51 protein-coding genes, 2 tRNA genes and 1 riboswitch (1 of these 54 running past the window's edge) are annotated in these 56,227 nt (G+C 72.6%); of the genes, 29 read left to right on the top strand and 24 right to left on the bottom strand.

The features are described 5' to 3' along the window. A protein-coding gene (locus ACSU53_RS09960) for a zinc-dependent metalloprotease (protein ID WP_437026531.1) crosses the window boundary here: on the bottom strand, positions 1-1,107 show its 5' portion. The gene continues 375 nt to the left of window position 1, outside the view; 1,107 of the gene's 1,482 nt are visible here — the first part of the coding sequence; its start codon is at positions 1,105-1,107; its stop codon lies off the left edge, out of view. Positions 1,108-1,298: 191 nt separating this feature from the next. Between ACSU53_RS09960 and ACSU53_RS09955 the strand changes: the two genes are divergently transcribed. The 4 genes from ACSU53_RS09955 (at position 1,299) to ACSU53_RS09940 (ending at position 4,851) form a co-directional block, all read left to right on the top strand. After that, entirely contained in the window at positions 1,299-2,411 is a 1,113-nt protein-coding gene (locus ACSU53_RS09955) for an SDR family oxidoreductase (protein WP_437026529.1), read from the top strand. Positions 2,412-2,571: 160 nt separating this feature from the next. Then, a complete protein-coding gene (locus ACSU53_RS09950) occupies positions 2,572-3,033 on the top strand; it encodes a molybdenum cofactor biosynthesis protein MoaE (protein WP_437026527.1) in 462 nt (153 codons plus the stop codon). Between the two features lie 403 nt (positions 3,034-3,436). After that, positions 3,437-3,658 (top strand): hypothetical protein, encoded by a 222-nt coding sequence (locus ACSU53_RS09945; RefSeq protein WP_437033493.1) that lies wholly within the window; start codon positions 3,437-3,439, stop codon positions 3,656-3,658. A gap of 98 nt (positions 3,659-3,756) precedes the next feature. Continuing rightward, a complete protein-coding gene (locus ACSU53_RS09940) occupies positions 3,757-4,851 on the top strand; it encodes a YlbL family protein (RefSeq protein WP_437026526.1) in 1,095 nt (364 codons plus the stop codon). 97 nt (positions 4,852-4,948) lie between these two features. Here the strand turns inward: ACSU53_RS09940 and ACSU53_RS09935 are convergent, their stop codons facing one another. Next, a complete protein-coding gene (locus ACSU53_RS09935) occupies positions 4,949-5,491 on the bottom strand; it encodes a PPA1309 family protein (protein WP_437026524.1) in 543 nt (180 codons plus the stop codon). A 163-nt stretch (positions 5,492-5,654) separates the two neighbouring features. Here ACSU53_RS09935 and ACSU53_RS09930 point away from each other — a divergent pair, with 163 nt between their 5' ends. From ACSU53_RS09930 to ACSU53_RS09915, 4 genes are all read left to right on the top strand, one after another. Further along, on the top strand, positions 5,655-8,582 hold the full coding sequence (locus ACSU53_RS09930; protein ID WP_437033099.1) for a UPF0182 family membrane protein: 2,928 nt from the start codon (positions 5,655-5,657) through the stop codon (positions 8,580-8,582). Positions 8,583-8,653: 71 nt separating this feature from the next. Then, positions 8,654-8,727, top strand: a tRNA-Met gene (locus ACSU53_RS09925). A 224-nt stretch (positions 8,728-8,951) separates the two neighbouring features. Continuing rightward, positions 8,952-10,772, top strand: a complete 1,821-nt coding sequence (locus ACSU53_RS09920) for a tetratricopeptide repeat protein (RefSeq protein ID WP_437026521.1) — start codon at positions 8,952-8,954, stop codon at positions 10,770-10,772. Positions 10,773-10,961: 189 nt separating this feature from the next. Continuing rightward, positions 10,962-11,035, top strand: a tRNA-Met gene (locus ACSU53_RS09915). Between the two features lie 183 nt (positions 11,036-11,218). On the opposite strand, the gene ACSU53_RS09910 is transcribed toward ACSU53_RS09915, so the two are convergent. From ACSU53_RS09910 to hisN, 3 genes are all read right to left on the bottom strand, one after another. After that, positions 11,219-11,635, bottom strand: coding sequence for a Fur family transcriptional regulator (locus ACSU53_RS09910; RefSeq protein WP_437026519.1), 417 nt, complete (start codon positions 11,633-11,635; stop codon positions 11,219-11,221). Between the two features lie 374 nt (positions 11,636-12,009). After that, the gene (locus ACSU53_RS09905; RefSeq protein ID WP_437026517.1) at positions 12,010-12,420 is read right to left on the bottom strand and encodes a CBS domain-containing protein; all 411 of its coding nucleotides are present in this window, start codon (positions 12,418-12,420) and stop codon (positions 12,010-12,012) included. A gap of 172 nt (positions 12,421-12,592) precedes the next feature. Beyond that, a complete protein-coding gene (hisN, locus tag ACSU53_RS09900) occupies positions 12,593-13,393 on the bottom strand; it encodes a histidinol-phosphatase (protein WP_437026515.1) in 801 nt (266 codons plus the stop codon). Positions 13,394-13,660: 267 nt separating this feature from the next. Here hisN and ACSU53_RS09895 point away from each other — a divergent pair, with 267 nt between their 5' ends. Beyond that, positions 13,661-14,272 carry a TetR/AcrR family transcriptional regulator gene (locus ACSU53_RS09895; protein WP_437033098.1) on the top strand — a complete coding sequence of 204 codons (612 nt, stop codon included), beginning with the start codon at positions 13,661-13,663 and terminating at the stop codon, positions 14,270-14,272. A 201-nt stretch (positions 14,273-14,473) separates the two neighbouring features. Here the strand turns inward: ACSU53_RS09895 and ACSU53_RS09890 are convergent, their stop codons facing one another. The 4 genes from ACSU53_RS09890 to ACSU53_RS09875 all read right to left on the bottom strand — a co-directional run bounded on the left by ACSU53_RS09890 (position 14,474) and on the right by ACSU53_RS09875 (position 18,123). Beyond that, a complete protein-coding gene (locus ACSU53_RS09890; protein ID WP_164333688.1) occupies positions 14,474-14,797 on the bottom strand; it encodes a DMT family transporter in 324 nt (107 codons plus the stop codon). Positions 14,798-14,931: 134 nt separating this feature from the next. Further along, on the bottom strand, positions 14,932-15,942 hold the full coding sequence (gene rsgA, locus ACSU53_RS09885; protein ID WP_437026513.1) for a ribosome small subunit-dependent GTPase A: 1,011 nt from the start codon (positions 15,940-15,942) through the stop codon (positions 14,932-14,934). Between the two features lie 13 nt (positions 15,943-15,955). Beyond that, complete coding sequence (gene aroA, locus ACSU53_RS09880) at positions 15,956-17,272, bottom strand: 3-phosphoshikimate 1-carboxyvinyltransferase (protein ID WP_437026511.1); 1,317 nt, start codon at positions 17,270-17,272, stop codon at positions 15,956-15,958. Between the two features lie 110 nt (positions 17,273-17,382). Beyond that, positions 17,383-18,123 carry a M50 family metallopeptidase gene (locus tag ACSU53_RS09875; RefSeq protein WP_437026509.1) on the bottom strand — a complete coding sequence of 247 codons (741 nt, stop codon included), beginning with the start codon at positions 18,121-18,123 and terminating at the stop codon, positions 17,383-17,385. Positions 18,124-18,174: 51 nt separating this feature from the next. Here ACSU53_RS09875 and ACSU53_RS09870 point away from each other — a divergent pair, with 51 nt between their 5' ends. From ACSU53_RS09870 to ACSU53_RS09825, 10 genes are all read left to right on the top strand, one after another. Continuing rightward, positions 18,175-18,990 (top strand): SOS response-associated peptidase, encoded by an 816-nt coding sequence (locus tag ACSU53_RS09870; protein ID WP_437026508.1) that lies wholly within the window; start codon positions 18,175-18,177, stop codon positions 18,988-18,990. Position 18,991: 1 nt separating this feature from the next. Next, entirely contained in the window at positions 18,992-19,672 is a 681-nt protein-coding gene (locus ACSU53_RS09865; RefSeq protein ID WP_437026506.1) for an alpha/beta hydrolase family protein, read from the top strand. A 259-nt stretch (positions 19,673-19,931) separates the two neighbouring features. Continuing rightward, positions 19,932-20,618, top strand: a complete 687-nt coding sequence (gene sigR / locus ACSU53_RS09860) for an RNA polymerase sigma factor SigR (protein WP_437026505.1) — start codon at positions 19,932-19,934, stop codon at positions 20,616-20,618. Then, positions 20,615-20,929, top strand: coding sequence for a mycothiol system anti-sigma-R factor (rsrA, locus tag ACSU53_RS09855; protein WP_437026503.1), 315 nt, complete (start codon positions 20,615-20,617; stop codon positions 20,927-20,929). Before sigR ends, rsrA begins: the two co-directional genes overlap by 4 nt. A gap of 208 nt (positions 20,930-21,137) precedes the next feature. Then, positions 21,138-22,496 (top strand): HD-GYP domain-containing protein, encoded by a 1,359-nt coding sequence (locus ACSU53_RS09850; protein ID WP_437026501.1) that lies wholly within the window; start codon positions 21,138-21,140, stop codon positions 22,494-22,496. Then, entirely contained in the window at positions 22,493-23,782 is a 1,290-nt protein-coding gene (locus ACSU53_RS09845) for an HD-GYP domain-containing protein (protein WP_437026499.1), read from the top strand. The genes ACSU53_RS09850 and ACSU53_RS09845 overlap by 4 nt, the downstream gene beginning before the upstream one ends. Positions 23,783-23,939: 157 nt before the next feature. After that, on the top strand, positions 23,940-24,920 hold the full coding sequence (locus ACSU53_RS09840) for a tetratricopeptide repeat protein (RefSeq protein WP_164334060.1): 981 nt from the start codon (positions 23,940-23,942) through the stop codon (positions 24,918-24,920). Between the two features lie 118 nt (positions 24,921-25,038). Further along, positions 25,039-25,689: a peptide deformylase gene (gene def, locus ACSU53_RS09835; RefSeq protein ID WP_164334059.1), complete on the top strand. Its 651-nt coding sequence runs from the start codon at positions 25,039-25,041 to the stop codon at positions 25,687-25,689. Between the two features lie 300 nt (positions 25,690-25,989). Beyond that, complete coding sequence (gene cyc1 / locus ACSU53_RS09830) at positions 25,990-27,075, top strand: epi-isozizaene synthase (RefSeq protein ID WP_437026497.1); 1,086 nt, start codon at positions 25,990-25,992, stop codon at positions 27,073-27,075. Continuing rightward, positions 27,072-28,442 (top strand): bifunctional albaflavenone monooxygenase/terpene synthase, encoded by a 1,371-nt coding sequence (locus tag ACSU53_RS09825; RefSeq protein ID WP_437026495.1) that lies wholly within the window; start codon positions 27,072-27,074, stop codon positions 28,440-28,442. The genes cyc1 and ACSU53_RS09825 overlap by 4 nt, the downstream gene beginning before the upstream one ends. 21 nt (positions 28,443-28,463) lie before the next feature. Here ACSU53_RS09825 and ACSU53_RS09820 read toward each other — a convergent pair whose 3' ends face one another. After that, complete coding sequence (locus ACSU53_RS09820) at positions 28,464-29,426, bottom strand: helix-turn-helix domain-containing protein (protein WP_437026493.1); 963 nt, start codon at positions 29,424-29,426, stop codon at positions 28,464-28,466. A gap of 93 nt (positions 29,427-29,519) precedes the next feature. On the opposite strand from ACSU53_RS09820, the gene ACSU53_RS09815 reads away from it, so the two are divergent. After that, complete coding sequence (locus ACSU53_RS09815) at positions 29,520-29,756, top strand: hypothetical protein (RefSeq protein WP_437026491.1); 237 nt, start codon at positions 29,520-29,522, stop codon at positions 29,754-29,756. A 107-nt stretch (positions 29,757-29,863) separates the two neighbouring features. Here the strand turns inward: ACSU53_RS09815 and ACSU53_RS09810 are convergent, their stop codons facing one another. The 7 genes from ACSU53_RS09810 to nagB form a co-directional block, all read right to left on the bottom strand. Continuing rightward, positions 29,864-30,883 (bottom strand): ribonucleotide-diphosphate reductase subunit beta, encoded by a 1,020-nt coding sequence (locus tag ACSU53_RS09810; protein WP_437026490.1) that lies wholly within the window; start codon positions 30,881-30,883, stop codon positions 29,864-29,866. After that, positions 30,883-33,258 carry a ribonucleoside-diphosphate reductase subunit alpha gene (locus tag ACSU53_RS09805; RefSeq protein WP_437026488.1) on the bottom strand — a complete coding sequence of 792 codons (2,376 nt, stop codon included), beginning with the start codon at positions 33,256-33,258 and terminating at the stop codon, positions 30,883-30,885. The genes ACSU53_RS09810 and ACSU53_RS09805 overlap by 1 nt, the downstream gene beginning before the upstream one ends. A 124-nt stretch (positions 33,259-33,382) precedes the next feature. Then, positions 33,383-33,523, bottom strand: a riboswitch (cobalamin riboswitch). Between the two features lie 67 nt (positions 33,524-33,590). Further along, positions 33,591-34,112, bottom strand: a complete 522-nt coding sequence (locus tag ACSU53_RS09800) for a GNAT family N-acetyltransferase (RefSeq protein WP_437026486.1) — start codon at positions 34,110-34,112, stop codon at positions 33,591-33,593. Positions 34,113-34,193: 81 nt separating this feature from the next. Next, positions 34,194-35,822 (bottom strand): monocarboxylate uptake permease MctP, encoded by a 1,629-nt coding sequence (gene mctP / locus ACSU53_RS09795; protein WP_437026485.1) that lies wholly within the window; start codon positions 35,820-35,822, stop codon positions 34,194-34,196. Continuing rightward, on the bottom strand, positions 35,819-36,088 hold the full coding sequence (locus tag ACSU53_RS09790) for a DUF3311 domain-containing protein (protein WP_437026483.1): 270 nt from the start codon (positions 36,086-36,088) through the stop codon (positions 35,819-35,821). Before ACSU53_RS09790 ends, mctP begins: the two co-directional genes overlap by 4 nt. A 205-nt stretch (positions 36,089-36,293) precedes the next feature. Beyond that, complete coding sequence (locus ACSU53_RS09785; protein WP_437026481.1) at positions 36,294-37,058, bottom strand: GntR family transcriptional regulator; 765 nt, start codon at positions 37,056-37,058, stop codon at positions 36,294-36,296. Between the two features lie 228 nt (positions 37,059-37,286). Further along, a complete protein-coding gene (gene nagB / locus ACSU53_RS09780; protein WP_437026480.1) occupies positions 37,287-38,072 on the bottom strand; it encodes a glucosamine-6-phosphate deaminase in 786 nt (261 codons plus the stop codon). Positions 38,073-38,764: 692 nt separating this feature from the next. On the opposite strand from nagB, the gene ACSU53_RS09775 reads away from it, so the two are divergent. Then, on the top strand, positions 38,765-40,228 hold the full coding sequence (locus ACSU53_RS09775; protein ID WP_437026478.1) for a sensor histidine kinase: 1,464 nt from the start codon (positions 38,765-38,767) through the stop codon (positions 40,226-40,228). A 301-nt stretch (positions 40,229-40,529) separates the two neighbouring features. Here the strand turns inward: ACSU53_RS09775 and ACSU53_RS09770 are convergent, their stop codons facing one another. Together ACSU53_RS09770 and ACSU53_RS09765 are read right to left on the bottom strand one after the other, a co-directional pair. Continuing rightward, a complete protein-coding gene (locus ACSU53_RS09770; protein ID WP_003992873.1) occupies positions 40,530-40,787 on the bottom strand; it encodes a WhiB family transcriptional regulator in 258 nt (85 codons plus the stop codon). A 318-nt stretch (positions 40,788-41,105) separates the two neighbouring features. Next, positions 41,106-42,074: a diacylglycerol/lipid kinase family protein gene (locus ACSU53_RS09765; RefSeq protein WP_437026477.1), complete on the bottom strand. Its 969-nt coding sequence runs from the start codon at positions 42,072-42,074 to the stop codon at positions 41,106-41,108. Between the two features lie 181 nt (positions 42,075-42,255). Here ACSU53_RS09765 and ACSU53_RS09760 point away from each other — a divergent pair, with 181 nt between their 5' ends. After that, entirely contained in the window at positions 42,256-42,708 is a 453-nt protein-coding gene (locus ACSU53_RS09760) for a hypothetical protein (RefSeq protein WP_437026475.1), read from the top strand. Between the two features lie 87 nt (positions 42,709-42,795). Here ACSU53_RS09760 and ACSU53_RS09755 read toward each other — a convergent pair whose 3' ends face one another. From ACSU53_RS09755 to ACSU53_RS09745, 3 genes are all read right to left on the bottom strand, one after another. Then, positions 42,796-43,914 carry an RNA polymerase sigma factor SigF gene (locus ACSU53_RS09755; protein ID WP_437026473.1) on the bottom strand — a complete coding sequence of 373 codons (1,119 nt, stop codon included), beginning with the start codon at positions 43,912-43,914 and terminating at the stop codon, positions 42,796-42,798. Between the two features lie 17 nt (positions 43,915-43,931). Beyond that, a complete protein-coding gene (locus ACSU53_RS09750) occupies positions 43,932-44,345 on the bottom strand; it encodes an anti-sigma regulatory factor (protein WP_164333955.1) in 414 nt (137 codons plus the stop codon). A gap of 256 nt (positions 44,346-44,601) precedes the next feature. Beyond that, positions 44,602-44,862 (bottom strand): UBP-type zinc finger domain-containing protein, encoded by a 261-nt coding sequence (locus ACSU53_RS09745; RefSeq protein ID WP_437026471.1) that lies wholly within the window; start codon positions 44,860-44,862, stop codon positions 44,602-44,604. Positions 44,863-44,921: 59 nt separating this feature from the next. Between ACSU53_RS09745 and ACSU53_RS09740 the strand changes: the two genes are divergently transcribed. After that, positions 44,922-46,514 (top strand): Na+/H+ antiporter, encoded by a 1,593-nt coding sequence (locus tag ACSU53_RS09740; RefSeq protein ID WP_437026469.1) that lies wholly within the window; start codon positions 44,922-44,924, stop codon positions 46,512-46,514. Between the two features lie 138 nt (positions 46,515-46,652). Here the strand turns inward: ACSU53_RS09740 and ACSU53_RS09735 are convergent, their stop codons facing one another. After that, the gene (locus ACSU53_RS09735; protein WP_437026467.1) at positions 46,653-47,579 is read right to left on the bottom strand and encodes a 1-aminocyclopropane-1-carboxylate deaminase/D-cysteine desulfhydrase; all 927 of its coding nucleotides are present in this window, start codon (positions 47,577-47,579) and stop codon (positions 46,653-46,655) included. A 395-nt stretch (positions 47,580-47,974) separates the two neighbouring features. Beyond that, a complete protein-coding gene (locus tag ACSU53_RS09730; RefSeq protein WP_437026465.1) occupies positions 47,975-48,565 on the bottom strand; it encodes an N-acetylmuramoyl-L-alanine amidase in 591 nt (196 codons plus the stop codon). 293 nt (positions 48,566-48,858) lie between these two features. Here ACSU53_RS09730 and ACSU53_RS09725 point away from each other — a divergent pair, with 293 nt between their 5' ends. The 6 genes from ACSU53_RS09725 to ACSU53_RS09700 all read left to right on the top strand — a co-directional run bounded on the left by ACSU53_RS09725 (position 48,859) and on the right by ACSU53_RS09700 (position 55,930). Further along, positions 48,859-50,265, top strand: coding sequence for a family 2B encapsulin nanocompartment shell protein (locus ACSU53_RS09725; protein WP_437026464.1), 1,407 nt, complete (start codon positions 48,859-48,861; stop codon positions 50,263-50,265). Between the two features lie 127 nt (positions 50,266-50,392). Then, entirely contained in the window at positions 50,393-51,454 is a 1,062-nt protein-coding gene (locus tag ACSU53_RS09720) for a family 2 encapsulin nanocompartment cargo protein polyprenyl transferase (protein ID WP_437026462.1), read from the top strand. 266 nt (positions 51,455-51,720) lie between these two features. Further along, the gene (locus ACSU53_RS09715) at positions 51,721-52,338 is read left to right on the top strand and encodes a GNAT family N-acetyltransferase (protein WP_437026460.1); all 618 of its coding nucleotides are present in this window, start codon (positions 51,721-51,723) and stop codon (positions 52,336-52,338) included. Between the two features lie 594 nt (positions 52,339-52,932). Further along, positions 52,933-53,553 (top strand): hypothetical protein, encoded by a 621-nt coding sequence (locus tag ACSU53_RS09710; RefSeq protein ID WP_437026458.1) that lies wholly within the window; start codon positions 52,933-52,935, stop codon positions 53,551-53,553. A gap of 148 nt (positions 53,554-53,701) precedes the next feature. Next, entirely contained in the window at positions 53,702-55,354 is a 1,653-nt protein-coding gene (ctaD, locus tag ACSU53_RS09705) for an aa3-type cytochrome oxidase subunit I (RefSeq protein WP_437033097.1), read from the top strand. 3 nt (positions 55,355-55,357) lie between these two features. Then, the gene (locus ACSU53_RS09700; RefSeq protein ID WP_437026456.1) at positions 55,358-55,930 is read left to right on the top strand and encodes a hypothetical protein; all 573 of its coding nucleotides are present in this window, start codon (positions 55,358-55,360) and stop codon (positions 55,928-55,930) included. Positions 55,931-56,227: the final 297 nt, after the last annotated feature.

Here is a 56,227-nt window from a genome sequence, read left to right as displayed (position 1 = left end):
GGTCTCGCGGAGCGCGTCGGCGGACGACAGCCGGGGCTTCGCCGCCGCGTGCACCACCGCGTCCACCCAGCCCTCGACGAGGGCCAGCGCCGTCTCCAGCCGGGCCAGGGCGGCCTTCTGCTCGGGCGTGTCCTCCGGCTGGAACATGCCCTGCTGGAGAGCTTCCTGCAGCTGCTCGGGGTTCTCCGGGTCGAACTGGCCGACCACGTCCTCCAGCTTGCCGGTGTCGACCTTGATCCCGCGCGCGTAGCCGTCGACCGCGCCGAACAGGTGCGAACGCAGCCACGGCACATGGGCGAACAGGCGCTGGTGGGCGGCCTCGCGCAGCGCGAGGTACAGCCGCACCTCGTCCTCGGCCACACCGAGGTCCTTGCCGAAGCCGGTGATGTTCAGCGGCAGCAGCGCGGCCTTGCCGGACGGACCGAGCGGCAGCCCGATGTCGGACGAACCGACCACCTCACCGGCCAGCACACCGACGGCCTGCCCGATCTGCGTGCCGAACATGGCACCGCCCATCGAGCGCATCATGCCGATCAGCGGGCCCGCCATGGCCTGCATCTCCTCCGGCAGGACGTCGCCCATGGCGTTCCCGACGCGCTCGGCGACCGGGTCCACCAGCTCCCGCCACGCGGGCAGGGTCGCCTCGACCCACTCCGCGCGGCTCCACGCCACCGCGGAGGCCGCGCCCGACGGCAGCGACGTGGCGTCGTCGAGCCACAGGTCGGCCAGGCGCAGCGCGTCGTCGACGGCCTTGCGCTCGGCCGGCCCGACACTGGCGTCCTTGGTGCCGTCCGACGTGCCCTGTGCGACGGTCTGGCGGGCGATCTGCTTGGCCATGTCCCAGTTCACCGGGCCGCCCTCGTAGGAGAGCATCTGGCCGAGCTGCTGGAAGGCGGCGCCCAGGTCGGTGGGGTTCAGCGAACCGAACATCGCGGCGAACGGATTGTCCGCCCCGGGGCCGCCAAAGCCGCCTGCTCCGGGCATGCCGAAGCCGAACGGGTTGGCCGGGCCCTGACCACCGCCGCTCTGCGGGTCCTTCTTCTTGCCCTCGTCGCCGTCGTCCGGCTCCTCCGGCGGAAGGCCGAATCCGAATGGGGTGTCACTCACGGGATTCCTCGGCTGGTAGGGCCGCCGGTTCTTTCCGGCGGCACGGCTGCCCGACAACACCACCCAGCGTAGACACCCGAGGCGGATCGGGCCTCGGTGCTTCGCCGACAGACCGCCTGCGGCAGGATGGAGCCACCTGGTACGTACGCGTCCCTTGCGCCCGTACTGAAGACAACCGCTGGAGACGCCTGGTGAGTTCCCCAGATCCGCAGGTTCGCGCAGCGCGAAACCCGTCCGACCGTCCCGCCCGGGGGCCCGTCGTCGCCGTCACCGGTGCCGCGTCCGGGGTCGGTGCGCTGCTCACCGAGCGGCTGGCCGCCTCCGAGGACATCAAGCAGGTGCTCGCCATCGACGAGCGGCGCGGCGCGTGCGACGACGCCGAGTGGCACATCCTCGACGTGCGGGACCCGGCCATCGCCGAGAAGCTGCGCGGCGCCGACGTGGTGGTCCACCTGGCGCTCGACCTGGACCTGGAGACCGACGCGGCCGCCCGGACCGCCTACAACGTCCGGGGCACGCAGACCGTCCTGACCGCCGCCGCGGCCAGCGGGGTGCACCGCGTGGTGCTGTGCACCTCCGCGATGGTCTACGGCGCGCTCCCGGACAACGAGCTGCCCCTGTCGGAGGACGCCGAACTGCGTGCCACCGCCGAGGCCACCGGCGTGGGCGACCTGCTGGAGATCGAGCGGCTGGCGCGCCGCGCCCCCCGCGCCCACCCCGGGCTCAACGTCACCGTGGTCCGCCCCGCCGTGCTGGTCGGCGGAGGCACCGACACCGCGCTGACCCGGTACTTCGAGTCGCCCCGGCTGCTGGTGGTCGCCGGTTCCCGGCCCGCGTGGCAGTTCTGCCACGTCGAGGACCTGTGCAGCGCGCTGGAGTACGCGGTCGTGGAGAAGGCGGAGGGGGAACTCGCCGTCGGGTGCGACGGCTGGCTGGAGCAGGAGGAGGTCGAGGAGCTCAGCGGGATCCGCCGGATGGAGCTGCCGTCCGCGGTCGCGCTCGGCGCCGCGGCCCGGCTGCACCGCATCGGCCTCACCCCCTCCCCGGCCGGGGACCTGGCCTACACGATGTACCCGTGGGTGGTCAGCGGCAGCCGCCTGCACGCGGCGGGGTGGCGCCCCTCGTACACCAACGAGGAGGTCCTGGAGGAACTGCTCGGCGAGGTCTCCGGCCGGCACACGGTGGCCGGACGCCGGCTGGGCCGGAAGGACGCCACGGCGGCCGGTGCCGCAGGCGCCACGGTGGCCCTGCTGGGCGCCGCCGCGGTGGTGCGCCGCGCCCGCAAGGCACGGCGCCGCATCTGACCGGGGCGTTCCCGGGCGGTCGGTCGCTGCCGCCGCCCCGGGGCCGCGCCCGGGACCGGGTGCGGTCGCGCCCGCCTGTAGGAGGCTCCAAACGACGCGCGCGGCTGCCGGAGGAGAGCGCTATTCCGTGCCGCGGCGGACGTGCGGCACGATGGGGCACATGGCATCCACGCACGACCACCCGGGTGAACGGGCCGCAGCGGACCCCCTCAAGCTGATCGGGATCCGGGACACTCCGCTCTCCGTCGACGAGGTCCTGCGGGCCGTCGGTGACGACGCCGCGGGCGGCACGGCCCTGTTCGTCGGGACCGTGCGCAACCACGACGGCGGGGCGGACGTCGACGAGCTGAGCTACTCGTGTCATCCCAGCGCCGAGGCCGAGATGCGGCGGATCGCGGAAAAGGTCGCCGCCGATTACCCCGTTCGGGCGGTGGCGGCCGTGCACCGGGTGGGTGATCTCGGTATCGGGGACCTCGCCGTCGTCGTCGGCGTGTCGTGTCCGCACCGGGGCGAGGCGTTCGAGGCGTGCCGGCGACTCATCGACGACCTCAAGCACGAGGTGCCGATCTGGAAGCACCAGAAGTTCTCGGACGGCACGGAGGAGTGGGTCGGGGCCTGCTGACCGCCCGCCCCGGTCACCTGCCTCTGCTGCTTCTGCTGCCTCTGACCACTTCCCCGGCTTCCGGCCGCCCGTCCGGCCCACCCGGTCCACCCGGCGCACCGGTCGTGCCTCCGCCGTGCCTCGGCGTGGCCGCTGCACGGACCGTCGCCGGAACCTCCGCCTCCTGCCGCCGGGCCTCCCTGGCCCGCCGGCCGGTTCCGTCCTTCCGCGTCGGAGGGTGCCTGCCGGCCCGCGTCGGCGGGTGCCTGCCGGCCCGCGTCGGTGGTGCCTGCCGGTCCGCGTCGGCCGGTCATGCCCTTGCGCGTCGGCCGGTCCCGCCCGTCGGCCCGGCGTGAGCCCTCCGTTTGCCGTCGGAACCTCCGGTTGCGTAACCCGACCCCTGACGTGAGCGTTGTCACTGCGGATGGTTAATCTGCTGATCAGTTGGTGTTGCGGACGCTCATGGGGTTGGGAGGTCGGCATGGCGGTGCTCGCCTGGTTGCTGATTCCGCTGGTGGCCGCGATCGGTGCCGGACTGTGGGGCAGTTGGGCCGGCCGGACGCGCAAGGCGCGCAGCGACGGCCCGGAGCTCATCGGGTACGCCCGCTTCCGGGAGGCGATGGAGAAGCCCCGGTCGGGCAGCTGAGACACGGGAAAGCGCAGGTCCCGGCGATGACACCACAGGGCCGCCCGTCCGGGCGGCCCTGACGGTGCGCCGACAGGAACGTCCCGTACTGTCGACCCATGCCACGCCGCACCGCGACGATGCTCGCCTCCACCCTGATGCTGATCGCGCTCCTGTGCGCGGGAGTCCTCATCCCCGTGCCGTACGCGGAGATGTCGCCGGGTCCGACGGTGAACACCCTCGGCGAGCACGACGGTGAGCCGGTGCTGCAGATCGCCGGGCGGGAGACGTACCCGACCGACGGTCACCTCAACATGACGACGGTGCGGGTCACCAGCGCCGACTACCGGATGAACCTGGTCGAGGCCGTCTACGGATGGCTCGCGCACGACAACAAGGTCGTGCCGCACGACACCCTCTACCCCGACGGCAAGACGGAGGAGGAGTCCACCCAGGAGAACGCCGAGGAGTTCAGCCAGTCCCAGGAGAGCGCCAAGGTCGCGGCCCTGAAGGCGCTGGACATCCCGGTGAAGTCCTGGGTGATCGTCTCCACGGTCGTCAAGGGGTCCCCGGCCGAGGGACGGCTGCACGCCGGTGACGTGATCAAGGCGGTCGACGGCGAGCCGGTCGGGGAGCCGGCCGACGTGGCGAAGCTGGTGACCGAGCACCAGCCGGGCGAGCAGGTCGTCTTCACGATCGTGCCCGCCGCGGAACAGGCCGCCGCCGAGAAGGAGAAGCGGGAGCCGAAGAAGACCGAGAAGGTGACGATCACCACGGCGACCTCGGACGACGGCGGCGAGAAGCGCGCCATCGTCGGCATCTCCGCCGGGACCGATCACACCTTCCCGTTCTCCATCGACATCAAGCTGGCCGACGTGGGCGGACCGAGCGCCGGTCTGATGTTCGCCCTCGGCATCTACGACAAGCTCACCCCGGGCAGCCTCACCGGCGGCCGCTTCGTGGCCGGCACGGGCACGATCGACGACAACGGCAAGGTCGGCCCGATCGGCGGGATCCAGATGAAGACCGTCGGCGCGCGCGAGAAGGGGGCCGAGTTCTTCCTCACCCCCGCCGACAACTGCGCGACGGCCGTCAAGGACGTGCCGGACGGCCTCACCCTGGTCGAGGTGGAGACGATCGACGACGCCCTCGGCGCCCTGGAGGACATCCGGGCCGGCGACACCGCCGACCTGTCGACCTGCAAGGCATCCTGAACCAGGTCCCCGGCCCGGCGTTCCGGTCCCCGGGCCGACCGCAGGACCGGCGACCGGGACCGGGACCGTGGCCTGGCGGGGACCGGGCGGGCGGCGGCTACTCCTCGAAGGTCGCCGACAGCGCCTGCGCCAGTCCCGGCACCAGGTCGGAGCCGGTGAGGACCTCCGTCGGCGAGTCCTTCTCGCGCAGCCGCAGCGCCGACTCGCGCGAACCGTCGCGCAGCACCGCCACCGTCATCCGCACCTCCTGGCGCTCCGGGTGCCCGGCCACCCAGTCCGTCAGCGCGGCCTCGTCCATGTCCTGCGGGACCTGCGCCTCCGCGGACGGGGGCAGGATCAGGCGCTCCACGGTCAGGGCACAGCCGGTCACCGCGTCCGGCCAGGCGATGGTGCCGAGGAACTCGTCGAGCGGTTTGCCTGCGGGCAGCTCGTCCTGCTCGATCGGGGTGAGGGCGGTCGGCTCCGGCTCGCCGTCCAGGCCGAGCCGGTCCGCGAGCGAGGGCTGCTCGGCCCGCAGCCGGGCGGTGTCGACGAGGGCGAACAGGCGGGCGGGCTGGTCCCAGCCGAGGCCGGACACGTACTCGTCGATCTCGAGCACGGCCCGGGTGAGCGGGTGCGCCGCCATGGGTGTGTTGGACATGGTCACAATCTTCTCTCGTTCAGGGCCGGAATCGGGAACCGAGTAAAGGGTTAGTAAGTTGCATAGGTGGGGCCCACGTGCAGTGGGTTCCATACAGGGTCCACGGACACGCGGGCCAGACGAATCGACAGCGAACCTTGAGGTGCCTACCTTGGCTTTCCAGATGCCGGACCGCGGCGGAGGCCCGACGGGGCCACGGATGAGAGTGGGCCGTCCGTCCCGGCGGGTCCGGACCCTGCTGATGACACTGGGCGTCCTGGCCGTCCTCGCCATGGTGTTCACCATGTTCGCGGGGTTCTGGACCGACTGGCTGTGGTATCGCTCGGTCGACTACTCGTCGGTCTTCACGACCACCCTGTGGACCAAGATCGGCCTCTTCTTCGTCTTCGGCCTGCTGATGGCCCTGTCGGTCGGCTTCAACATCTGGCTGGCGCACCGGCTGCGGCCGCCGCTCAGTGCCATGTCGATGGAGCAGCAGAACCTCGACCGGTACCGGATGAGCATCGCCCCGTACAAGAAGTGGCTGCTGCTGGGCATCACCGCGCTGGTCGGTCTGATCGCCGGTGCCTCGGCGTCCGGCCAGTGGCGCACCTGGCTGATGTGGATCAACGGTGTGCCCTTCGGCGAGAAGGACCCCCAGTTCAAGCTGGACGTGTCGTTCTACGCCTTCGACCTGCCCTGGTACCGCTTCCTGCTGGGCTTCGGCTTCGCCACGGTCATCCTGTCGGTGATCGCCGCCGCGCTCACCCACTACCTCTACGGCGGGCTGCGCCTCACCAGCCCCGGGGCGCGCGCCACGGCCGCGGCCACCGGCCACCTGTCCGTGCTCATCGGCGTCTTCGTGGCCCTGAAGGCGGTCGCCTACTGGCTCGACCGGTACGGGCTGGCGGTGAAGTCCAGTGACTTCAAGGCCACCGACAGCTGGACCGGCCTGCGCTACGTGGACGCCAACGCCTACCTGCCGGCCAAGACGATCCTGTTCTGCATCGCCGTCATCTGCGCGGTGCTGTTCTTCGCCACGCTGTGGCGGCGCACCTGGCAGCTCCCGGTGATCGGCTTCGGCCTGATGGTGCTGTCGGCGATCCTGATCGGCGGCCTGTACCCGGCCATCGTGCAGAAGTTCCAGGTCCAGCCGAACGAGCAGGCCAAGGAAGCGCCGTACGTCGAGAAGAACCTCAAGGCCACGCGTGAGGCCTACGGCATCGACGGCACGCAGGTCACCGACTACCCGGGCACCAGCCAGACCGAGGACAAGACCAAGCTGCGGGACGCCGTGACCGACACGGCGAGCATCCGCATCATGGACCCGAACATCGTCTCGCCGACGTTCCAGCAGCTCCAGCAGATCAGGAACTACTACGCGTTCCCGACCAACCTGGACGTCGACCGGTACACCAAGGACGGCAAGGACCAGGACACCGTCATCGGTCTGCGCGAGCTGAACTACAACGGCATCCCGAAGCGGAACTGGATCAACGACCACTTCCGCTACACCCACGGCTACGGCGTCGTCGCCGCCGAGGGCACCAGCGCGGACGCCGGCGGCCGCCCGGTCTTCACCGAGTCCGACCTGCCGTCCAAGGGCGACCTGGGGACGTACGAGCAGCGCGTCTACTACGGAGAGCGCACCACGACGTACTCCATCGTCGGTGGTCCCCAGAAGGAGATCGACTACTCCGACGACACCGGTGAGAAGACCTACAGCTACAAGGGCGACAGCGGCGTCAACCTCGCCAACCCGATCAACCGGGCGGCGTACGCGGTCGCGTTCAGCGAGCCGCAGATCCTGTACTCCGGCGCCATCGGCGACGGGTCGCGGATCCTGTACAACCGCACGCCCAAGGAGCGCGTCGAGTCGATCGCGCCGTGGCTGACCATCGACGGCGACGCCTACCCGGCGGTCGTGGACGGCCGGATCCAGTGGATCGTCGACGCCTACACGACGAGCAACGGCTACCCGTACTCGTCGCGGACGACGCTCGGCGACACCACGGCCGACTCGCTGACCGCCACCAACGACAACCGCGCGGTGGTGGCCCAGCAGAACCAGGTCAACTACATCCGGAACTCGGTGAAGGCGACCGTCGACGCCTACAGCGGCGAGGTCAAGCTCTACCAGTGGGACACCGAGGACCCCGTCCTGAAGACGTGGATGAAGGCGTTCCCGGACACCGTGGAGCCGAAGGGCGAGATCTCCGAGGCCCTGATGGCCCACCTGCGGTACCCGCAGGACCTGTTCAAGGTGCAGCGCGAACTGCTCACCCGCTACCACGTGAAGGACGCCACGACGTTCCTCTCCGGCAGCGAGGTGTGGCAGGTGCCGGACGACCCGACCAACAAGACGGGCGAGACGGTACCGCCGTACTACCTGAGCATGAAGATGCCGGACCAGAAGGAACAGGTCTTCTCGCTCACCACCACGTTCACGCCGAACGGCCGTGACAACCTCAGTGCCTTCATGGCGGTCGACGCCGAGGCGGGCACCGACGACTACGGCAAGATCAGAATTCTGAAACTGCCGACGAGTACGACGGCCGCCGGACCCAAGCAGGTCCAGAGCCAGTTCAACTCGCAGCAGGACATCGCCGAGTCCATCAGGCTGCTCAGGGGCGGTGACTCCGAGGTGGAGTACGGCAACCTGCTGGCCGTGCCGCTGGACGGCGGACTGCTCTACGTGGAGCCGGTCTACGTCCGCGGTGGCGGGCTGAAGTACCCGCTGCTGCGCAAGGTGCTGGTGACCTACGGCGGCCAGACCGCCTTCGAGGACACCCTGGAACAGGCCCTCGACAAGGTCTTCGGCACCGACGGCGGCACCAGCCAGCCGCCGGGCGAGGACGAGGGCGCCGGCGAGGACGAGGGCACCAAGCCGCCCACGTCCGAGGACCCGACGGTCCAGGCGGCGCTCAATGACGCCCAGGAGGCGTTCGAGGCCGGCCAGGAAGCTCTGAAGAAGAACGACTGGGAGGCCTACGGCAAGGCGCAGAAGGACCTCGAGGAGGCCCTGCGCCGGGCGGAGGAGGCCCAGTCGGCCGAGGGCGGAGGCGGCGGCGGGGACAGCTCCCCGGCCCCCGACGCCAGCCCCAGCGGCTAGCGAGCCGCCCGGCCGGTGACCACACCGGTCAGGGGCCCACCCCGCGCCGTGGTACGGTTCTTGCACAACGGCGCGGGGTGGAGCAGCTCGGTAGCTCGCTGGGCTCATAACCCAGAGGTCGCAGGTTCAAATCCTGTCCCCGCTACTGACGTCGCGAAGTCGGCGACACCAAAGGCCCGGATTCCACAGGGAATCCGGGCCTTTGTGGTGTGCGAACGCATGTGCCGACCCGCCCGACAGCCGCGTCGGCAGCGGGAGTTGGGACGGTCTGTGTTTGACTTGTCTCTCTGTGGGCATGTCGACAAAACGCTGTAGTGACCTCACTGGCTGCGGTATACCAGGTGTACCCAGGTTGCAGGTGGTGCGACGATGAACGTTATGGGGGACAAGGCAACTCTGTTCGAGACAGGGCGATTTGCGCAGCCCTCCCCTCGCCAGGAGCCGCACGGCGACGCCGGGGAGGTCACCGACGAGGCCGCCGAGGAGCTGCGCCGGAGACTGGCCGCCGAGGCCGGTGACGTCGAGGCGATGAGTGTGCTCGGCGCCATGCTGCTGCGCCGCGGCGACCTCGACGGAGCCGAAACCCACCTGCGGGCCGCCACCGCCGCGGGTGACCGCGCCGCCGCCAACAACCTGGGCGTCCTGCTCCACCAGCGGGGCTACCCCGACGAGGCCGCCGGATGGTGGCGGATCGCCGCCGTCGCCGGCTCCGCCGCCGCCGCGCACGCGCTCGGCCGCCACCACCGGGAGCGCGGGGACGAGCCCGCCGCCGAGTACTGGCTGCGCCAGTCCGCCGAACAGGGCCACGCCCTGGGCGCGTACGCCCTCGCCGACCTCCTGGAGCACCGCGGTGACGCCGCGGGGGCCGAGCAGTGGATGCGGGCCGCCGCCGAACGGGGACACCGGGAGGCCGCCTACCGGCTCGCGCGCACCCTGGACCGGGCGAGCGCGCGGGAGGGCGACGAGGAGCAGGGTGCCCCGGAGGGCGGCGAGGCCGAGCAGTGGTACCGGCAGGCCGCGGCGCGCGGCCACCGCCGGGCCGCCCTGCACCTCGGGGCGATCCTGGAACGGCGCGGCGAGGTCAAGGAGGCCGGCCGCTGGTACCTCACGTCCGCCAAGGACGGCGAGGTGCGGGCCGCGTGCGCCCTCGGCTTCCTGCTGCGCGACGCCGGGGACACCGAGAACGCCGCCGTGTGGTGGCTGCGGGCCGCCCAGGAGGGCGACGGCAACGCCGCCAACGCCCTGGGCGCGCTGCACGCCGAACGCGGCGAGACCCAGACCGCCGAGCGCTGGTACCGGGCGGCCATGGACGCGGGCGACGACAACGGCGCCTACAACCTCGGCCTGCTCTGCGCCGAACAGGGCCGCACCCAGCAGGCCGAGCAGTGGTACCGCCGGGCCGCCTACGCCGGGCACCGGGAGGCGGCGAACGCGCTGGCGATCCTGCTGCTGCGCGCCGGGGACGAGGCGGGCGCGGAGCCCTGGTTCTCCAAGGCGGCGGAGGCCGGGAGCGTGGACGCAGCCTTCAACCTCGGCATCCTGTACGCGGGCCGGGGCGAGGAGCGCGCCGCGCTGCGCTGGTACGAGCGGGCTGCGGCGGCCGGGCACACCGAGGCGGCCCTCCAGGTCGGGATGGCCCGGCTGCGGGGCGGCGACGAGACCGAGGCCGAGCGGTTCCTGCGCTGCGCCGCGGGGGGCGGCAGCGCGGAGGCCGCCTACCGGCTCGCCGCCCTGCTGGACGCCCGCCGCCCCCCGGAGCCCGCGCACGAGCTGGGGGAGCCGGTGCACCGGCGCAGCGAGTGCGAGGAGTGGTACGAGCGCGCCGCCTCCCAGGGGCACCGGCGCGCCCAGGTCCGGGTCGGCATGCTGGCCGCGGCCCGGGGCGACGTCGTCGAGGCGGCCCGCTGGTACCGGGCGGCGGCGGAGGCCGGTTCCCGCAACGGGGCCTTCAACCTGGGCCTGCTGCTGGCCCGGGAGGGCAGCGAGCCGGAGGCGGTGCTCTGGTGGACCCGTGCGGCGGACGCCGGCCACGGGCGGGCGGCGCTGCGGCTCGCCCTGGTCCACGCGCGGCGCGGCGAGCTCGCCGAGGGGCAGCGCTGGGCGGACAGGGCGGCGGCACTCGGCCCGGAAGCGGTCACGGAACGCGCGACCCGGCTGCGCGACGCCCTGGGCCAGGAACTGTCGGCGTGAAGGCGGCCCGGGCGTCGTGACCGGCGCACGGGGGCCGACGGCGCCGACGGCCCCGGCCGACCGGGCGGGAGCGGCCGGGGGCCGGGGCTGACGGATCCGCGCAGGTCGGGCCGGTCCCCGGCGGCCGCGGCGGCCGGGGGAAGCGATTTGCCTCCGTCGGCGTCCTTGACGTAACGTTGCATTCGTCGACGCGGGGTGGAGCAGCTCGGTAGCTCGCTGGGCTCATAACCCAGAGGTCGCAGGTTCAAATCCTGTCCCCGCTACTGAAGACCGAGGGCCGGAATCCGATGAGATTCCGGCCCTCGGTGCATGCAGAGGCCCGGTGGCCCGCCGCGTCACTCCTGCACTCGGAACGTCCAGCAGAGCGTCCAGCGTGCCCGTCACGACGAAGCCCCGGCACCGTTCCGGGGTGCCGGGGCTTTCGAATGCACAGGGTGCCGTGGGCGCTAGGCCGCCGCACAGGCGGGGCAGACGCCCCGGTAGGTCACCTCGACGTCGGAGACGGTGAAGCCGAAGCGCTCCGAGTCGGGCAGGTCCGACAGCGGATTGCCGGTCGGATGCACGTCGCGGATCGCGCCGCACTGGGCGCACACCAGGTGGTGGTGCGGCCGGTGGGCGTTCGGGTCGTAGCGCTTGGCGCGCTTGTCCGTGGCGACCTCGAGCACCTCGCCCAGCGAGACCAGCTCACCGAGGGTGTTGTAGACGGTCGCGCGGGAGATTTCGGGCAGCCTGGCGACAGCCCTGGCGTGGACCTCGTCGGCCGTCAGATGGACGTGCTCACCGTCGAGGACCTCGGCCACGACGCGGCGCTGTGCGGTCATCCGCCAGCCACGACCGCGCAGACGTTCCAGAAGGTCGCTCATGTGCACCAGCCTAACAGCAGGGGACATTGCGCCCCGAACGGGTGTGACTTTGGAACCTTGCTCGACCTGGACAATGTCTATTGTAAGGTCGAGTCGTATCCACGTTCCATGGTTCGAGGGCTTGCGAACCTCACGAGCGCGGCCGTCAGGACGACGGGGCGTGGCCGATTCTGCCCGTCCGGCGGCTTCCGTCGGACGGGCCCATGCTTCGGCGAGTGGCTGGAGGCCGCGGTCCCAGGCCCTTCGCGGTCGATCTCCAGCGCTGGACCGCTTGCCGAGGCGGGCCGGACTCCCTGTCCTGGGGGTCCGGCCCCTTTTTTGCTTCTCTTCGTGCGGCGTGAGGGGTGGCGCGCCGGGCGTACGGGCGGAGCCGATCAGGCGGGCACCTGGGCGGTGGCGGTGCGCCGCTGCCGCAGGGGTGCCCAGCAGCGGATGATGTCGCGCACCGAGACGATGCCGACGGGCTCGTCCCGCTCCAGCACGATCAGGTGGCGGAAGCCGCCGGCGGACATGGCGTGTGCGGCGTCGTCCAGGGTCCAGGCCGGTGCCGCGAAGACGACGTCGGTGGTGGTGTGGGCGTGGGCGCGCTCGGTGTCGGGGTCCTCGCCGCGGCCCACGGAGTTGAGGATGTCGCGTTCGGTGAGGATGCCGATGCCGGTTCCGTCGGGGTCGAGCACCACGGCCGCCCCGATGCGGCGGGCGGACATCAGGGCGGCGGCCTGGCGGAGGGTGTGGGCGGGACCGATGGTGAGGACCACGGTGCTCATGGCGTCGCGGACGAGCATGGGGTGGAGCCACCTCCTACCGGAAACCGCGGGGCCGGGCGGACGTTCGGATCCGCTCGTGCACGGTTTCACAAGTTCACAAGTGGGTGGACTCTCAGAGTGGCAGGCGAAGGGGAGGCCAACAAGAGGGCGCGTGCGGCCCGTCGGGGGCGCGCACGCGGTCCTCGGCGGCTCAGTAGCGCTGGTTGAGATATCCCAGCAGTTCGTCGTGCAGCAGGCCGTTCGACGCGGCCGCGTTGCCGCTGTGCGGACCGGGCCGTCCGTCGAGCCCGGTGAAGCTTCCGCCCGCCTCCGTCACGACGATCGAGGTGGCGGCCATGTCCCAGAGGGACAGCTCGGGCTCCGCACACAGGTCGACCGACCCCTCGGCGACCATCATGTAGGGCCAGAAGTCGCCGTACGCGCGCGTGCGCCACACCTCGCGGGTCAGATCGAGGAAGCCGTCCAGCCGCCCCTGCTCCTCCCACCCGCTGAGCGAGGAGTAGGCGAACGAGGCGTCGGCGAGCTGCGCGACCTGGGAGACGCGGAGCCGGGAGGCCGAGGTCAGACTGCGTCCGGTGAAGGCGCCGTGGCCCCGGGCGGCCCACCAGCGGCGTCCCAGCGCGGGTGCGGAGACCAGGCCGACGACCGGCTGGAAGCCGCCCTCACCGGCCTCCATCAGGGCGATCAGGGTGGCCCAGACGGGAACGCCGCGCACGTAGTTCTTGGTGCCGTCGATCGGGTCGATCACCCAGCGCCGGGGGCCGGTGCCCTCGACGCCGTACTCCTCGCCGAGGACCGCGTCCCTCGGGCGGGCCCGGGCGAGGTGACCGCGGATGAGTTCCTCCGCCGCCTTGTCCGCCTCGCTCACCGGCGTCATGTCCGGTTTGGTCTCCACCTTGAGGTCGAGGGCCTTGAACCGGTCCATCGTCGCGGCGTCGGCGGCATCCGCGAGGACATGGGCGAGACGCAGATCGTCGAGGTAGTCGGGCATGCAACGAACGGTATCGGCCGAGGAACGGGTGGAGCCACCAGGGCCCCGGAGCGGGATCCGGGACGCGGCGGTTCCTGGGCGGACGAAGGCGGTACGGACGGGGCACGGGCCGGGGCGCGGACGGGGACCGCCGGCGCGGCACGGCGTGCGGTGTCCGGGGCCCGGCCCCGCACCGCCCGGGTCCGGCCCCGCGCGAGGACCCTTGACAGTGCTGTCGGCCGCGTCAAACCTGAACCGCAGAGTCGCCCGCTCGCACCGAGGGAGGCGCTGATGCCCGCAGCGCGCGAGTCTCTGCTGGATGCCGCGTACGCCGCGCTCGCGCGCCGGCCCTGGTCGGCGGTGCGGATGGTGGACGTGGCCGCCGCGGCCGGGGTCTCGCGGCAGACGCTGTACAACGAGTTCGGCAGCAAGGACGGCCTGGCTCGGGCCCTGATCCGCCGCGAGGCCGACGCCTACCTCGCCGGGGTGGACCGCGCCCTCACCGCTCAGGGGGACCCCCGGGAACGCCTGACGGCGGCCGCCGAGTGGACGGTCGTCGCCGCCCGGGAGAACCCCCTGATCCGCGCCGTGCTCACCGGCTGCTGGGGCGAGCGCCTGCCCGCGCCCGCCCGGACGTCCGTGCCGTCCACCTCGTCCGTCCCGGCCCAGCGGCGCGCCGACGGCCCGCTGCCCTCACCCGGTGACGTCGTCGCCCTGGTGCGCGACCGGGCCGTCCACGCCCTCACCGGACCGGGCGCCGCGCGGGCCGATACGGCCGACCTGGCGCGGTCCAGCGAGCTGGTGGTCCGCCTCGCCCTGTCCTGCGTCGCCGCCCCGCCGGGCAACGGCAGCGTCACCGACCTCGTGCGCGGCGCCCTGCACCGCCCGCCCCCGGCCTGAGCGGGCGGGGTCGGCCGGGGAGCCGACCGCGAGGCCGTGGGCGGACGGCCGGGCGGATCGTTCCGGCGCGCTCGGCCTTCTCGGCCTTCTCGGCGTGCTCAGCGCGCTCGCGTGTGCAGTGCTCTCGGCACGTTCCGGTGCTCTCGTCGCGGGGTCTCGGCGCCCTCCGTGCTCTCGGCGCCCTCCGTGCTCCCCGTGCTCTCAGTGCGCCGAGCCGGACAGCTGCAGTCCGATCACTCCGATGATCACCAGGCTGATGGACACGATCTTCAGGGTCGAGACCAGGTCGCCCAGGAACACCATGCCGTAGATGGCCGTGCCCGCCGCGCCGATGCCCGTCCACACCGCGTACGCCGGACCGACGTCGAGCTTCTTCAGGGCGAGGGTGAGCAGTCCGAAGCTGCCCAGCGCGAAGGCCGCGAACGCGATCGTCGGCCACAGCCGGGTGAATCCGTGCGACAGCTTCAGGCACACGGCGAAACCGGTCTCCAGTAGCCCCGCCACCACGACCAGCAGCCACGCCATGTGTCGTCCTCCCGTTGGTCCACGCCCGGTGACCGCTGCGCCGGAGGGCGGGTTCGCTCCCACTCGTCCGGCTCGACCCGACTCGGTGCGATTATGCACGTGCCGTGTGCCGAGCGGGTCGCACAACGCGAAGATCAGTCGCCGTCCGTGCGTTCCCGGGCCGCCAGCAGCCGGCGCAGCGAGTACAGCCGGGCCGGGTCCGCGTGCCCCTCGGCGACCCAGGCGTCCAGCGCGCAGTCCGGCTCGTCGTGGCTGCACGCGCGGGGGCAGCCCTCGGTGCCCGGCTCCAGGTCCGGGAAGGCGTGGATGACCCGGGACGGATCGACGTGCGCCAGTCCGAAGGACCGGACCCCGGGGGTGTCGATCACCCACCCCTCCGCTCCCGCCAGCGGCAGCGCCAGCGCGGACGTCGTCGTGTGCCGGCCGCGTCCGGTCACCGCGTTGACGTGTCCCGTGCTGCGCCGCCGCTCCTCCGGCACCAGGGCGTTGACCAGCGTCGTCTTGCCGACCCCGGAGTGCCCGACGAACGCCGTGATCCGCCCCTCCAGCTGCTCCCGGACCCGTTCCACGGCCGCCCCGCTCTCCAGCTCCGCGCGGCTGGTGACCACGTAGGGGATGTCCAGGTCGCCGTACAGCTCCAGCAGCTGGTCGGGCGGGGCGAGGTCGGACTTGGTGAGCACCAGCAGCGGCGACAGGCCGCCGTCGTACGCCGCGACCAGGCACCGGTCGATCAGCCGGGGCCGGGGCTCGGGGTCGGCGAGGGCGGTGACGACGGCCAGCTGGTCGGCGTTGGCGACGACGACTCGCTCGTAGGGGTCGTCGTCGTCCGCGGTGCGGCGCAGCACCGACGTGCGCTCCTCGATGCGCACGATCCGCGCCAGGGTGTCCTTGCGGCCCGACAGGTCACCGACGATCGCCACCCGGTCACCGACCACGGCCGCCTTGCGCCCCAGCTCGCGGGCCTTCATGGCCGTCACGGTCCGGCCGTCGACCAGGCAGGTCAGCCGGCCCCGGTCGACGGTCAGCACCAGCCCCTCGGCGGCGTCCTCGTGCTTGGGCCGGATGTGGGTGCGCGGCCGGTTGCCCTTGCGGTTCGGGCGGGAGCGGATGTCGTCCTCGTCGGTGTGCTTGCCGTAGCGCCGCATGGTCCTGGAGTCCCTACGCCCCGAGCATCCCGGTCCACAGCTCCGGGAAGTCCGGCAGGGTCTTCGCGGTGGTCGCCACGTTCTCGATCTGCACGCCCTCGACCGCCAGGCCGATCACCGAACCGGCGGTGGCCATGCGGTGGTCCTCGTAGGTGTGGAAGACGCCGCCGTGCAGCCGCCGCGGACGGATGTGCAGGCCGTCGGCGGTCTCGGTGACGTCACCGCCGAGCTCGTTGATCTCCTTGGTGAGGGCGGCCAGCCGGTCCGTCTCGTGCAGCCGCAGGTGGGCCACACCGCGCAGGGTGGACGGCGAGTCCGCGAGGGCGGCCACCGCGGCGATGCCCGGGGTCAGCTCGCCGACCTCGCTCAGGTCCACGTCGATGCCGTGGACGCGGCCGGACCCGGTGAACACCAGCCCCTGCTCGGTCAGCTCGCAGGAGCCGCCCATCTCCGTGAAGATCTCCCGCAGCCGGTCGCCGGGCTGGGTGGTGTGCGCCGGCCAGTCCGGGACGACGACCCGCCCGCCGGTCACCAGTGCCGCCGCCAGGAACGGCTGGGCGTTGGACAGGTCCGGCTCGACGGTCAGGTCCCGGCCGAGCAGCGCCCCCGGGGTGACCCGCCAGACGTCGGGCTCGCCGCCCGCCTCCGGGGTGTCCACCTGGGCGCCGACCGCGCGCAGCATGTCGACCGTCATCCGGATGTGCGGCAGCGACGGCAGCGTGGCCCCGGTGTGGCGCACCTCCACGCCCTGGTTGAAGCGCGGCGCGGACAGCAGCAGCGCGCTGACGAACTGGGAGGACGACGAGGCGTCCACCGGCACCGTGCCGCCGTCGAGGGCGCCGCCGCCGTGCACGGTCAGCGGCAGCGCGCCGCGGCCGTCGTCGTCGATCCGGGCCCCGAGGTGCCGCAGCGCGTCGATGACACCGGTCAGGGGCCGCTCGTAGGAGCGGGGGTCGCCGTCGAAGCGGACGGGACCGTCGGCGAGCGTGGCCACGGGCGGCAGGAACCGCATGACGGTGCCCGCGTTGCCGACGTCGACGGTGGCCGGGCCGCGCAGGCCGGTGGGGACCACCCGCCACGCCTCACCGGTGCCGTCGGGGCCCACCCCCTCCTCGATCTCCACACCCATCGCGCGCAGCGCCTCGGCCATCAGCAGCGTGTCGCGGGAGCGCAGGGGGCGCCGCAGCCAGCCCGGCTCGGAGGCGAGGGCGGCGAGCACGAGGGCGCGGTTGGTGACCGACTTGGACCCGGGCACGTGGACCGTCGCGTTGACGGCTCCGCTCGCGTGCGGGGCGGGCCAGAGGGCGGTGTGGGCGGGGTTCGGGACCATGACGCCCACCATATAAGGAGGCCCGGACCGCGGTACGCCGCTGTCCGGGGGGCCGCGCCCGCCCGGCGGAGCGCGTGCCGGGGACGCCCACGCGTCGCGCGGCCCGCGGCTCACCACCCCAGCAGCCAGCGCCCCCCGCCGAGCAGCGAGCACAGCGACACCGCGTGGAAGAGGAAGAACCACAGCCCGGCCGGCACGTGGGTCAGCCGCGACAGCTGGTCGGCGTCGGAGTCGCCCGCGCCGCCCCGGGCCCGCTTGGCCTGGAGCTCGAAGGCCGGGCGGACGCCGCCCAGCAGCAGGAACCACACCACCGCGTACGCGAAGGCTGCCTGCACCTGCGGTCCCGCCAGCCAGGACACCAGCACGAAGGTGCCGCCCGTGACGAGCAGGCTCAGTGCGCCGTAGGCGTTGCGGATCATCACCAGCATGGCCACCAGCAGGGCGGTGGCCAGCCACAGCAGCAGGGTGATGCGCCCGGCACCGAGCAGGGCCGCGCCGCCGAGCCCCAGCAGCGGGGGAGCGGTGTACCCGGCGGCGGCGGTGAGGATCATGCCGATGCCGTGCGGCTTGCCGCGGCTGACGGTCAGCCCGCTGGTGTCCGAGTGCAGGCGTATCCCGGTGAGCGTGCGGCCGGTGAGCAGGGCGACCAGACCGTGCCCGCCCTCGTGGGCGATGGTGATGGCGTTGCGGGACAGCCGCCACAGGGAGTGCGGCACCACCACGACCAGCGCGGCGCCCAGGGTGGCGATCACCACCCACAGGTCGGGGTCGGGCTGGGTGCCGGACACCTCGTCCCAGAGGGAGGCGAACGAGGCTGCCGCGGTGCTGACCGTGCTGACCGTGCTGTCCATGTGTCTGTGAAGGCTCCCTCTGCGCGTGCGGAGTCTGGCAGTGTTGCACGTATGTGCGGACGGTATGCAGCGAGTCGCAGCCCCGAGGACCTCGCGGGCATCTTCGAGATCGAGAAGTGGGAACCGCAGGAGTCCCTGGAGCCCGACTACAACGTGGCGCCGACCAAGGAGGTGCACGCCGTTCTCGACCGTGCCCTGAAGGACGCGGACGACGACCGCCCGGTTCGCCAGCTCCGCACACTGAAGTGGGGCCTGGTGCCCTCCTGGTCCAAGACGCCCGAGGGCGGCGCCCGGATGATCAACGCCCGCGCGGAGACCGTCCACGAGAAGCCGTCCTACCGCCGCGCGTTCAGCACCCGGCGCTGCATCCTGCCGGCCGACGGCTACTACGAGTGGGTCACCGGCAAGCAGGAGCGGGACCTGGAGGTCGAGGGGAAGAAGAAGCGCCCCCGCAAGCAGCCCTACTTCGTCACCCCGGCCGACGGATCGGTGTTCGCGATGGCCGGCCTCTACGAGTTCTGGCGGGACCGGACGCTGCCGGACGACCACCCGCGGGCCTGGTGGGTGACCTGCTCCGTGATCACCACGGAGGCGGAGACCGGTCCGCTCGCCGTGTCCCCGGCGGACGGTCCGCGCTCCCTGTCCGAGATCCACCCGCGGATGCCGCTGATGCTCACCCCGGACCGCTGGGACGCCTGGCTGGACCCGGCCCGCACCGACGTCGAGGACCTGCGCGCGCTGCTCGCGCCGCCGCCCCCCGGCCTGATGCGCGCCTACCCGGTGTCCACGGCGGTCAGCAACGTCCGCAACAACGGCCCGGAGCTGCTGAAGGAGCTGGACGCCCCGGAAGAGGGCACACTCTTCTGACGTGACCCCCCGGAACACACCTGCCCCTCGCACCCCGGAGCCCTCCGAGGCCCCCGTCACCCGGACCGTCCCCACCGGCGCCGGCGACGCCCGGATCACCTGGCACCCCGCCCACGGCACCGCCCGGCTCGTCCTCGCCCTCGGCCACGGCGCCGGCGGCGGCATCGAGGCCCGGGACCTGCGGGCGCTGGCCGCCGTCCTGCCCGCGCACGGGATCACCGTGGCCCTGGTCGAGCAGCCCTGGCGGGTGGCCGGCAAGAAGGTGGCCCCCGCGCCGAAGACCCTGGACACCGGCTGGCGCGGGGTCTGGCCCGCGCTGGCGGAACCGGGGCTGCCGGTCGTCTCCGGCGGCCGCAGCGCCGGCGCCCGGGTGGCCTGCCGCACCGCCACGGAGCTGGGCGCCCGCGCCGTCCTCGCCCTGAGCTTCCCCCTGCACCCGCCGGGACGGCCGGAGAAGTCCCGCGCCGCCGAACTGCTCGGCGCCGGGGTGCCCACACTCGTCGTGCAGGGCGGCAACGACCCGTTCGGCGGGCCCGCCGAGTTCCCCGAGGGCCCTCACGAGCTGGTGGAGGTGCCGCACGGCGACCACGGCTTCGCGGTCCCCAAGCGCGCGGACATCACCCAGGACGAGGCGCTGGCCGTCGTCACGGACGCCGTGGCGCGGTGGGCCGGGGGTCTGTGACGGCACGGCGGGAATGTCCGGACGCCCTCGGCTGTTGAGGCGGACATACGTGCCGGTCACCGGCATCGCCGTCGTAGGAGAGGAAGTCCGCCGCATGGGTTCCACGCTCTGCCCGAACCGCAGTGCACGCGCCGACCTGGACTGGACGGTGCTGCCCGCGGCCCGGACCGCCCCGATTCGGGCGGCGGGCGGACCGGATCGTCGTCTATCCTCCGATTCGGGTGAGACCGGTTCCGGTCTCACGACGACACTCGAGGAGGTGGGTCCGGTTCCCGGTACCGACGCAGGGACCGAACACGGCCAGGCGGAGCAGCCCGAGGGCCGGGGTGGCGCGAGCGCCGAGACGAGCGCGGAGCGCAGCGCGCGCTTCGAGCGGGACGCGCTCGAATTCCTCGACCAGATGTACTCCGCCGCGCTGCGCATGACGCGCAACCCCGCGGACGCGGAGGACCTGGTCCAGGAGACGTACGCCAAGGCGTACGCGTCCTTCCACCAGTTCCGCGAAGGCACCAACCTCAAGGCGTGGCTGTACCGGATCCTCACCAACACCTTCATCAACTCGTACCGCAAGAAGCAGCGCGAGCCGCAGCGCAGCGGTGCCGAGGAGATCGAGGACTGGCAGCTCGCGCGCGCCGAGTCCCACATGTCCACCGGTCTGCGCTCCGCCGAGTCGCAGGCGCTGGACCACCTGCCCGACTCGGACGTGAAGGAAGCGCTGCAGGCGATCCCCGAGGAGTTCCGCATCGCGGTCTACCTCGCGGACGTCGAGGGCTTTGCCTACAAGGAGATCGCCGACATCATGGGCACACCCATCGGTACGGTGATGTCCCGCCTGCACCGTGGCCGCCGCCAGCTGCGCGGCATGCTCGAGGACTACGCCCGCGAGCGGGGGTTGGTCCCGGCCGGCGCCGGAAAGTCGAACGAAGCGAAAGGCTCGGGGTCATGAGCTGCGGAGAGCCGCACGAGACGGATTGCAGCGAAATCCTCGATCATCTCTACGAGTTCCTCGACCGTGAGATGCCGGATGCGGACTGCGTGAAGTTCGAGCACCACTTCGAGGAGTGCTCGCCCTGCCTGGAGAAGTACGGGCTGGAGCAGGCCGTCAAGAAGCTGGTCAAACGATGCTGCGGGCACGACGACGTGCCGGGCGACCTGCGGTCCAAGGTCATGGGCCGGATCGAACTGATCCGTTCCGGCCAGGCCGTGCCCGACCAGGACGTCACCGCCTCCTCCCCGGTCAGGCCGCAAGAGTCCTGACCCGCCGCGCGCCCCTCGCCGTCCCCTTCCGGACGGCGGTCCCCGGGCGGCGGCCCCCCGGGCGGCACCGCTCCCCGTAAGGGGTGGGGTCGTCACCCGTACGTGCTAATCCGCGGGTTATCGGCCCGCGGGGGCCCCTCCCGCCGCCCTAGGCTCCGAAGGCCGACGGCGGCGGGCCGAGTGCGGCGGCACGGTGGGGGAGGGGCTCATGGAGGCGTTACCGGCGCGGGCCCGCGCGTACGTCGTGGCGGTCGCCCTGCTCGCCGCCCTCTGCCTCCTGCCGGGCCCCCGGACCGCCTGGCCGGCGGTGGCCCTGCTCGCCGCGCTCTACGCCGGCTGTGAACACCTCGCCCGCTCGCGCCGCTTCGGTGCCCCAGGGCCGGGCGGTGCCTGCTACCCCGTGCTGCTCGCCGGCGCCTTCCTCCTGCCGCCGTCCGCCGCGGCCCTGGTCGCGCTGCCCGGCGCCCTGCTCATGCCCGTACCCCGGCCGCCGGACCCGCTCCGGCGGATCTGGCGCGCCGCTCAGCTGGTGCTCGCCGTCCGGGCCGCGGGTCTGGGACACCAGGCCGCCGGCGGGCCGGCCGCGGTCGCCGGCTGCGACGTCCCCCGGGCCCTGGGTGCGGCGGGCGTCGCCGTCCTCGCGTTCTGCCTCGTGCTCACCCTGCTGGACGGCGGCCTGCGGGTACTGACGGCGGGCGGCCCGCCCGGACCACCGGCCGGGCCCCCCGGCCGGGCGACGTGGTGGCGGCCGCTGCTGCCGCTGCTGCCACTGCTGGTGCCCGTCACCGTGCACGGGCTGGCCGGGCTGATGATGGCCCTGCTCTGGCGCAGCCCCTACGGGCCCGGGGCCGCCCTGCTGGTGCTCCTGCCGATGGCCGTCTCGCGGTGGGCGTTCGCCCAGTACCACCGGGAACGCGCGGCCCACCAGGCGACCATCCGCGCCCTGGTCCAGGCCGTCGACATCAAGGACGGCTACACGCGCGGGCACAGCGAACGCGTCGGCCACGCCTCCATGATGATCGCGCGCGAACTCGGCATGGACGACGAGCGGGTCGAGGTGCTGCGGTTCGCCGGCATCCTGCACGACGTCGGCAAACTCGGCGTCCCCACCCGGCTGCTCACCAAGGACGGGCCGCTCACCCCCGAGGAACGCCGGGTGATCGAGCTGCACCCCGAGTACGGGCACGAGATGGTGCGCGGCATCTCCTTCCTCGGGGAGGCCCGGGAGGCGGTGCTGCACCATCACGAGCGGATGGACGGCACCGGCTACCCCTACGGGCTGGCGGGCCGTCAGATCCCGGAGTCGGCCCGGGTGGTCGCGGTCGCCGACGCCTTCGACGCGATGACCTCCACCCGCTCCTACAGCAGGGCCCGGCCCGTGCCCGTGGCCCTGGAGGAACTGCGCCGGTGCGCGGGCTCCCACTTCGACCCGCGCATGGTGGCCGCCCTCGTCCGGGTGATCGGCCGGGACGGCTGGCACCCCGCGGTGACCGCCGACGAATCGGGCGCCCCCGCCGTTCCCGCGCCCGCCGCGCCCGTCGCCGGCCGGACCGGGGCACCGCGGTGACCCCGCCGCCCGGGGCCCGCGCGGGCACGCCCGTCACCCGGCGGCCCCGCCTGCCCCCCTTCGTGCACCTGTGCGCGGGCGTGGTGGCCGCGGGCTGCTTCGGCTCGGTCCTCTGGCACGGCGTCGAGGACCGGGACGCCCTCCTCGCCTTCACGGTGCTCATCGCCGTCGGCGAGCTCACCCGCCGGGGTGCGCCCCGGATCCGGCAGTCCGCGCCGCTCGCCGCCGCCGGGTCCATGGCGTACGCGCTGCTCGGCGACGTCGGCGGGCGGCCCGGCGGGCACGACGCCGCCCAGGCCGTCACCGTCGTGCTCGCCGCGTCCCTGCTGGGCAGCGTGCCGAACGTCGCCCGGGGGCACGGGCCCGGTGCCGACCGGCTGGCCCGCCGGGTGCTCGCCGTCGGCTTCGTCGCGGTGTGCTTCCAGCCCCTGTACGGCCGGGGCGCGTTCGACGACTGGCAGGGCCCCGCCCAGGCCCTGGTGCTGCTCGCGCTGCCCTGTCTGGCCACGCTCGGCGACGCCGTGCTGGCGGCCGCGCTCGCCCGCTCCCGCACCGGGTGGCCCTTCTGGCCGCTGCTGCGGGACGAGCTGCGGGCCGTCCCCGGCATCGAGGCCGCGGTGATCGCGACCGGGGCGGTGATGGCCCTCGCGGTCGCCGTGGTGGGCCTGTGGGCGCTGCCCGTCTTCTCGGTCCCGCTGCTGCTCGCCCAGCTGTCCCACCGGCGGTACGCCGCCGTCCGGGCCACCTACCGGCAGACCATCGCCTCGCTGGCCCGGGCCACCGAGATCGCGGGGTGCACCCCGGCCGGGCACGCCCGCCGGGTGGCCGGGCTCAGCCGCGCGGTGGGCCGCGACCTCGGGATGACCGCGCCCGAACTGACCCTGCTGGAGTACGCGGCGCTGATGCACGACATCGGGCAGCTGAGCCTGGTCGACCCGGTGCCGGCCGGCGCGACCTCCGCGCTGCCGGTCACCGAGCAGCGCCGGATCGCCCTGCTCGGCGGTGCCGTCGTGCGCCAGACCGGGGTCGACCCCCAGGTCGCCCGGATCGTGGAACAGCAGTGCGACCCGCACCCCGGACAGCCGCTCGCCGCGCGGATCGTCCGGGTGGTGAACGCGTACGAGGAGAAGTCCCGGGCAGGAGGCCCCGGCGGGCCGCTGACGGCACTGGAGGAGCTGAGGTTCGGTGCCGCGGGAGAGTACGCACCGGAGGTCGTCGCCGCCCTGGCCCGGGTGCTGGCGCGGAACACGGAGGTGGGGCGTGAACACGGGGACGGAGCGTGGTGAGGGCCACGAACGGGACTGTCTGACCCGGTACGGGGCTGGGTAACCCATGGGTAATGAGCGCCCTTCCGGCCGTACGTGGTTGGATGCGAAGTGGAGAGTGTCAGGGGGCGCGGAAAGGCACAGCCGGCCCACCGCACGGAACTGGCAGGCGGGAATCGTGAGGATCTTCGGCAAGGGACGGAACCGGCCCTCCGCCTCCTGGCGGCAGGCCACGGACCGCGCGTTCACCCTCATCGGCGACGGCCGGTACGAGGACGCCGGCGCGCTGCTGACCCGTGCCGCCGACCTGGAACCCTGGCTGTCGGAGTCCTGGTTCAACCTCGCGCTGCTGCACAAGTTCCGGCACGACTGGGAGCAGGCGCGGGCGGCCGGGCTGCGGGCCGTCGCCCTGCTCGACCGGGACACCGGGGCGCCCGACTGGTGGAACGTCGGCATCGCCGCCACCGCCCTGCAGGACTGGCCGCTGGCCCGCCGTGCCTGGCAGGCCTACGGACTGAAGGTGCCCGGCTCGCCCACCGACTCCGGTGAACCGCTCGGCATGGACCTGGGCAGCGCCGCCGTGCGGCTGTCCCCGGAGGGCGAGGCCGAGGTGGTGTGGGGGCGCCGGCTGGACCCGGCCCGCATCGAGGTGCTGTCGATCCCGCTGCCGTCCTCCGGCCGCCGCTGGGGCGAGGTCGTCCTGCACGACGGGGTGCCGCACGGGGAGCGCAGCACGGCCGCCGGGCACACCTACCCGGTGTTCGACGAGATCGAGTTGTGGGCGCCGTCACCCGTGCCGACCTGGGTGGTCCTGCTGGAGGCCGAGACCGAGGCCGACCGGGACGCCCTGGAGGCGCTGGCCGCCGACGCCGGGTTCGCCGCCGAGGACTGGTCGTCGTCGGTGCGGCTGCTGTGCCGGATGTGCTCCGAGTCCCGGATGCCCTCCGACGAGGGCGAGGGCGAGCACCTCGACCCGCACGACCACAGCGAGCCGGGACACCCCGGCCCCTTGGGCCACCGCACCGACGGGCAGTTGTGGGTACCCGAGCGGGAGTGCGGGGTGGCGGCGCCGGCGGCGCTGGTGCGCGGGCTGCTGGACGGGTGGGTCGCCGACAGCCCGGACTCCCGCGACTGGCGGGACCTCGAAGAGGTCTGCTGAGCACACCCCCGCCCGCCCGGCCGGAGCGGACCCTGTTCCCCGCGCCCCCGGCGGGCGCGCTCCCCGTACCCTGTAGCAGCATCCCAGCCCGGATTTTTCAGGAAGGCACACGTCGGTCATGGCTCAGCAGGACACCGATCAGCAGCACGCGGGCGTGCTCCCCGTGGACGACGAGGGGTATGTCATCGACACGGAGGACTGCGAGGAGCGCGAGGCCGCCTACCGCGAGCGCGGCACCTCCCGCCCGATCACCGTGGTCGGCAACCCGGTGCTGCACAAGGAGTGCCGGGACGTCACGGAGTTCGACGACGCGCTGCGGCAGCTGGTGGACGACATGTTCGCCAGCCAGCGCACCGCCGAGGGCGTGGGCCTGGCCGCCAACCAGATCGGCGTCGACCTGAAGGTCTTCGTCTACGACTGCCCGGACGACGAGGGCACCCGCCACGTCGGCGTCGTCTGCAACCCGAAGCTGGTCGAACTGCCCGCCGAGCGGCGGCGGCTGGACGACAGCAACGAGGGCTGCCTGTCGGTGCCCACCGCCTACGCGCCGCTGGCCCGCCCCGACTACGCCGAGGTGACCGGGCAGGACGAGCGGGGCAACCCGATCAAGGTCCGCGGCACCGGCTACTTCGCGCGCTGCCTGCAGCACGAGACCGACCACCTCTACGGCTACCTCTACATCGACCGGCTGTCCAAGCGGGAACGCAAGGACGCGCTGCGGCAGATGGCCGAGAACGAGCCCCGCTACCCCGTGGTCGCCAACGACTGAGCCGCGCGGGCCCGCCGGGTCCGCACACCCCGCGCTCCCCTTCCGTACGGCGTCCGGTCCCGGGTCACTCCGGGACCGGACGCCGTTCGCGTCCCGGCACCCCGTTCGGTCCCCAGCGGTCCCTCCTGAACCAAATCAAGACACCCAACAGGAGGTTCTCGGCACCCTGGGGTGGTGAATGAGGCAAATCCGTTCCCAGAACGGTCAGTTGTGGTGCTGAATAGAGGAACGGGGATATGCACCGGCGCACACCCGGCGGGGGACGGGCGTACGCAACCGGCGGCTGAGAGGGGATTGTTCGTGCATGCTTTGTCACACGGCACCACATCGACACCGACGACCGTCGCGGTTCCACCGGCGCTCTCCCTCCCGGTGATCGAGGCGTCGTTTCCCCGGCAACTCCATCCGTATTGGCCGAAGCTCCAGGAGAACACCCGTGCGTGGCTGCTCGAAAAGCGGCTCATGCCCGCGGACAAGGTGGCGGAATATGCCGACGGCCTGTGCTACACGGACCTCATGGCCGGCTACTACCTCGGCGCCCCCGACGAGGTCATGCAGGCGATAGCGGACTACAGCGCGTGGTTCTTCGTCTGGGACGACCGGCACGACCGCGACATCGTCCACGACCGCCCCGACGCCTGGCGGCGGCTCAAGGAGCGGCTGCACAGCGCCCTCGACCGCCCCGGGGACCACCTGCGGCACCACGATCCCCTGGTGGCGGGGCTCGCGGACAGCGTGGGGCGGCTGTTCTCGTTCCTGCCCGCCTCGTGGAACGCCCGGTTCACCCGGCACTTCCACACCGTCATCGAGGCGTACGACCGCGAATTCGAGAACCGGAGGCAGGGCGTCGTCCCGGGCGTCGAGGAATACCTGGAACTGCGCCGCCTCACCTTCGCGCACTGGATCTGGACCGATCTCCTGGAACCCAGCGCGGGCCTCGAACTCCCGGATTCCGTCCGGAAGAACCCGGCCTACCGGAAGGCGGCGCTGCTCAGTCAGGAATTCGCCGCCTGGTACAACGATCTCTGCTCCCTTCCCAAGGAATTGGCGGGAAGTGAGGTGCACAATCTCGGAATCAGTCTCGTCACTCACCAGGAAATGACACTCGAAGAGGCGGTTGCCGATCTCCGGCGCCGCATCCTGGAATGCATCGAAGGATTCCTGGAGGCGGAGGAGGAGGCATTACGGTTCGCCGACGGTCTCGACGACGGCACCGTGGGCGGAAAGGAATTGAGCGCCGCCGTGCGCGCCTGCCTCGGAAACATGCGGAACTGGTTCAGTTCCGTCTACTGGTTCCACCACGAGTCCGGCCGGTACCGGGTCGACAGCTGGGACGACCGGTCCACGCCCCCGTACGTCAACAACGAAGCGGCAGGTGAGAAATGACCGTCGAGTCGGTGAAACCCGAATCAACGACCCCGGCCGGTCTGCGGGTGCCCCCCGTCGCGGGCGGCGGAGTCCCGGGACTCGGCCACGGCTGGAAGCTGGTCAGGGACCCGCTGGCCTTCATGGCCCAACTGCGCGACCACGGTGACGTCGTGCGCCTCAAACTGGGGCCCAAGACCGTCTACGCCGTCACCACCCCGGCGCTCACCGGAGCGCTCGCCCTCAGCCCCGACTACATCATCTCCGGGCCGCTCTGGGAGTCCCTGGAGGGCCTGCTCGGCAAGGAGGGCGTGGCCACCGCCAACGGCCCGCTGCACCGCCGCCAGCGGCGCACCATCCAGCCCGCGTTCAAGCTGGACGCCATCCCCGCCTACGGGCCGATCATGGAGGAGGAGGCGCACGCCCTGGTCGAGCGGTGGGCGTCCGGCGCCACCATCGACGCCACCTCCGAGTCCTTCCGCGTCGCCGTGCGCGTCGCGGCCCGCTGCCTGCTGCGCGGCCGGTTCATGGACGAGCGGGCGGAACGCCTGTGCGTCGCCCTGGCCACCGTCTTCCGCGGCATGTACCGGCGCATGGTCGTACCGCTCGGCCCGCTCTACAGGCTGCCCCTCCCGGCCAACCGCGAATTCAACCGGGCGCTGGCCGATTTGCATCTCCTGGTCGACGAGATCGTCGCCGAACGCCGGGCATCCGGTCAAAAGCCGGACGATTTGCTGACGGCATTGCTGGAGGCCAAGGACGACAATGGCGACCCCATCGGGGAACAGGAGATCCACGACCAGGTCGTCGCGATACTCACCCCCGGCAGTGAAACGATCGCCTCGACGATCATGTGGCTGCTGGAGTTGCTCGCCGACCACCCGGAGCACGGGGACAAGGTGCGCGAGGAAGTGCTCTCCGTCACCGGAGGGCGACCGGTCGCATTCGCGGACGTGCGCGGGCTCACGTACACGGCCAATGTCGTCGTCGAGGCGATGCGTTTGCGCCCGGCCGTCTGGATTCTGACCCGGCGGGCGGTCACCGACACGGAACTCGGCGGCTATCACATTCCGGCCGGGGCCGACATCATCTACAGTCCGTACGCGATCCAACGCGATCCGAAATCGTACGAGCGCCACCTGGAGTTCGATCCCGACCGCTGGCTCCCCGAACGTTCGAAGGATCTGCCGAAATATGCCATGCGGCCCTTCAGCGTGGGCAACCGCAAATGCCCGAGCGACCACTTCTCCATGGCCATGCTGACGCTGATCACGGCGGCGGTGGCCACCCGGTTCCGCTTCGAGCAGACGGAGGCGTCCGACGCGGCCACCCGCGTCGGCATCACCCTGCGCCCGAACCGCCTGCTGCTGCGGCCGGTCGAGCGCTGAGTCCCGCCCGCCGGCGGGCGTTCACGCGGCCTCGGGGCCGCGGAACGTCCGCCGGTAGGCGTTCGGCGTGGTGCCCACGGCCCGCACGAAGTGGTGGCGCAGCGCGGCGGCGGTGCCGAAGCCGGTGCGCCCCGCGATCGCGTCCACCGTCTCGTCGGTCCCCTCCAGCAGGCGCTGCGCCAGCAGCACCCGCTGGCCCAGGACCCAGCGGTAGGGCGTGGTGCCGGTCTCCTGCTGGAACCGGCGGGCGAAGGTCCGCGGCGACATCAGTGCGCGGGTCGCGAGCTGTTCGACGGTGACCTCCTCGTCGAGATGCTCCTGCAGCCACACCAGCACGTCCGAGACGGTGTCGCCGCCCGTGCGCGGCACGGGGCGCTCGATGTACTGCGCCTGGCCGCCGTCGCGGTGCGGGGGCACGACCATGCGCCGGGCGATCCGGTTGGCGACCTCCGAGCCGTGCTCCTTGCGCACCAGGTGCAGACAGGCGTCGATGCCGGCGGCCGTGCCGGCGGAGGTGATCACCGGGCCCTCGTCGATGTAGAGCACGTCCGGTTCCACCGTCAGGTGCGGGTACTGCCGCTTCAGCTCCTCGGCGTGGCGCCAGTGCACCGTGGCCCGGCGGCCGTCGAGCAGTCCGGCCGCGGCCAGGACGAAGACCCCCGAGCAGACGCTGGCCACCCGGGCCCCGCGTGCCACGCCGCGGCGCAGCGCGTCCAGCAGCTCGGGCGGGAAGGACCGGGCATCGAAACTGCGTCCCGCCGGGACCGCGATGAGGTCGGCGCTCTCCAGGCGTTCGAGGCCGTGGTCGACCCGGATCGTGAAGCCCGCCTCGGTGCGCAGGACCGGGCCCTCGGCGGAGGCCACCGCGAAGTCGTAGGCGGGCAGGCCCTCGTCGGTGCGGTCGGTGCCGAAGACCTCGCAGACCACGCCGAGTTCGAAGGGGTTCACGCCGTCGAGGAGGGCGACGGCCACATTCCGGAGCATGACACCAGTCTGCCGCGCGGGTGGCAGTAAATCGAGGGTGTACGGCAGCCCTGCCACTGTCGGTAAGGACCGTGAGCGGCGAGACTCATGTCTATGGATACGACACAGACGCAAGCACTGATCGGAATGCTCTTCGTTCTCGGACTGTTCGCGCTGATGATCCTGCCCGCCGTGGTCGGCATCGCGCGCGACCGGCGGATCGACCGCCAGATCCGGCAGGCCGAGACCGCACCCCTGCCCCGGCGCACCGCCGCACTGCGGTCCGTGCCGGCGGACCGGTCCGCCCCGGTGCGGAGCACCGCCCCGCACCACACCTCGCGAGCGGCGTGACACGGGGCGGCGCCCCGCCTGAGCGGGGCCGTACGGCCCGCCGGGTACGGCCCGGCGGGCCCCGGGGACCCGTCGTCCGGGCCGCGCCGGACTCGCCGGACGGGTGACTAGAAGTCCTCGTCCAGGTCGACCGTGCCCTCCACGGCGACCTGGTAGGCGGACGGACGGCGCTCGAAGAAGTTGGTCAGCTCCTGGACACCCTGGAGCTCCATGAACGAGAACGGGTTCTCCGAGCCGTACACCGGCGCGAAGCCCAGCCGGGTCAGCCGCTGGTCGGCGACGCACTCCAGGTACTGCCGCATCGACTCGGTGTTCATCCCGGGCAGGCCGTCACCGCACAGGTCCCGCGCGAACTGCAGCTCCGCCTCCACCGCCTCGCGGAGCATGTCCGTCACCTGCTGCCCCAGCTGCTCGTCGAACAGCTCCGGCTCCTCCTTGCGCACGGTGTCGACCACGTCGAAGGCGAAGGACATGTGCATCGTCTCGTCGCGGAACACCCAGTTGGTCCCGGTCGCCAGGCCGTGCAGCAGGCCGCGGCTGCGGAACCAGTACACGTAGGCGAAGGCGCCGTAGAAGAACAGGCCCTCGATGCAGGCCGCGAAGCAGATCAGGTTGAGCAGGAACCGGCGGCGGTCCGCGCGGGTCTCCAGCCGCTCCAGCTTCTCCACCGAGTCCATCCACCGGAAGCAGAACTCGGCCTTCTCCCGGATGGACGGGATGTTCTCCACCGCGGCGAAGGCGGCCGCCCGGTCCTCCGGGTCGGGCAGGTAGGTGTCCAGCAGCGTCAGATAGAACTGGACGTGCACCGCCTCCTCGAACAGCTGCCGGGACAGGTACAGCCGGGCCTCGGGGGAGTTGATGTGCTTGTAGAGCGTCAGCACCAGGTTGTTCGCGACGATCGAGTCACCGGTGGCGAAGAACGCCACCAGCCGGCCGATGAGGTGCTGCTCGGACGGGCTGAGCTTCGCCAGGTCGGCCACGTCGGAGTGGAGGTCGACCTCCTCCACGTGCCAGGTGTTCTTGATGGCGTCCCGGTAGCGCTCGTAGAAGTCGGGGTAGCGCATGGGCCGCAGCGTCAGTTCGAAGCCCGGGTCGAGCAGGTTCTGGGTACGGGTGGGGCTGGTCATCACTGGCAGGCCTCGCAGGACTCGGGGTTTTCCAGGGAGCAGGCGACGGCGTCGTCGGGCGCCGCCTGCGGGACGGGCACGGCCGCCGGGGTCTGGGCCCGGGCGGCACGGGCGATGCGGGTCGCCGGACGCGACCGCAGGTAGTACGTGGTCTTCAGCCCCTGCTTCCAGGCGTACGCGTACATCGACGACAGCTTTCCGATGGTCGGCGTCTCCAGGAACAGGTTCAGCGACTGCGACTGGTCCAGGAACGGGGTGCGCGCGGCGGCCATGTCGATCAGTCCGCGCTGCGGGATCTCCCACGCCGTGCGGTAGAGCCGGCGCACCTCCTCGGGGATCCACGCGAAGCCCTGCACCGAGCCGCCCGCGTCGCGCAGCGCCTCCCGCGTGCGCGCGTCCCACACGCCGAGCCGCTTCAGGTCGTCCACCAGGTAGGAGTTGACCTGCAGGAACTCGCCCGACAGCGTCTCGCGCTTGAACAGGTTCGACACCTGCGGCTCGATGCACTCGTAGACGCCCGCGATCGAGGCGATGGTGGCCGTCGGCGCGATCGCCAGCAGCAGCGCGTTGCGCATCCCGGTCCGCGCGATCCGCTCCCGCAGCGCCGACCACCGCTCGGGCCACGCCAGGTCCGTCGCGTAGTGGTCGGGGTGCAGCACGCCCCGGGCGGTCCGGGTGTGCTCCCAGGCCGGCAGCGGGCCGTTGCGCTCCGCGAGGTCCGCGGACGTCTCGTAGGCGGCCAGCATGATCCGCTCGGCGATCCGGGTGGACAGCGCCCGCGCCTCGGGGGAGTCGAAGGGCAGCCGGAGCTGGAAGAACACGTCCTGGAGGCCCATCGCGCCCAGGCCCACCGGGCGCCAGCGGGCGTTGGAACGCTCCGCCTGTTCCGTCGGGTAGAAGTTGATGTCCACCACCCGGTCGAGGAACGTGACGGCCGTGCGGACGGTCGCGTCCAGTCGCTCCCAGTCCAGGTCGCCCGCCTCCGGGTCCACGAACGCGCCCAGGTTGACCGACCCCAGGTTGCAGACCGCCGTCTCCCCGTCGTCGGTGACCTCCAGGATCTCCGTGCACAGGTTCGAGGAGTGGACGACGTGCCCGGGCGTGGCCGTCTGGTTGGCGGTGCGGTTGGCGGCGTCCTTGAAGGTCATCCAGCCGTTGCCGGTCTGCGCCAGGGTGCGCATCATCCGGCCGTACAGCTCCCGCGCGGGCAGCGTCCGGCGGGCCAGGCCCTTCGCCTCGGCCGCGCGGTAGGCGGCGTCGAACTCCTCGCCCCACAGGTCCACCAGCTCCGGCACGTCCGCCGGGGAGAACAGCGACCACGGGGCGTCGGCGTCCACCCGGCGCATGAACTCGTCCGGCACCCAGTGCGCCAGGTTCAGGTTGTGCGTACGGCGGGCGTCCTCGCCGGTGTTGTCGCGCAGCTCCAGGAACTCCTCGATGTCCGCGTGCCAGGTCTCCAGGTAGACCGCCGCCGCGCCCTTGCGCCGCCCGCCCTGGTTGACCGCGGCCACCGAGGCGTCCAGCGTCTTCAGGAACGGGACGATGCCGTTGGAGTGCCCGTTGGTGCCGCGGATCAGCGAACCCCGGGCGCGGATGCGGGAGTAGGCCAGGCCGATGCCGCCCGCGTGCTTGGAGAGGCGGGCCACCTGGTGGTAGCGCTCGTAGATCGAGTCCAGCTCGTCCCGCGGGGAGTCCAGCAGGTAGCAGGACGACATCTGCGGGTGCCGCGTACCGGAGTTGAACAGGGTGGGGGAGGACGGCAGGTAGTCCAGGCGGCTCATCAGCCCGTACAGCGCGGCCACTTCGTCCACCGACCGGGTGCTGTCGTCCTCGGCGAGCCCGGAGGCGACGCGCAGCAGGAAGTGCTGCGGGGTCTCGACGACCCTGCGGGTGATCGGGTGCCGCAGCAGGTAGCGGCTGTGCAGGGTACGCAGCCCGAAGTAGCCGAAGCGGTCGTCCGCGCCGGTGTCGACCAGCGCGTCCAGCCGGTCGGCGTGCCGCCGGACGAAGCCCGCCGTCCGGTCGGCGACGAGCCCTTCGCGGTGCCCGGTCGCGACGGACGAGGAGAACGAGGTGACGCCCTGCGAGGCGGCCTCCTCGCGGATGGCGAGGGTCAGCAGCCGGGCGGCGAGGCGGGAGTAGGCGGGGTCCTCGGAGATGAGCCCGGCCGCGGCCTCGGTGGCCAGCTCCCGCAGCTCCGCCTCGTCCGCCCGCGCGGACCGGCCGCGCAGCGCGGCGGCGGCCACCCGGCCGGGGTCGGCGTCGGGGAGGTCGGCGGTCAGCACGGTCAGGGTGCGCAGCAGCGCGGCACCCGGGCCGTCGCCCTCCGGGGGTACGTCACTGGCTGAGACCGGATCCGCTGGCGCGATGGTCACGTGGGGCTCTCCCTCGCTCGGCACGGGGCCTCGTCGAGGGCAGGGGGCAGCACGGGACGCGCACGGCGTCGTGCGTCCACCGGCCCATTCCGCGAGGCCCGGACGTCGGAGCACCCGGGCCGGACGGCCGGGCGCACTGTCGGCAGGTCCTCGGACTGAAGCCCGTGCGCGGGCGCGGGGAAACGCGAACACGCACAAGTACACCGTTGCGGGACAGTTCCGGATTCGCACCGGATTCCCCTGCGGCGACAGCGAGCATGAGCATACATCTTGTGCCGGGCGTTGCGGACAGCCCCATATCTTGTGGCGCGCCCGGTGCCGGAGCGCCGGTGTCAGAGCGTCAGCTCGTAGGACAGCAGCGTGAGGTCGTCCAGGTGCGGGACCGGGTTCCAGTCGCGGTGCGGGGTGCGGACGAAGCCCAGTCGCCGGTAGATCCGGTGCGCCGCGTGCATGCTCGGCTGGGTCGACAGCACGACCCGCACGCAGCCGTCCACGGCCCGCGCCCGGTCCACGCACGCCCGCACCAGGGCCTCGCCGGTGCCCCGCCCCCGGGCGGCCCGGTCGACCGCCAGCATCCTGATCTCCGCCTCGCCGGTCCCGGCCAGGTCCGCCATCGGCCCGCCGTGCGGCACGAACGTCACCCCGCCCAGCACCCGGCCGCCGGGCGGCGGTTCACCCTCCACGGCGACCAGCACCTCGGCGGCCGCGGCCCGCTTCGCGACGTCCCGCAGTTCGCCCAGGTACGGGTCGCTGTCCCCGAAGTCGAGGAGCCCGTCGTCGAGATAGGCGCGGGCGGTGAGCGTGCCGAGCGTCGCGTACTCGGCGGGCAGGGCCCGGCGGATGGTGATGTCCATGGGGCGATTCTGCCCCCGGCACGGGGCGGCGGGCCGACGGTTTTCCACCGTCGGCCCGCCGTCCCCCGCCCCTGGGGGGCGTCAGTGCGCGCTGCCCGCCGTCGCCGGCGGGAGCTCCACCTGCACGCCCGGGTCGCCCGCGTCCGCCGTGTAGTCCTGCGGCTGCGTCTCGTCGATGCCCTCGGGCGCCTTGGCGGCCCGCAGGACGAACGTCAGCACCACCGTCACCAGCACGTTGATCACGAACGCGGTGAGACCGATGTAGCCGATCTCGCCGATGCCCGGGATCTCCTTCGCCGAGCCGCCGAAGTGCTTCTGCGTCGGCGACGCCACCCCGTACGCGGCGACCGTGCCGTAGACCATGCCGACCGCCCAGCCGCCGAGCAGCGCCCAGCGGTGGAACCAGCGGGTGAACAGGCCGCCCACCAGCGCCGGGAAGGTCTGCAGGATCCAGATGCCGCCGAGCAGTTGGAAGTTGATCGCCACGGTCTTGTCCATGGTCAGGACGAAGGCCAGCGCACCCACCTTCACCAGCAGCGACACGATCTTGGAGACCTTGGTCTCCTGCGCCGGTGTCGCGTCGGGCCGGATGAAGTCCTTGTAGATGTTGCGGGTGAACAGGTTCGCCGCCGCGATCGACATGATCGCCGCCGGCACCAGCGCCCCGATGCCGATGGCCGCGAAGGCCACCCCCGCGAACCAGTCCGGGAACATGTCCTCGAACAGCTGCGGGATCGCCAGCTGGCCGTTCTGCACGGACACGCCCGCCGCGATCGCCATGAAGCCGAGCAGCGCCAGCAGGCCCAGCATGAGCGAGTACAGGGGCAGGATCGTGGTGTTGCGACGGATCACCTCGCGGCTGCGCGAGGACAGCGTCGCGGTGATCGAGTGCGGGTACATGAACAGCGCGAGCGCCGACCCCAGCGCCAGCGTCGCGTACGTCCACTGACCCGCGTCCCCGGGCACCAGCGCCCCGCGCGGGGCCCCCGTCGCCGGGTTGGTCTCGTCGAAGGCCGCGCCCGCCTTGGCGAAGATCTCGTCGAAGCCGCCCAGCTTGATCGGGATGTAGATGATCGCCACCGCGATGACGAGGTAGATCAGCGTGTCCTTCACGAACGCGATCAGCGCGGGCGCCCGCAGGCCGGACGAGTACGTGTACGCCGCCAGGACGCCGAACGCGATCAGCAGCGGCAGGTCCTTGACGAACCAGTTGGTGTGCTCGCCGCCGCCGATGCCCATCACGTCCAGCACGGCCTGGATGCCGACCAGTTGGAGCGCGATGTACGGCATCGTCGCCAGGATGCCGGTCACGGCGACCGCCAGTGAGAGCCCCTTCGAGCCGAACCGGCCGCGCACGAAGTCCGACGTCGTCACATAGCCGTGCTTGTGCGACACCGACCACAGGCGGGGCAGGAAGGTGAAGATCAGCGGGTACACCAGGATCGTGTACGGCACCGCGAAGAAGCCCGCCGCGCCGGCCGCGTAGATGGCCGCGGGCACGGCCACGAAGGTGTACGCGGTGTACAGGTCACCGCCGAGCAGGAACCAGGTCACCCAGGTGCCGAACGACCGGCCGCCCAGCCCCCACTCGTCCAGGTTGTCCGCGTTCTCGGCCTTGCGCCAGCGCGCGGCCAGGAAGCCCATGGCCGTGACCAGGACGAAGAAGAAGAGGAAGACGGCGAGTGCCACGCCGTTCACGCCGTCCTTCACCGCGGTGCACCGCCCTTCCGGGCGCGGCGGGCGCGCTGGTCACGCTTCCACAGCTGGTACGCGACCATCGTCAGCGCCGTGGACAGCAGGACCCACAGCATCTGGTACCAGTAGAAGAACGGGATGCCGATGAGGACGGGCTCGGTCCTGGCGTACGAGCCGACCCACAGCATCGCCACGAACGGTGCGCTGAGGCAGAGGGCGATGACGACGCGTGCGGGCGTCACCACGGGCTCCGCGGTTGGTTGTTCCGGGGCTTTCGACATCGGTCTGTTCCGTCCCCTCACTGATCTCCGGCGTCGTGCGCAGGAAATCTAGGGGCCGAGGTAACGAAGCCGTAACCCCCGTCGCGGACAGCGGTATCCCAACGCCGCCCAACCGCAAGGCAACAGCAACGGAAATCCTGTCAACCACCCGATTGCGGCGGGTCTGTCCGTGACCCGGACGAGGGACCGCGGGACCCGGCGGGGATCACTCCTGGGGCCGCTTGAGGCGGGCGACGAACTTGTACCGGTCGCCCCGGTACACCGACCGCACCCACTCCACGGGCTGCCCGTCCCGGTCCCGCGAGTGCCGCGAGAGCATCAGCATCGGCAGACCCACGTCGGTGCCCAGCAGACCGGCCTCGCGCGGGGTGGCGAGCGAGGTCTCGATGGTCTCCTCGGCCTCCGCGAGGTGGACGTCGTACACCTCCGCCAGGGCGGTGTAGAGCGACGTGTACTTGGCCAGGCTGCGGCGCAGTGCCGGGAAGCGCTTGGCGGACAGGTGGGTGGTCTCGATGGCCATCGGCTCGCCGTTGGCCATGCGCAGCCGTTCGATGCGCAGCACCCGCCCGCCGGGCGCGATGTCCAGCAGCCCCGCGAGCCGGTCGTCGGCGGTGATGTAGCCGATGTCCAGCAGCTGCGAGGTCGGCTCCAGGCCCTGCGCGCGCATGTCCTCCGTGTAGGAGGTGAGCTGCAGCGCCTGCGAGACCTTGGGCTTGGCGACGAAGGTGCCCTTGCCCTGGATGCGCTCCAGGCGGCCCTCGACCACCAGCTCCTGGAGCGCCTGGCGCACGGTGGTGCGCGAGGTGTCGAACTCCGCGGCCAGCGTGCGCTCGGGCGGGACCGCGGTGCCGGGGGGCGCCGTCTCGGTCATCTCGAGCAGGTGCTTCTTCAGCCGGTAGTACTTCGGCACCCGCGCCGTACGGACCGCAGTCCCACCCTCGTTCTCCGCACTGCTGACGTCGGTGCTCATGCTCTGCCTTCCCGGCTACCGGTGCCGAAGCGACCGACATCCCATCGGCCGCGGCTCACATCGTGGCACGGCTCGGGGCGGGGATGTGCCCGCACGGTCCGTGATCCCCTCTGTATACCGCCGGGACCGGATGCTGGTCTAGGCCACCACCGCCGGGCCGGAGCCCCGGCGCCCGGCCCGGGGAGCGGAGGTGACGCCCCCGGGCCGGGGCGGTGCCCCGAGGGCGGATCAGATGCCCTGCCAGTCCGGCTTGTGGGCGAAGGTGTGCCGGAAGTAGTCGGCGTGCTGCAGCTTGGCCGCCGCCGCCTCGTCGACGACCACCGTGGCGTGCGGGTGCATCTGCAGCGCGGAGGCCGGGCAGACCGCCGCGACCGGGCCCTCGACGGTGGCGGCCACCGCGTCCGCCTTGCCCGCGCCGGTGGCGAGCAGCACCAGGTGGCGCGCCTCCAGGATGGTGCCGATGCCCTGGGTGATGACGTGGTGCGGCACCTGCTCGACGTCCCCGTCGAAGAAGCGCGCGTTGTCCTTGCGGGTCTGCTCGGTCAGCGTCTTGATCCGGGTGCGGGAAACGAGCGAGGAGCAGGGTTCGTTGAACCCGATGTGCCCGTCGGTCCCGATCCCCAGCAGCTGCAGGTCCACGCCGCCGGCCTCGCCCAGCTGCCGGTCGTAGGCCTCGCACGCGGCCTGGACGTCCTCGGCGGTGCCGTCGGGCCCCATGAACGCTGCGGGGTCGATGCCGAGCGGTTCCAGCACCTCGCGCCGCAGCACGGAGCGGTAGGACTCCGGGTGGTCGGCGGGCAGCCCCACGTACTCGTCCAGCTGGGCGACGCGGGCCCGGGAGGTGTCCACCGCGCCGGAGCGCACCTGGGCCGCGAGCGCCTGGTAGACGGGCAAGGGCGTCGAACCGGTGGCCACGCCGAGCAGGGCGTCCGGCTTGCGCCGAAGGAGCTGCGCCATGGCGTCGGCGATGAGTTCGCCGCCGGCCTTGGCATCCGGAACGATGACAACTTCCACGCTGGGCCTGCCGATCTGAGAGAAGGACTCGACTGGGACGGGACCGCCGGGGAACCCCGGGCGGATCCCTGGTGGTTTAGACCAATTGGAACTTACCAGGGTACGGCGTGACCTCCCCGCGCGCGAACCCGTCCACGGACCGGAAAACCGGCGCTGCCGCCTTCCCGGGCCCCGGAGGCGGGCATCCCGTGCCCCCGGGCGTGCGAGATGCGCGGCATCCCGGGCGGCCCCGCACTCCGGGCCCCTCCGGCCGGACGGTCCGCCGGGCGGGTCGTACGGGTTAGGCTGCATGGTGGACGCCCGCGGGTGGTGCGCGGCCGGACGCGGCGAGTCGGACGAACGGTCTCCGGCACATGGACAGGAACACTGGTCTAGTCCACAATGCAGAGCGGGATGATCGATCGCAGCAACCGCCCGTCGGACGATCTCTTGTCAGAACGCCCGCCCGCCGGGACGATCGGAACACCACACGGACTCGCCCTCCCCGCACAGGAGGGCGGATCGAGGATCCGGAGCTCTCTGCCCTGACTGCCCCGGCTCCTCCCACGGCCGACCGGGACCGCACACCCCGCCGGCCGGCAGTGCTCCGGGCTGCGGTGCCGGGAGGGTTGAGGGTCCCTCCCAGGCGCCGCGGCCCGCGGGTGTTTCCGGGGCGGTCCCGCGCCCCCGGGTACGCTCGCCGGGTGCCCTCCATGAACGAACTCGTACGCCAGCACACCGCCCTCGACGACACCGACCTCGAGTGGCTCCACCTGCTGGTGTCGGAGTGGCAGCTGCTCTCCGACCTCTCCTTCGCCGACCTGGTCCTGTGGGTCCCCACGCGCGACGGCACCCGCTACGTCTCGGTGGCCCAGATGCGGCCCAACACCGGGCCCACCTCCTACCAGGACGACATGGTCGGCCACCTCGTGCCCCGGGGGCGCCGCCCCATGCTGGACGCGGCCCTCGACGAGGGGCGGATCGTGCGCGAGGGCGACCCGGAGTGGCGCGAGGAGGTCCCGGTGCGCGTCGAGTCGATCCCCGTGCGGCGCGAGGGCCGGGTGCTCGGGGTCATCGCCCGCAACACCAACCTCCTGACCGTGCGCACCCCGAGCCGCCTGGAGCTCACCTACCTGCAGAGCGCCTCCGACCTCGCCCAGATGATCGCGGCCGGTGCCTTCCCGTTCGCGAACCAGCAGGTCGACATGGACGCCTCGCCCCGGGTGGGCGACGGGCTGATCCGGCTCGACGCCGACGGCATCGTCCAGTACGCCTCCCCGAACGCCCTCTCCGCCTACCACCGGCTGGGTCTCGCGGCCGACCTGGTCGGCCACCACCTCGGTCAGACCACCGCCGAACTGGCCCCCTCCCGCGAGCCCGTGGACGAGGCGCTGGCCAAGGTGGCCAGCGGCTGGGCGCCCCGCGAGTTCGAGATCGAGGCCAACGGGGTCATCCAGTTCCGGGCCATCCCGCTCAAGCCCAAGGGCACCCGCATCGGTTCCCTGGTGCTGCTGCGCGACGTCACCGAACTTCGCCGCCGTGAACGGGAACTGATCACCAAGGACGCCACCATCCGGGAGATCCACCACCGGGTGAAGAACAACCTCCAGACGGTGGCGGCGCTGCTGCGGCTCCAGGCCCGGCGGATCGGCTCCGAGCGCGGGCGGGCGGCCCTGGAGGAGGCGGTCCGCCGGGTCGGCTCCATCGCCATCGTGCACGAGACGCTGTCCCAGAACCTGGACGAACGCGTGGAGTTCGACGAGATCGCCGACCGCGTCCTGGCGATGGTCGCCGAGATCTCCCCGGGCAAGGTGGCCGGCCGGCGCTCCGGCCGGTTCGGCATACTCGACGCCGAGGTCGCCACCCCGCTGTCGATGGTGCTCACCGAGATCCTGCAGAACGCCCTCGAACACGGCTTCCGGGAAGGGGAGACCGGGACGGTGGAGGTGTCGGCGGTCCGCGGCGGCACCACCAAGGAGTCGCGCCTGCTGGTCACCGTGCAGGACGACGGCGTCGGCCTGCCCGAGGACTTCGACCCGCACACCGCCGGCAACCTGGGGCTGCAGATCGTGCGGACCCTGGTGGAGGGCGAGCTGGGCGGCACCTTCGACATGGTCCCGGCGCCGGAGCGGGGGACCCGGGTGATCCTCGACATCCCGGTGCGCGGGGACAAGTGACCGCGGGGGCGGGGCCGTTCGTCCCGCCCTCCGTCTCACCGCAGGCCCGTCCCCCGTCGGGGGCAAGGGGGGGGAGTCGTCACGTTGACTCCCGCCGTGCCGGAGCCCGTGACCGGAGTCCGCGACGCCGGGGCGGGGGTCGGTGCGGGCGGGTTCCGTCCCGCCGGGGGAGCACAGCAAAAAGCCTCGGACCGGGTTGCGGTCCGAGGCTTGTGCTCAACTGCGCGCTGCGGCTCGGGGGCGGGAGATGCGTACGCGCCGTACGCGCCGCCAAGCTCAGGCTGTCAGCAGGGGTGGGATGTCAGGCGGAAGCCTGACGGGCCCGGTTGCGAGCGGCGCGGCGCTTCATTGCGCGGCGCTCGTCCTCGCTGAGTCCACCCCAGACGCCGGAGTCCTGACCGGACTCGAGCGCCCACTGCAGGCACTGCTCGATCACCGGGCAGCGGCGGCAGACGGCCTTGGCTTCCTCGATCTGCAGCAGCGCAGGACCGGTGTTGCCGATGGGGAAGAAGAGCTCGGGGTCTTCTTCGCGGCAAACGGCGTTGTGACGCCAGTCCATGGCTGCTACCTCTCCTTGGTATTACTGCGGTTGCTTGTGAATGTGAACGCTTTCACGAATCCCTCAACAAGGGAAGGGCCGACCGCCAGGTTCCCTGGCGTAGGTCCTTGGTTTTGGAGAGGGGTTCCGGTGATCTGTGGAGGCCGGTGTTGCGGGCCGTCCCGATCGCCATGTAGAGACTCGCAAACCTCGGCGGCGGATACAACCCCTTCCGGAAAGTTTTTTTTGATTCTTCGGTGTCGACTAGGTCACAGCCGTACTTCCATGGGGTGGATCCTGGCCTAAACGTTCGAGTGAAAGGACTTTAGCCTCTTCTGCTCACACAATCACACGCAGTGCACGGCGAACGCCTGTGAACGTCACGCTGGTTCGCAGTCCGAGGTGGTCACCGTCCATCTGGAGGGGCAGTGGCACCTTCGAATGCAAGGTGAAGCGTGTCAGGTCGTGCCGGGAGACGGCGTGCCTGCCCCGGGGGCCGCGCTCGGGGGACGAAGTGAGCAACTGGGTGCCATACCGGGCAACCGCGGCCGATGACAGACGGTGCAGGCCGAAGAGGTCGAGGCCGTGGTCGAACGAGGCCTTGGGCGACGCGTAGATCGGGCGGTTGCCGAGAAACGTCCACGGGGACGTGTTCGAGACTATGGACAGCACCAGGTCGGTCACCGGTTCCTCGCCCGGTTCCTCCAGCGTGATCATCCCGTGCCGCCGGTGCGGCTCCCCGAACAGCGCGCGCACGACCTGGCGCATGTAGAGGGCGTGCGTGGACTTGCGGCCGCGCTCCCGGTGCTGTTCCACCCGGCCCACCACGCCGGCGTCGAAGCCGAGTCCCGCGTTGAAGGTGAACCAGCGGGAGGGCACGCCCTCGTCGTCCGAGCCCGGCGTCCCGGAGGTCAGGCCCAGTCCCACCGTCCGTTGCCGGCCCTCGCGCAGCGCGTCCAGCAGGGCACCGGTCGCCTCGACCGGCTGGTTGGGCAGCCCGAGGGCGCGGGCGAAGACGTTCGTGGAGCCGCCGGGGACGACGGCCAGGCCGGGCAGGTGCTCCGGATCGGGGCCGGCGTGCAGCAGGCCGTTGACGACCTCGTTGACCGTGCCGTCCCCGCCGAGGGCCACCACCAGGTCGGTCTCGCCGCTCTCGGCGGCCTGCCGGCCCAGGTCGCGGGCGTGGCCGCGGTACTCGGTGGTGACGGCCTCCAGCTTCATCTCGCTGGCGAGCGCGTGGATCAGTACATCGCGCGTACGCGCACTCGTGGTGGTTGCCGCCGGATTGACCACGAGAAGTGCACGCATGGGGTGCAGCGTACCTACTGGGTGGTACTCGGCCCAGGCCGAGGCGGAAATCGGACAGGAGTCCGGGGCCGGGGAGCCCGGGAGCCGCGATCACCGACGGCCGGGAACGGCCCCGGGCCGGGGCGGAACGGGCGGGGCGGGGCCGCCCCGGGGGCCGGGGCGTGCGGGCTACCCTTCTGGGGTGAGCAGTGAGCAGACCCCCGACGCCCCCGCCGTCCCGGACACCGCCGCCGGACCGCGCCCGCGCCGCCTGACCCTCGCCGCGGTGCTCGCCGCCCTGGAGGGCTTCGGGCTGCTGGCGGGCGGGATCTGGATGGCCGTCCTCGCCGTCACCGGCGACCCGGACGACCGGCAGCAGGCGGTCACCGGCGGGGTGACGCTGATCGTGCTGGCGCTGCTGCCGCTGCTCGCGGCGCGCGGGCTGTTCGCCCGCCGCAGCTGGAGCCGCGGCCCGGCTGTCATCACCCAGCTGCTGGCGCTGCCGGTGGCCTACAACCTGCTCCAGGCCGACAGCGTGGCCATCCCGGCGGGGATCGTGCTGGCCGTCGTCGCCGTCACCGCCCTGGTGCTGCTGATCCACCCCGAGACGACCCGGGCGCTGGACATCCGGGGGCCCGGGAACACCGGGACATAGTCTCCGGGCGCCGGGGACCGCGGCGCGGTCCGGTCCGGGCCCCGGTGCCCGCGTCCTCCTCGGCGGCCGTCCGGGACCCGGCGGCCCTCACTCCTCGACGAGCAGCTTCTCCCGCAGCTGGGCCAGCGTCCGCGCCAGCAGCCGGGAGACGTGCATCTGCGAGATCCCGACCTCCTGTGCGATCTGCGACTGGGTCATGTTCCCGAAGAAGCGCAGCAGCAGGATCCGCTTCTCCCGCGGCGGCAGGTCCTCCAGCAGCGGTTTCAGCGACTCCCGGTACTCCACGCCCTCCAGCGCCTCGTCCTCGGCGCCCAGGGTGTCGGCGACCGCCGGGGACTCGTCGTCGGTGTCGGGGACGTCCAGGGACAGCGTGGAGTAGGCGTTCGCCGACTCCAGGCCCTCCAGGACCTCCTCCTCCGAGATGGCCAGCTTCTCGGCCAGCTCGTGCACCGTGGGGGAGCGGCCGTGCAGCTGCGACAGCTCGGCCGTGGCCGTCGTGAGCGCCAGGCGCAGCTCCTGGAGACGGCGCGGCACGCGCACCGCCCAGCCCTTGTCCCGGAAGTGCCGCTTGATCTCGCCGACGACCGTCGGGGTCGCGTAGGTGGAGAACTCCACCCCGCGGTCGGGGTCGAAGCGGTCGACCGACTTGATCAGACCGATGGTGGCGACCTGCGTCAGGTCGTCCAGCGGCTCCCCGCGGTTGCGGAAACGGCGTGCGAGGTGCTCCACGAGCGGCAGGTGCATCCGCACCAGCTGGTTGCGCAGCTCCGCGTACTCGGGGCTGCCGTCCTCCAGCCCGCGCAGTTCGAGGAACAGCGCACGCGCCCCGCTGCGGTCCAGCGGGTGGTGCTGGGCGCCGCCCCGCGCACCCGGGGTGCGCGGCACCCCGTGCGCGGCCGGTGCGGCCGGCGCCGGCCGGGCCTCGCCCTCGGCATGTCGCTCGTGCTCGTTCATCGTCCCGCCCGTCGCCCTTCCCCGAGCGCTCGCCTCGTCCCCCGTCGCCGGCCTCGCGCGGGCGGGGGCGTCCCCCGTCCGCCCGGCCGCAGGCGTTCCCCGCGCGGCACCGTCCGGCTGCCTCTCGTCCGGGCGGCCGGTGTCCGCGCCGTCGTCCTCCGGATGCGGCCGGGCCTGCTCGGGGATGCCGTCGATGCCGGCAGGCATGCGTTCGGCGGGCAGCTCCCGTGTGCCGCGTTCTTCGTCCCGCACCGGCCCGTCCTCGTTCCTCACGCCGGCCCGGGTCCCGCGCCGCGCTGTTTGTAGAGGCTGATCGAAACGGTTCTGTCCTCGTCGACGGCCGAGGAGACCTTGCCCGCCAGGGCGGACAGCACGGTCCAGGCGAAGGTGTCCCGCGAGGGGGCGTGTCCGTCCGTGGTCGGCGCCGACACGGTGACCTCGAGCGAGTCGTCCACCAGCCGGAAGACGCAACTCAGCACCGAGCCCTGCACGGCCTGCTGCAGCAGGATCGCGCAGGCCTCGTCGACCGCGATCCGCAGGTCCTCGATCTCGTCGAGGGTGAAGTCCAAACGGGCCGCGAGGCCGGCCGTGGCCGTACGCAGCACCGACAGGTAGGCCCCCGCGGCCGGCAGCCGGACTTCCACGAAGTCCTGGGTCGCGGGCTCGCCTGCGATCTGGGACACCCTCACCTCCAAGGTGGTACAAGCGTTTCAGGGCCCAGGGGGCACCCCCGGGTAACGCGCTACGTGGTTCAGCGGTGACGCTATCGCGCTCTCGTCGGTCCTGTCCCCGGGACCCCGACCCTTGCTGTCACTCATAGTAAAACTACGAATACGCTCCGTGGCTAGGGGTCTGCGGCCCCAAATGGGAAGAGCGCGCGCCGCATTGACGTACCCAGACGTCAGACGGTCGAACCGTCCGCCGACGGGGACCGGCCGGTCACACCAGGACGTGATCCACGAAGCACCACCGCCAGTCCTCGCCGGGTTCGTGCGACCGCATCACGGGATGACCCGTCTCCCGGTGGTGGCGGGTGGCGTGCCGGTGCGGCGAGGAGTCGCAGCAGCCGACGTGACCGCAGCTGAGGCACAGGCGCAGCTGGACCGGGTCCGTGCCGTCCCGCAGGCACTCGGGGCACGTCCCGCTGACCGGAACCGGCTCCGGGTGCGGCAGCGCGTCGACGTGCGTGCACTGTTTCATGATGGCCAGATTACGACGGGTGCGCGGAACGCCGCGTGGGACACCGGGGGTGGCCGGACATGGACGTGATGCCGCTGCTGTTGCTGGTGGCCGGCAGTGCCGTGATCGCCGCGGCCGCCCGTCGCCTGCCGGTACCGGCCCCCCTGCTGCTGGTCACGGCCGGCCTCGCGGTGAGCTTCGTGCCCGGCGTGCCCGACTACACGATCGACCCGCACGTCGTGCTGCCGCTCGTCCTTCCCCCGCTGCTGCAGACGGCGGCCACCGAGAGCTCCTACCTGGACCTGCGGGCGCAGCTGCGGCCGGTGGCCCTGCTGTCGGTCGGCTACGTGCTCTTCGCGACGTCCGTCGTCGGCTGGGCCCTGTACGAGCTGGTGCCGGGCCTGTCGCTGACCGCCGCCCTGGTCTTCGGCGCGGTGGTGGCCCCGCCGGACGCGGTCGCGGCCACGGCGGTGGCCCGCAGGGTCGGACTGCCGTCCCGGGTCACCACCATCCTCCAGGGCGAGTCCCTGCTCAACGACGCCACCGCCATCACCGCGTTCCGGGTGGCCGTGGCGGCCGCGGCCGGCGAGGGCGCGACCTGGGCCGGCGGCGTCGGCGAGTTCCTGCTCGCGGCCCTCGGGGGGCTCACCGTCGGCCTGGTCCTGATGGCGCCCCTGCACTGGCTGCGGGTCCGGGTGAAGGAGGCGCTGCTGCAGAACACGCTCTCCCTGCTCATCCCGTTCTTCGCCTACGCCGTGGCCGAGCAGGTGCACGCCTCCGGAGTGATCGCCGTGGTGGTCGTCGCCCTCTTCCTCGGGCACCGTGCCTGGGAGGTCGACTTCGCGACCCGCCTCCAGGAGGCGGCCGTGTGGAAGATGGTCGCGTTCGTCCTGGAGTCCGTGGTCTTCGCCCTCATCGGCCTGCAACTGCCGGTCGTGCTCCGGGGCATCCACGCCTACCACGGCGGCGACGCCCTCTGGTACGCGCTGGCCGTCTTCGCGATCGTCGTGGTCGCCCGGTTCGTGTGGGTGTACCCGGCGGTCTGCCTCCCCCCACTGCTGTCGGCCCGCATCCGGGGCCGCGAGGGCAGTCCCGGCTGGCGCATGCCCTTCGTCATCTCCTGGGCCGGGATGCGCGGTGTCGTCTCCCTGGCCATCGCCTTCTCCATCCCGCACACCGTCGACGGCGGTGACTTCCCCCAGCGCGACCTGCTGCTGTTCCTGACGTTCACCACCGTCATCGGCACGCTGGTCGTGCAGGGCGTCACGCTGCCCCTGCTCATCCGGCTGCTGCGCTTCCCCCGGCGGGACGAGCGGGCGGCGACCCTGGCCGAGGCCAACGCGCAGGCGCAGGCGTCCCGGGCAGCCGAGCAGCGCCTGGACGAACTCCTCGCCGACGACCGCAACGCGCTGCCGGACCCGCTCGCCGAGCGGCTGCGCGCGGTGCTGGAACGCCGCCGGGACTCCGTCTGGGAACGCCTGGGGCAGGCCCACCCCGTCACCGGGGAATCCGTGGACGACACCTACCGGCGGCTGTCGCGCGACGTGATCGGCACCGAACGCGAGGTGTTCGTCAGGCTCCGCGACGCGCGGTACATCGACGACGAGATGCTCCGCACGCTGCTGCGCCGCCTCGACCTGGAGGAGGCGGCCGCGTACCGGGAGGCGCCGTAGGACCGCCACGCGGCTCCCGGGCCCCGGCCTCCTGGTCCGGGACGACGTCCGGGTCGCCGGAGCCGGGTTCCCGGGGCCCCGGGTCGGAGGGTTGTTTCCGGGCCTCCGGACCCGGGCGGACCGGGGCGGTGCGTCCGGTCAGGGGAAGGGGCGGCCGGTGATCACGGCCGCGACCGTGCTCCCGCGCGGGAAGGCGCGCTCCGCCGCCAGGACGGTCAGTCCATGAAGCAACTTGGCGACATAGAGACGTTCCACGGGCAGTCCGTGGCGCTGCTCGAAGTCCTGTGCGAACGCGTCGAGTGCGGGCGTGGTCCGGGCGTAGCCCCCGAAGTGGAAGCGCTCGTCGAGGCTCCAGTCCCCGCGCGGACCCCCGAACGCCGCGGTCTGCAACGCCCGTACCTCGCCACCAAGGAAGCCGCCCCGCAGGACCGGGACCCCCAGGGCGCGGACCCCCGGGCCCAGCCCGGCGGCCAGTCCGGCCAGGGTGCCGCCGGTGCCGCAGGCCACGGCGGCCACGTCGGCACGGCCGGCGAGTTCCTCGCCGAGCACCGCGCAGCCGCGCACGGCGGCGGCGTTGCTGCCGCCCTCCGGCACCACGAGGGCGTCCTCGGCGCCCACGGCCCGGAGCACGGCGTTCAGGGTGTCCGGCTCGGCCTTGCGACGGTATGCCGCCCGGTCGACGAAGTGCAGCCGCATGCCGTCCGCCGCGCACCGGGCCAGCGAGGGGTTGAGGGGTCGGTCGGCCAGTTCCTGACCGCGCACCACGCCGACGGTGCGCAGCCCGAGCAGCCGCCCGGCGGCGGCGGTGGCCCGCAGGTGGTTGGAGTACGCGCCGCCGAAGGTGACCACGGTCCGCCCGGCCGCCGCCGCGAGGTTCGGGGCCAGCTTGCGCCACTTGTTGCCGATCAGGTCCGGGTGGATCAGGTCGTCCCGCTTCAGCAGCAGCCGGACACCGTGCCGCTCGAACCGCTCGTCCACGACCTCCTGCACGGGCGAGGGCAGCCGCGGCCGCAGGCCGGCCGGGCCGGCGCGGCCGACGGCTCCGGGCGGGTCCGCGCTGGTCACGGCGGCATTGTCCCCCGGTGGACGGTGGGGTGGCCAGGCGGGTCGGCGGGGAAGCGGCCGACGGGGGCGAGAGGGGCACGGCCCGAGGACCCGGGCTGGTATCCGCCGGGGCCACGACCGGCGCCCGGAGGCCGGCGTCCCGGCGGCGCGTCCCGCGCACCGTCACCCGCCCCGGCCGGGCACGAGCGCGGCGCCGCGCTCCCGGCCGGCGCGCCGCACCGCGGGGGTGCGGCGGGCACCCGCCGTCCACGGAGGCGCCGGGCGCCCGGCCTCGCCACGAGCGGTGCCGGGCGCCCCGCACCTGCCACGGGTGCCGGGCGCCCGGACCTGCCACGGAAGCCGCCGGGACGCGGGGAACACGCCGGGCGAGGCGACGGTTCCCGGCCTCCCGCCGGTCACTTCAGACGGTCGCCGATCCGTTTCCGCATCGACGTCATGGTGAACCCGCGCGGATCCACCTTCCCCGGCTGCCACTCCAGGTGCCCGATCACCGACCGCTCGTTCCAGCCGTGGTGGCGGCACACCGCGGCGGCGGCTCTCTCGATGGCCTCCAACTGCGCCGCCGGCCAGGGGTCCTTGCCGTCGCCGAGGTTCTCGCACTCGAAGCCGTAGAAGTGCCGGTTGCCGTCGGTGTTCGCCTCGTTGTCCGGTGGCAGGCGCTTCTCCGCGATCACCGCCCGCAGCACGTCGTCGTCGCCCAGCCCGGCGTGGTTGGCCCTGCCGTAGCCGACGAGGTGCACCCGGCCGTCCTTGGTGATGACCCCGTGGCACAGCGGCCCCGGCAGCCCCGCGTACCCCTTGCGGCACAACTCGACCGTCTTCGCGCTGCCCTTGGTGACCGTGTGGTGGATCATCACGCCGTGCACCGGGCCCCAGGGGCCCTTGTGGTTGCGGTGGTGATCGCGCCAGTCGCCGACCTCGACGACCGTCAGACCTTCCGCCTTGAGAGCGCGCAGGAACGCGCTCGCGGACATGGGTGGGGCCATGACCGCCCTCCTTCGTGCTGCGCGACGGCCGCCCGTCGCAGCCGCCTCGTACCGGTGCTTTACCTGTACGGACGGAGCGGAACCGTTTGTTCGGTCGCTGTGCGATCCGATCCGGACAGGTCGCCGCCGGGACGGCGCCGGAAAGCGGAATCGCCATGGATGCCCACGCGCGCGGTGATCCATTCCCGCTCATTCGGGTAATGGCGCGGACACGTTACGTGAGGAAATCTTGGACGCGCAGATCGATGCCCGGCACCGATGGGCGTGGATCACAACTGGGAGGGCAATTCTCTATGTCGGTAGGCGAAGAGGTCCGCACGGAGCAGACCAGGCCGCAGCAGAGTCTCGGTACGGCGGCCGCGCGGAACCTGGCCACCACGACCAAGTCCGTGCCGCAGATGCAGGAGATCAGCTCCCGCTGGCTGCTGCGCATGCTGCCGTGGGTGGACGTACAGGGCGGCACGTACCGGGTCAACCGGCGTCTGACATACGCCGTGGGGGACGGCCGGCTGACGTTCGTCAAGACCGGCGACCGCGTCGAGATCATTCCCGCGGAGCTGGGCGAGCTGCCCGCGCTGCGGTCGTTCGAGGATCAGGAGGTGCTGTCCGAGCTGGCGTCCCGCTGCCGGCAGCGGGAGATCGAGCCGGGCCAGGTCGTCGCCTCGTTCGGCAGCCCGACGGACGAGGTCTACCTGCTGGCCCACGGCCGGGTGGAGAAGATCGGCACCGGGCCCTACGGCAGCGACGAGTCGCTCGGCATCCTCGCCGACGGCGCCTACTTCGGCGAGCAGGCCCTGCTCGACGAGGACGCCATCTGGGAGTACACGGCCCGCACGCTCACCGCCTGCACCGTCCTGGTGCTGCCGCGCGAGGCGTTCGACCAGGTCGCCGAGCGGTCCGAGGCCCTGCGCGACCACCTCCAGGGGCTGCGCTCCATCCCCGGCCAGCGCACCAACAAGTACGGCGAGAAGGCCATCGAACTGGCCGCCGGCCACACCGGCGAGCCCGACATCCCGCACACCTTCGTGGACTACGAGGCCCGTCCCCGCGAGTACGAACTCAGCGTGGCCCAGACGGTGCTGCGCATCCACACCCGCGTGGCCGACCTGTACAACCAGCCCATGAACCAGACGGAACAGCAGATCCGGCTGACCGTCGAGGCGCTGAAGGAGCGCCAGGAACACGAACTGATCAACAACCGCGACTTCGGTCTGCTCCACAACTGCGAGTACGACCAGCGGATCCAGCCCCACGACGGTGTGCCCAGCCCTGACGACCTGGACGAACTGCTCAGCCGTCGGCGCGGCACCAAGATGCTGCTGGCCCATCCGCGGGCGATCGCCGCGTTCGGACGCGAGCTGAACAAGCGGGGCCTGGTGCCCGAGACCGTCGACCTCGGCGGCAACCGCATCCCGACCTGGCGCGGCGTCCCCATCTACCCCTGCAACAAGATCCCGGTGACCGAGGCACGCACCACCTCGATCATCGCCCTGCGTACGGGCGAGGAGGACCAGGGCGTCATCGGGCTGCGGGCCGCCGGCCTGCCCGACGAGATCGAGCCGGGGCTGTCCGTGCGCTACATGGGCATCAACGAACAGGCCATCATCAAGTACCTGGTCACGGCCTACCACTCGGCGGCGGTGCTGGTACCGGACGCGCTCGGGGTCCTGGAGAACGTCGAGATCGGCCGCTGGCGGTGACCGCACCGCAACGCCCGGCCCGCACCCCGTGTCCCCGCCCGTCCGGGCGGGTACACCCTGGGGGCAGGAACTCGACCGCGGCACCCGCACCACCCTTCGCTGATCCGCCGAGACCAGGGGTGCGTCCATGACGGAGCTCAGGACGGAGACGGAGTACCGTCCCGCCGACGGGCACGAGGCGTTGATGCTGCTGGACCGCGCACGGGGGGAGGTCGACCCGGTGCTGCGGGCCGCGGTCGGCAGCCTCCCCGGCCCGATGCGCCGCATCGCGCGCTACCACTTCGGCTGGGAGCACGCGGACGGTTCACCGGCGGCCGGCGGGGCCGGCAAGGCGATCCGCCCCGCGCTGGTGCTCGCCGGGGCCTCGGCCCTCGGCGGGCCCGGCGCGCGGGCGGCCGCCGTCCGGGCAGCGGCGGCGGTGGAACTGGTCCACAACTTCACGTTGCTCCACGACGACGTGATGGACCGGGACGCCACGCGCCGCCACCGGCCCACCGCCTGGACCGTGTTCGGTGACGCCGCAGCGATCCTGGCCGGTGACGCCCTCCAGGCGCTCGCCCTCCGGCTGCTGGCCGAGGACGCGCACCCGGCGGCTCCGGCGGCGGCAGCCCGGCTCGCGCAGTGCGTCATCGAACTGTGCGACGGGCAGCACGCGGACACGGCGCTGGAAGGGCGCGCCCCCGAAGACGTCACGCTCGACGAGACGCTCGCCATGGCCGAGGCCAAGACGGGGGCACTGCTCGGCTGTGCCTGTGCCGTGGGCGCGTTGTACGCCGGGGCGCCGGACGCCGACGTCGGTGCGCTGGACGCGTTCGGCCGGGAGGCCGGGCTCGCCTTCCAGCTCATCGACGACGTGATCGGGATATGGGGCGACCCGCGGCGCACCGGCAAACCGGCCGGTGCGGACCTGGCGGCCCGGAAGAAGTCGCTGCCCGTGGTCGCCGCGCTGACCTCGGGCGGCCCCGCCGCCGGCGAACTCGCCGCGCTCTACGCGGCCCCGCACGCGGAGGAGGACCTGGAACGGATCACACTGACCGTGGAACGGGCGGGTGGCCGGGACTGGGCGCAGGCCCAGGCGGCCGACCGGATGGCCCGGGCGATGCAGGAACTGGCCCGGGCGGTACCGGATCCGGAGGCCGCCGGCGGACTGCTGGCCCTGGCCGAATTCGTGACACGGCGCACCACCTGACGGATCCCCCGGGACACCCCGGGGCGCGGGAAGCGTCCCGGGTGCCCGGGCGGTCGTCGTACCGAACCCCGGAGCCCGGGGCGTGCGGACCCTGACCCGCACGGGTTGCCGCGGGCCCGGGTCCGGCGGGTCCCGCACTTCCCCACGATGTGCGGGGCCCGCGCCCGTTTCCGGCCCTCGGCCCGTCTCCCGGTCCCCTGGGCCACCGTCACGGGCGTTACGCTCAACACCCGTACGTGACACGAGTGTTGAGGTGAGGGGTGGACATGGGCGTGGCGATCCGGACGGCGGGGGAGCAGGACCGGGAACGGGTGGTCCGGCTGCTGGACGCGGCGTTCCAGGACGACCCGGTGAGCCGGTGGGTGTTCCCCGGTGAGGAGTACCGCCGGACGACGCACCACCGCCTCATGGCCTCCTTCACCGACATCGTGATGGCCGACGGCCGGATAGACCTCACCGAGGACGGCTCGGCCTGCGCCCTGTGGCTGCCGGTGCCCGCGGACGACCACGGGGACGGCCCGGCGGAGGAGGACGACGGGCCGGCGCTGGTGCGCGAGGCCGTCGACCCGGACAACGAGCGGGTGGAGCTGATCGGGCGGCTCACGGCGGGCATCCATCCCGGCGGACGGGCCCATGAGTACCTGTGGATGATCGGTGTGGCGCCCGGCCGGCAGGGCGAGGGCCTCGGCACCGCGCTGATGGCGGAGGTCCTCGACCGCTGCGACCGCACCGGCCTCCCGGCCTACCTGGAGGCGAGCAGCGCCCGCAGCCGCCGGCTCTATGAACGCCTTGGCTTCGATCCGCTCGGGGAGCCCCTCGCCCTCCCCGACGGTCCGTACATGTGGCCCATGTGGCGCGAACCGCGCCCCGGCCTGCCCGCGTAGGCCGACCGGCTTCCCCGGCGGTGCCGGTCTGTCCGCGTGGGCCGTCCGGCTCCCGGCGGTACCGGTCCCGCCTGCGTGGGCCGTCCGGCTTTCCCGGCGGTAGCGGTCTGCCCGCATAGGCCGCCGGCTTTCCCGGCGGTACCGGCGTGCCCGCGTGGGCCGTCCCGCCCTGCGAGCGGTAGCGGCGTGTTCGCGTGAGGCGTCCGGCTTCCCCGGCGGTGCCGGTCTGCCCGTGTATGCCGTCCCGCTCTCCGAGCGGTAGCGGCGTGTTCGCATGAGCTGTCCGGTCATCAGAGCGGCAGTCCTCATCGCATACCGTCCGGCTCCCCGGACGGCACCGACCGCCGTGGGCCACGTGGGCGCGGGCCGGTCGATCCCCGGTGCCGGGCGAGCCACCCGCCACCCGCCACCCGCCACCGGACCGCGACCCGCACCCCTTCACCGTTCGGGACCCCGCGCCCAAGAACGCGCTGTTCCGGGGACGTTCGGCCCTGGCTGCCGGCCGCCCGCCGCCGCTTCACTGGCTACGGCAGCACCGTCCGTCGGCGGCCCGAGGTCGCGGCGGACGCCGGCGAGGGGGCGACAAGGGGCGGGATGAGCGACGCGGTGCGGGACGACGGTACGGCGGACGTGCGGATCACGGCGGTCGGGCACGCCGACCTGACACCGGACACCCTGGCCCTGGTGGAGTCCGCTCTGCGCAGACGCCTCGAACGCCTCGTACGGGGACCGGCGGTGGTGCGGTCCGGTGCCGGGGCCGCCCTGGCGTTCGGCAGGGCGGCGCGCGCTGCGGGGCGCCGCCTGGTCGTGGCGATCCCGAGCCGCTGCGGGGTCCCGGCCCTGCCGCCCCCGCGCGACCGGATGGCGACCGGTGAACTGCTCACCCTGGCCGACCGGGTGCGGCTCCTGGACTACGACCCGGCCGACCGGGACGCCTGCGTGTGCGCCGACGAACGCATGGTGGCGGACAGCCGCCTGCTCCTCGCGGTGTGGGACGGCTCCCGGTCCGACGGGCGGGACGCAACCGCCCATCTGGTCGCCTACGCCCGTGGCCGGGGTGTCCCCGTCGAGGTGGTGTGGCCCCACGGAGCGGCCCGGGAGCCCGCCCGGGCGGCCCCGGACGGCCCGGCGCCCGCCCGGCGGTCCCGGCCGTCCTGCCTCCCCGCCGCCCCGGCCTGCCGTCACGTCACCCAGGGACCTTTGGGCCCCGTCTGAGCCGTACGGAGGGACTGTTCGGCTCATCCGTTCCTTCCGGCTCCCCGTCGATCATGAGTCCGCCCGAATTCGATGGGGAGGACGACGTCCGGTGGACGAGATACGTAGGACGCAGGCGACGAGCGCGGTGGACGAGCGGCCCCGCCCGGTGCCGCAGGGGGAGGCACCGGGGGCGGACGGGGTTCCGGGGCCCGGGCGCAGGGCCTCGTGGGTGGACTGGCTGACGACCACCGACCACAAGAGGATCGGCACGCTGTATCTGGTCAGCGCGCTCGGCTTCTTCGTCCTCGGCGGGGTGCTGGCCCTGTTCATGCGCGCCGAACTGGCCCGGCCCGGCCTGCAGATCCTCTCCAACGAGCAGTTCAACCAGGCGTTCACCATGCACGGCTCGATCATGCTGCTGATGTTCGCCATGCCGCTGTTCACCGGCTTCGCCAACTGGATCATGCCGTTGCAGATCGGCGCCCCGGACGTGGCCTTCCCCCGTCTGAACATGCTCGCCTTCTGGCTGTTCCTGTTCGGCTCCCTGATCGCCGCTGCCGCGTTCCTCACGCCGGACGGGGCCGCCAGTTTCGGGTGGTTCCTCTACGCGCCGCTCTCCAACGAGGTCTACTCGCCCGGCATCGGTGCCGACCTGTGGATCATGGGGGTGGCCCTGTCCGGGTTCGGTTCGATCCTGGGCGCGGTCAACTTCATCACCACGATCATCTGCATGCGCGCCCCCGGCCTGACGATGTTCCGCATGCCGATCTTCACCTGGAACGTGCTGCTGACGGCCCTGCTGGTGCTGATGGTCTTCCCGGTCCTCGCGGCGGCCCTGTTCGCGCTCGAGTGCGACCGCCGGTTCGGCAGCCACGTCTTCGACGCGGCGAACGGCGGGGCCCTGCTGTGGCAGCACCTGTTCTGGTTCTTCGGCCACCCCGAGGTGTACATCCTCGCGTTGCCGTTCTTCGGCATCGTCTCCGAGGTGATCCCGGTGTTCGCCCGCAAGCCGATGTTCGGTTACATGGGCCTGATCGGGGCGACGATCGCGATCGCCGGCCTCTCGGTGACCGTGTGGGCGCACCACATGTACACCACGGGTGGGGTGTTGCTGCCCTTCTTCTCGTTCATGACGTTCCTGATCGCGGTGCCGACCGGCGTGAAGTTCTTCAACTGGATCGGCACCCTCTGGAGGGGGAGCCTGTCGTTCGAGACCCCGATGCTGTGGACCCTGGGCTTCCTGACCACCTTCGTGTTCGGCGGCCTGACCGGCGTCATCCTGGCCTCCCCGCCCATGGACTTCCACCTGACCGACTCCTACTTCGTCGTCGCGCACTTCCACTACACGGTGTTCGGCACGGTGGTCTTCGCGATGTTCGCCGGATTCCACTTCTGGTGGCCCAAGTTCACCGGGAAGATGCTCGACGAGCGGCTCGGCAAGATCTCCTTCTGGACCCTGACCGTGGGCTTCCACCTGACCTTCCTGGTCCAGCACTGGCTGGGCGCGGAGGGGATGCCACGCCGCTACTCGGACTACCTCGCGGCCGACGGCTTCACCGCCCTGAACACCCTGTCCACCATCGGGTCGTTCCTGCTCGGCCTGTCGCTGCTGCCGTTCTTCTACAACGTGTGGAAGACCGCCAAGTACGGCGAGCCGGTCGGCGTCGACGACCCGTGGGGCTGGGGCCGTTCGCTGGAGTGGGCCACCTCGTGCCCGCCCCCGCGGCACAACTTCACCTCGCTCCCGCAGATCCGCAGTGAATCCCCGGCGTTCGACCTCCACCACCCGGAGGTCACCGCGGCAGCGACGGTGAGGTGAGCCGTGGCGCACTCCGTTCTCGCCCTGGGCTGCACCGTGGTGACCGCCTCCGGCTGCGTCTGGTACCTGCCGGCCCTCGCCGACCTGCGCGCCGGCCCCGACCGGCCGCCCTCCCGCCGGACCGCCGCACTCGCCACCCTGACCGGGTGGGCCGCGCTCGGCGGCGCCGGCCTGCTGCTCCTGGCGGCCACGGCATGGTGGCCGGCCGCCGCGCTGGCCGCCACCGGGGCCGTGACCACCGGCGCGCTGCGGCTGTGCGCGGCCGTGCGGCGGGCGGCTGAGGCGCGGGAGGCGGCGGGCCAGTGGACGCGGCTGGGACAGGCCCCCCTACCGTCCGCGCGACGGCGGGTGCCCCGCGCGGTCGTCGCCGCGCTCGTCACGACCGTCCTGCTCGGCGCGGGCACGGCGGTGGCCGTCGGCCTGTCGGCCACCCTCTCGCCGGCGCCGGCCGGGGGCGCGTGGTGGCCGGTGACGGCGACCGCGGTCCCGGCGCTGGTCGTCACCCTCCTCCTGATGGCCGCCGTCCGTCACGTCCGGGACGGTGGCGGCCGGGGAGGCACCGGCGGCAGCGGCTGACGGCGCCGGGCTTCCGCATCGGCGGGCCACCCGCCCGGGCAGGGACGGCGGGAGCCGCACGGACGTGCCACAGCGCCGGCGGGCGGAGCGGTGGTGGGAGGGCCGTCAGGGGGCGGAGCGCACGCACTGCAACCTCCGGACGTGGCCCGACGTGACCATCAGGATGTCGGTGCGAACGCCGACCGCCCCACGGGGCCCGTCTCCTCCCGCCGTGCGGGCACCGGCGTCCGTCGCGGCACCGTCGCGGCGCGCCCGGCCCGGGACGGCCCGAAGGGGCCCGCCCGCGTCGGCGGACGG

It is taken from the genome of Streptomyces sp. enrichment culture (assembly GCF_964273255.1).
GTDB lineage: Bacteria > Actinomycetota > Actinomycetes > Streptomycetales > Streptomycetaceae > Streptomyces.
The sequence above is the reverse complement of the archived record's forward strand: the minus strand, read 5'-3'. Positions and strand labels throughout refer to the sequence as shown.

Bases quoted from the DNA above. Each gene is read 5' to 3' on its own strand.
- ACSU53_RS09950 (WP_437026527.1), top strand. From the start codon at position 2,572: ATGGCATCCACGCACGACCACCCGGGTGAACGGGCCGCAGCGGACCCC.
- ACSU53_RS09945 (WP_437033493.1), top strand. From the start codon at position 3,437: ATGGTTAATCTGCTGATCAGTTGGTGTTGCGGACGCTCATGGGGTTGG.
- ACSU53_RS09940 (WP_437026526.1), top strand. From the start codon at position 3,757: ATGCCACGCCGCACCGCGACGATGCTCGCCTCCACCCTGATGCTGATC.
- ACSU53_RS09935 (WP_437026524.1), bottom strand. From the start codon at position 5,491: ATGTCCAACACACCCATGGCGGCGCACCCGCTCACCCGGGCCGTGCTC.
- ACSU53_RS09930 (WP_437033099.1), top strand. From the start codon at position 5,655: ATGCCGGACCGCGGCGGAGGCCCGACGGGGCCACGGATGAGAGTGGGC.
- ACSU53_RS09920 (WP_437026521.1), top strand. From the start codon at position 8,952: ATGAACGTTATGGGGGACAAGGCAACTCTGTTCGAGACAGGGCGATTT.
- ACSU53_RS09910 (WP_437026519.1), bottom strand. From the start codon at position 11,635: ATGAGCGACCTTCTGGAACGTCTGCGCGGTCGTGGCTGGCGGATGACC.
- ACSU53_RS09905 (WP_437026517.1), bottom strand. From the start codon at position 12,420: ATGCTCGTCCGCGACGCCATGAGCACCGTGGTCCTCACCATCGGTCCC.
- hisN (WP_437026515.1), bottom strand. From the start codon at position 13,393: ATGCCCGACTACCTCGACGATCTGCGTCTCGCCCATGTCCTCGCGGAT.
- ACSU53_RS09890 (WP_164333688.1), bottom strand. From the start codon at position 14,797: ATGGCGTGGCTGCTGGTCGTGGTGGCGGGGCTACTGGAGACCGGTTTC.
- rsgA (WP_437026513.1), bottom strand. From the start codon at position 15,942: ATGCGGCGCTACGGCAAGCACACCGACGAGGACGACATCCGCTCCCGC.
- aroA (WP_437026511.1), bottom strand. From the start codon at position 17,272: ATGGTCCCGAACCCCGCCCACACCGCCCTCTGGCCCGCCCCGCACGCG.
- ACSU53_RS09875 (WP_437026509.1), bottom strand. From the start codon at position 18,123: ATGGACAGCACGGTCAGCACGGTCAGCACCGCGGCAGCCTCGTTCGCC.
- ACSU53_RS09870 (WP_437026508.1), top strand. From the start codon at position 18,175: ATGTGCGGACGGTATGCAGCGAGTCGCAGCCCCGAGGACCTCGCGGGC.
- rsrA (WP_437026503.1), top strand. From the start codon at position 20,615: ATGAGCTGCGGAGAGCCGCACGAGACGGATTGCAGCGAAATCCTCGAT.
- ACSU53_RS09850 (WP_437026501.1), top strand. From the start codon at position 21,138: ATGGAGGCGTTACCGGCGCGGGCCCGCGCGTACGTCGTGGCGGTCGCC.
- def (WP_164334059.1), top strand. From the start codon at position 25,039: ATGGCTCAGCAGGACACCGATCAGCAGCACGCGGGCGTGCTCCCCGTG.
- ACSU53_RS09825 (WP_437026495.1), top strand. From the start codon at position 27,072: ATGACCGTCGAGTCGGTGAAACCCGAATCAACGACCCCGGCCGGTCTG.
- ACSU53_RS09820 (WP_437026493.1), bottom strand. From the start codon at position 29,426: ATGCTCCGGAATGTGGCCGTCGCCCTCCTCGACGGCGTGAACCCCTTC.
- ACSU53_RS09815 (WP_437026491.1), top strand. From the start codon at position 29,520: ATGGATACGACACAGACGCAAGCACTGATCGGAATGCTCTTCGTTCTC.
- ACSU53_RS09810 (WP_437026490.1), bottom strand. From the start codon at position 30,883: ATGACCAGCCCCACCCGTACCCAGAACCTGCTCGACCCGGGCTTCGAA.
- ACSU53_RS09800 (WP_437026486.1), bottom strand. From the start codon at position 34,112: ATGGACATCACCATCCGCCGGGCCCTGCCCGCCGAGTACGCGACGCTC.
- ACSU53_RS09790 (WP_437026483.1), bottom strand. From the start codon at position 36,088: ATGTCGAAAGCCCCGGAACAACCAACCGCGGAGCCCGTGGTGACGCCC.
- ACSU53_RS09785 (WP_437026481.1), bottom strand. From the start codon at position 37,058: ATGAGCACCGACGTCAGCAGTGCGGAGAACGAGGGTGGGACTGCGGTC.
- ACSU53_RS09775 (WP_437026478.1), top strand. From the start codon at position 38,765: ATGAACGAACTCGTACGCCAGCACACCGCCCTCGACGACACCGACCTC.
- ACSU53_RS09770 (WP_003992873.1), bottom strand. From the start codon at position 40,787: ATGGACTGGCGTCACAACGCCGTTTGCCGCGAAGAAGACCCCGAGCTC.
- ACSU53_RS09765 (WP_437026477.1), bottom strand. From the start codon at position 42,074: ATGCGTGCACTTCTCGTGGTCAATCCGGCGGCAACCACCACGAGTGCG.
- ACSU53_RS09745 (WP_437026471.1), bottom strand. From the start codon at position 44,862: ATGAAACAGTGCACGCACGTCGACGCGCTGCCGCACCCGGAGCCGGTT.
- ACSU53_RS09740 (WP_437026469.1), top strand. From the start codon at position 44,922: ATGGACGTGATGCCGCTGCTGTTGCTGGTGGCCGGCAGTGCCGTGATC.
- ACSU53_RS09730 (WP_437026465.1), bottom strand. From the start codon at position 48,565: ATGGCCCCACCCATGTCCGCGAGCGCGTTCCTGCGCGCTCTCAAGGCG.
- ACSU53_RS09725 (WP_437026464.1), top strand. From the start codon at position 48,859: ATGTCGGTAGGCGAAGAGGTCCGCACGGAGCAGACCAGGCCGCAGCAG.
- ACSU53_RS09720 (WP_437026462.1), top strand. From the start codon at position 50,393: ATGACGGAGCTCAGGACGGAGACGGAGTACCGTCCCGCCGACGGGCAC.
- ACSU53_RS09715 (WP_437026460.1), top strand. From the start codon at position 51,721: ATGGGCGTGGCGATCCGGACGGCGGGGGAGCAGGACCGGGAACGGGTG.
- ACSU53_RS09710 (WP_437026458.1), top strand. From the start codon at position 52,933: ATGAGCGACGCGGTGCGGGACGACGGTACGGCGGACGTGCGGATCACG.